Here is a 57671-nt window from a genome sequence, read left to right as displayed (position 1 = left end):
CCGCCCCATAGCTGTGACGGACAGCATGATTGCCGCCCTCGCAGATAATCCCGACGTGAAACATGTGCAACGCTATTCCACCAAGCCGGGGATGATAAAGACGTCCGACGCCTTTCAGGGGATGGTGTTGAAGGGTATCGGGCCTGAGTACGGCAGTTCTTTCTTCCGTCGCCACCTGGTAGAGGGAGAGTTTCCGCAGTTCAGCGACTCGGCTTCTACCAACCGTGTCGTCATTTCGAAGGCGATGGCCGACAAGATGAAACTGAAGCTCGGCGATAAGATAGACACCTATTATATACAGGATGAGGTGCGTGCCCGCCGTCTGACCGTCACGGGCATTTACCAGACCAACTTTTCCGAGTACGATAACCTGTTCCTGCTCACCGACTTGTGCTTGGTGAACCGCCTGAACAAATGGCGTCCCGACCAGGTGAGCGGAGTGGAGCTGGAGCTATACGACTACGATAAACTGGAAGAAGCCACCTACCGGATAGCCGATGAGGTGAGCCGGCGCCCCGACCCGTACGGAGCGGACTACTGTGTGCTCAATGTGGAGCAACTGAACCCGCAGATTTTTGCATGGCTCGGCATTCTGGATGTCAATATATGGGTTATCCTTATCCTGATGACCGGTGTTGCCGGTTTCACGATGGTGTCGGGATTGCTGATTATCATCATCGAGCGTACTTCCATGATTGGCGTTCTGAAATCTTTGGGCGCGAATAATCTCACTATCCGCAAGCTGTTTCTTTGGCTGGCGGTATTCCTTATCGGAAAGGGAATGTTGTGGGGCAATGTGATAGGACTGGCTTTTTACTTTATCCAGAAATGGTTCGGCCTGTTCCGCCTGGACCCCGAAACCTACTATATGGACACCGTTCCCGTGTCTTTCAATATCTGGATTTTCTTGTTGCTGAATGTCGGTACGCTGCTGGCTTCGGTCATTATGTTGCTGGGGCCGTCATACCTTATTACACGGATTCATCCGGCAAATTCCATGCGCTACGAGTAAGAGCGGGTAGGGCAATCAAATTCCTGTCACGGCAGAGCCGAATCTGTCTTACGGGATGGATGATTTCGTCTTACGGAACGGATATTTTCATCTTACGGGACGGGTGGTTTTCATCTCATGGGACGAATAATTTCATCCCACGGGATAGATGTTTTCATTCCGCAAGGCGAATAACTCCGCCCCGTGGAATGGATTTATTTTCTCAGGAATCCGCTTTTCTTTCTAAACAGGCAGTAGAGTTTCCAACGGAGAGACTGTAAAGGTTGAAGCACGTCGAATACGGGCAGTGACCAGTAGTATCTGCGTTGGTCGTTCAAATCTTTTGCGGTCTTGTTGATGATGATGGCTTGCAGGATAAACCGAAATATACAGATAAGGAACGCAATGCCCGCCGCCAGCCAGTGAAAATGCAGTATACCTGCTGCGAGCGCGGCTATCCATGCGGCATGGAACGCCAGGCGGGTGGTGGTTTCCAATCCGGCCAGCCAGCGTTGCGCACCGTGGTAGAGGCGGGCGGTAGATGCGTAGCCTATCTTTTCTTCCCGCCAGTCTTTGGCGCGGAATACGGGTTGCATGCGTACGATGGCGTCCGCATCGGTTTCTACACGGGTATTCTCGGCTGTGGCTACATGGTTGATAAACAGGTCATCATCGCCACGTTGAAGGTTGAGATGCGCGGAGAAGCCTTTCTCCCGGTAGAACAGTTCTTTGCGGTAGGCGAGGTTGCGCCCGATGCCCATATAAGGGCTTCCGGCAAGCGCAAAACCGAGGTAACGCATGGAACTGAACAGGTTGTCGAACGCCACACGTTTGTGCAGCCAGCCTTTGCCGCGCTCATAACCGCTATATCCCAGAACGACTTGCGTACGCGAAGTGAAGTTACGTGCCAGCAGTCGCAGCCATTGGTCGCTTTGCGGACGGCAGTCGGCTTCGGTAAAGACGAGCCAGTCGTATTTGCTGGCTTTCACGCCGAGAGTGGCGGCGAGCTTCTTGCGGCTGATATAGCGTGAAGAGTCGGGGACGAAGCTGTGGTAGAGGTGCGGGTATTTCTCTTCCAGCAGGGTGAGGTAATCTTCGCTTTCGTCCGTATCGCCGTCATTGATAACGATAACCTCAAACTGCGGATAATCCTGCTCCAGCACAGCGGCCAGATTGCGGCGCAGGTTCTCGGATTCTTCACGGGCGCAGATGATGACCGATACAGGGGGGAGCTCTTGGGAGAAGTGCACATTGTCTCGTTTCACGGCACGGCTGCGCATGTGAATACGGTTGTACAGACAAAAGTAATAAAGGGCTTGAATGATAAAAAGAGTTCCCGTCGCTGCGAGTAATATCTTCTCGGTTGTATCGAATGTAAATGCTTCCATGTGTCCTATGACGTTTTATAACGTGCAAAGTTACGAAATTCGGCACAGATTACATGGCCTGACGCGGATTATTTATTTCCGGCACGACTTCAAACTTCGTTTCGGGGAAGTGCCTGGCAAGGTAGTCCCGTATGTATTGCATCGTATCGTTTTGTATGGTCGTGTCCTCTACCGTGGGATAAAGGTTGTACAATACGGTGTCGAGCGTGATTCCCCGGTGTTTAACGGCTTCAAGGCTTAGCAGGGTGTGATTGATGCTGCCCAGTTTGCCGGATGTTACGAAAATAAGGGGATAGTTTTTCTCGGCGATGTAGTCTATGGTGAGATATTCTTCCGTCAGGGGAACCATCAGGCCGCCGGCGCCTTCTACCAGTACGATGTCGTAGCGACGGGCGAGTTCGCGGGTGGCGCGCTCTATTTTGCCGAAGTCGATGGGGCGGTTGTCGATACGAGCCGCAAGGTGGGGAGAGCAGGGGTAGGAGAAGATTTCGGGCATGGTGAGCCCTTCTTTATCTTCGGGCAGGTAGCCTGTGCCCATGATACGGCGGTGAAGGTCGATGTCTTCGGAATGGCCGGTGTTGCCGGTTTGGATGAATTTCTGGGTGATGACACGCTGTCCGTTTTGGGATAGCTGCTTGGCGTACCAGGCGGTGCAGTAGCTTTTTCCGGCATCGGTATCGATACCGCTGATGAAATAGATGTCGGTATTCATGTCTTTTTATACTTTATATTTTATCTTTTTTGCCCTTACAGGGCGCAATGTTGGTTATATTCGTATTCCCGGGGTGTTACCCCGGGCTTAGCGATAGAAGGCTTTCAGCCTTAGGTTGCTTTATTATTTTATGCTCTATTACTTTATGCTCTATTATTTTATGCTTTATCCTTTATGCTTTATCCTTTAAGTAAGTGCCGATATTTTAACCATTTACTTATGATTTGGGATTTAATCCTATTTGACAAATTCCAAGCCTGAAGGGCTTTTATCTCTAAGCCCGGGGTAACACCCCGGGGATAAATGTTCTCGTTATTCTTCGCCCTGTAAGGGCACAATCTTTTTATCTTATCTTTTTTTGCCCTTACAGGGCGTAATGTTGGTTATATTCGTATTCCCGGGGTGTTACCCCGGGCTTTGCGATAGAAGGCTTTCAGCCTTAGGTTACTCTATTACTAATATCCTTTATTCTTTATCTTTCATGTTTTTATCTTTAATCTTTTATCTTCCCTCTTCCTCGCAATCACATAAATCGGGTGATAAGTCAGCGAAACGCTGCGGTCGTCGTTGCCGCACATCCGTATATATTCATCACAGAAACTCTGCAAACGTCCGCGTGTCCAAACTCTCTTTTCCGTGCCGGTAACTCCGGTTTGTTTGAGGTGTCGCAACACTTCGAGCGGAGTGCCGAACGGCAGGGAGACAATCTCTTCTTCGGCATAAAGAATCTCGAAACGGGGAGAGAGCAGGACTTTCAGGTTGTCGAGCGACAGATACTCCAGTCCGTGTCCGGTCAGGGCATGTATCTCCCGCATATTCTTCTTCCCGAAAGTACTGAATGCAAGAATGCCGCCGTCCGACAGAAAGCGGTGGCAACGGGCGAAGAACCGTTCCGTATCGGCAAACCATTGCAAGGTGGAGCAGGACGTTATCAAGTCCGTCCCTTGCGGGAAATCAAGCGTTTCCGCGTCACACGGCAGAAAGCTGACGGCGGTAGTTGCAGGAGAGCTTCCGCAAAGTGGCGCTTTGGTGTTTTCAGATGGCACTTTGGCGTTTTCGGATGGTACTTTGGTGCTCTCGGATGGCGTTTCGGCGCCGTAAAATTCCACATCGGCATCGTAAAGAACCCCAGAGGCGTTGCCCGCCTGAGGAGCGCGTGGCAGACGCCCGCCACCCGTCAGCAAGTCGTGTATGCACTCTTCCATTTCGGGACACAGGTCGTTAAGCAGCAACGTTTCCGGTTGCAACGTGTGCAGCAACAGGCGGGAGTAACAGCCCGTACCGCATCCGAACTCCGCAATATGGCGGAAGGAAAGGGCGGCGTTCCGCGGTTGCTGCCTGTCACCGTTACCGTCCGGTGCGGTAGCGGATGTACAGGCGTGCGCCGTGAGCAGGCGCAGCATTTTTTCCGCAACCTGCTGCTGTACGCGGGCTTCGCTGCCGTATGTGTCTCGCGCATGGGCAAAGCGCCGTGCCACGAGAGCTTTGTCAATGGATTGGGCGTTGCAAGTCATTTCCTCTGTCGTTTTATTCGATATTGATGGATTTGAGGTGGTGCATAAAGTCGTCGATGGGCATTTCCCACATGTCCTGCAACAGAAAACGGAACATGGACGCGTCATAGTGTGCGCTGTCCGTCAGGATTACATTGTTGCACATCAGGTTGTCGTGGTTCATTTCCAGGTTTTCAGGCGGAAAAATCCGGTCGTTGCTGCCGATAAAGGCGTAATCGTAGTCGTATTCGTACCTTTCGAAGTTCTCCTGAAACCTTTCTTCAGTCTCCTCATCATAACCTTTATGCTCCATGTTTCCAAACATCTCGAAGTACCGCTCCCGGATGAGCCTCAGTTCTTCCTTGATTTCATCGAAGTCCCGTCGGGGAGTTATTTCCATGAAGGCCTTGTAGGCGTTGCTGTCCTTGCACATGCGGCGCAGGAACTTCTGGAGCGAGGCGGGGGTGAGTCCGTCGAAAGTGGCCTGATAGGTTTGCACGGGAATACCTTCCAGATTGTCTATGGGGCTTGTACTTCCGTTGAAGGCTATACTGAAAATCTTTTCCCGGGGAACTTGGCTGAGTATGAGAGAGCCTGCCCACACCCCCATAGACCAGGCTACCACGTTTATCTGCCGGTAATGGTCGAAGACGGACGTGTCGAAGTCCGGTGTGCGGTAGTCGTAGCAAATCATGTAGTCCGTATCCTTGGGATGATACTGCTTGAAAGGAGTTTCATCTGCCGCCCATCCGGCAAAGAAAAGGAGTAACTTGGGGTGATTCTCGTTGATGATATACACTTGTTTCATTGTTTTTTCTTTATTAAATGATAAATATCGGTTGATGTTTTAATGCCGTTTGTCATAGGCATTGCTAAGTTTGAGTATGAACGGTCAGGTAATTCGTTAACTCTTCTATCTCCTCGCTTCTGATTTCCGCTGTCAGCGAAAAACGGATGCGTGATGTTCCTTCCGGCACTGTCGGCGGACGGACGGGCAGGGCGTAAAAGCCGTGCCGTTGCAAAGCCTCTGCCTGCAGGACGGTATCCGCGCTCTGTCCGACAATCATCGGAACGATATGGCTGGCGCCGGGACATGTATATCCTCGGGCTTGCAGGGCTTCGCGAAGCGTTCGGCCGATATGCGCCAGATGTTCGCGCCGTTCCTGCATATCTGCCAGTCGGCGTACAACAAACAGTGTCCATGCTATGTTTACGGGTGGCAGCCCGGTGGTGAAAATAAGTGTGCGCATGCGGTTTACGAGATACTCCCGTACCGTCTTTCTGCATACGATGTAAGCGCCTACGGACGCAGCCGCCTTGCCGAATGTACCGACGAGAAAGTCGATGTCGCGGATACAACCGGATTCCTCGGCGCAACCAAGCCCCCGCTTGCCGCGTACGCCGAAGGCGTGGGCTTCGTCCACATAAAGCAGTACGTTGTCATATCGGCGTTTTAACCCTGCCAGGGCTTGCAAATCCGCCCGGTCGCCATCCATGCTGAAGATGCTTTCGGTGACGATGATGATTCGGCGATAGGCGGAATGATGCTCTTTCAACAGCCGTTCCAATTGCGCCAAATCGTTGTGGCGGTAACGGACGCACTTGGCCGCCGAAAGACGGATGCCGTCAATCAGACTGGCGTGAACGAGCTTGTCGGCAAGTATCAGCGTCCGCGCATCGCTTACGGCAGGCAGGATACCCGTATTGGCATGATACCCGCTGTTGAAAATCAATGCGGCTTCCGTACCGAAAAGGTGTGCCAGCTCCGCTTCCAGTTCTTCGTAAACGGTGAAGTTGCCCGTCAGCAGCCGGGAAGAAGAAGAGGCGGGCAGGAACGTGTCGGGAGTAAGCGTGCGCAGGAACTCCTCGCGCAAGCTCCGGTCGGATGCCAGCCCCAGATAGTCGTTGGACGAAAGGTTCAGCATACGCGCTCCGTTCACGATGACATGCCTTCCGTCGTGCACCATTTTGGGCAAACGGCGCAGGTTGTTGTGTTCTTCAAGGTGTTGCAGCTCTTGCTGCATTTCATATATTGTATCCATTGTTCAACGCTTTCTTATTTCATTTCTTCCACAATCTTAATCAATCCTTTCGTCAATACGCCGAGCTGTTCCGGTTCGATGATGAAAGGCGGCATCAGATATACCAGCCTGCCGAACGGGCGTACCCAGATGCCTTCTTCAACGAAGCGTCGCTGCATCCATGCCATATCCACCGGCTGCTTGGTTTCTATGACGCCGATGGCTCCGAGTACGCGTACATCGGCCACTTGCGGCAGTTGCCGTGCAGGTTCCAGCTCCTGCCTTAGCTGTGCTTCGATGCGGGTAACTTTCTCCTGCCAATCATATTCGGGAGACGTGAGCAATCGTACCGATGCGCAGGCCACGGCGCATGCCAGAGGATTTCCCATGAACGTGGGGCCATGCATAAACGCGCCCGGGGCATGGTTGGAGATGGTGTCCGCCACCTCGTTGGCGGCCAGTACGGCGGAAAGCGTCATGTAGCCGCCGGTCAGAGCTTTGCCTATGCACATGATGTCCGGCTCTGTTCCGGCATGCTCCCAGGCAAACAGCTTTCCGGTACGTCCGAAGCCCGTCGCTATTTCATCGAAGATGAGGAGCAGACCGTGCTCACGGCATAGCTTCGCCGCTTCGCGCAGATACTGCGGATGATAAAACCACATTCCGCCTGCGCCCTGCACCACGGGTTCCAGTATCAAGGCCGCCAGCTCATCGGCGTGTTGCTCCATGATTTCTTTCAGCGGGAGAATATCATCCGGATTCCATTCGCCGCCGAAGCGTGAGCGGGGTTGCGGAACAAAGTACCGTACCGGGAGCGCCGAACCGAAGAGCGAGTGCATCCCCGTCACCGGGTCGCACACCGACATGGCGTTCCACGTATCTCCGTGATAGCCGCTGCGGATGGTGACAAAGTTATTCTTCTTGCCCCGGTTCTTGGCGTACCAATACTGCACAGCCATTTTCAAGGCCACTTCCACGGCCACCGAGCCGGAGTCCGCATAGAATATCTTCTGCATGGAAGGCGGAACCAGCGGCAGGAGCAGTTTTCCGAGTTCGATGGCGGGGTCGTGCGTCAGTCCGCCGAACATGACGTGCGACATCTTGCCGAGCTGTTCCGTGGCCGCCCTGTTCAGCGCCGGATGGTTGTAACCGTGTACGGCGCACCACCAAGAGGACATTCCCTCTATCAGCGTCTGTCCGCTTTCCAGCGTAATCGTTGCTCCGTCCGCCCGCTTCACCTTATATACAGGCAGCGGATCGGTGGTCGAAGTGTATGGATGCCACAGATGCTCGCGGTCGAATTGCGAACCGCAGAACTCATATCCGGCTTCTTCTATCAGCTTCTTGTCGTCGGAAATCTTAGAGCCGAGCGTGGTCAGCAAGTCGCCCACGATGGCCGAGTTGATACCTATATATAAGGACTTCTTCACCGCATCCTTGCTCAGTTGCGAACGTCCGCCCGCAAAGCGCAGGTAGGCTGTGGGATTGATGAAGCGGAACAGGGCGATTGTTACCAATACCTCTTCTTCCGTCAGAGCCTGCCGGTTTTCCAGCGGAGTGCCCGGAATGGGGCTGAGCAGGTTGATGGGGATGGACTGCACTCCCAGCTCTTTCAAGGTAAAGGCGAACTCGATACGCTGTTCCATCGTCTCGCCCATACCGATGATGCCGCCGCTGCAAATTTCCATACCCGCGTTGCGGGCGGCTTGCAGAGTGCGCAGCTTGTCTTCTTGCGTGTGCGTGCTGCACAGGGTGGGGAAGAAAGAGGGGGCTGTTTCCAGATTGCAGTGATAGCGTGTGATGCCGGCATCGTGCAGGGCTCGCAGTTCCTTTTCGTTCAGCAAGCCCAGAGAGGCGCATAGCTGTATGGACGAGTGGCGGCGCATATGGCGTGCCGTATCGCAAAGCTGTTCCATTTGTCGGGAAGAAGGTTTTCGGCCGCTGGTGACGAGGGAGAAACGGTTGACGTCCTGCCGTTCATTGTATTGCGCTTGTCTGAGGCATTCTTCTGCGGGGAGCAGGTCGTAGATGTCGGCCTTGGTGTGGTAGTGGGCGGATTGTGCGCACCATTTGCAGTTTTCGGGGCAGCGTCCCGACTTGGCGTTGATGATGGAGCACATATCAAACTCGTGCTGTGCGCACTGTACGGTAATCTCATGTGCAGCGGCATAAAGCGCTTCACGGTCGGCGGTGTTCGCCAGCCAGGCGGCTTGGTCGGGCGATATGTCTATGCCTGCCAGTACCCGGGCTTTCAGTTCGTCAATAGTCATGGTATGAATAAAATAGGGGAGAGTCTGAACCGCATCCTGCTTGCGCAGCGAGCTGTCGGCCACATTCTTGCGCAGACAGCCGATCGTGACGCATCTGCCTATGCTGGCGAATGCGGCATAGGCCTTCCGGCTCCAGCGGCGGAAGCGTATCGTATGTCCGGGGGATTGTTTTCGTTTCACGGTTTCAGTATCTCGTTGCGGATTATCTTATGTGGCTGCAAATGTAGGAAAAATATTCGTTAAATGCCCGGATTGTACCGGTAACTTACGGTTTTGTTTGCTTTCAGTGATGCCTGCACGTCAATCAGCCGTTGGTTCCTGCTGCCACGGAAGTAGAGGTCTTCGTCGCGCAGCTCCTGCCGGAATTTACCGTCCACCAGCACGTCGATGTACTCCAACAGCTTTGCCTGACGGGGATTGCGCAACAGCGACTCGAAGGTGTATCCGGTGTAGCACCAGATGTTTTTCCGGCTTCGCTGCTTGATGGCGTGCGCCAGTTCGGTGAAGCCTTCCGGCTGGAACATCGGGTCGCCCCCGCTGAACGTCACGTCTGCGAATGTATCGGCAAGCACCTTTTGCAGAATTTCATCGGTGCTCATCCAGCGTCCGCGGTTAATGTCCCACGACTCCGGATTGTGGCAGCCCGGACACCCGTTGGGGCATCCGGCCGCGTAAATGGCGGTACGGAAACCGGGACCGTCCACCGTGGTATCTTCTAATATCTCAAGAATGGAAAGCACTTTTTTAATGAAGAATTAAGAATTAGGGAAATTGAGAATTAAGAATTAAGAATGATGAATTCAGCATGAAAGCTCTTAACCAACTCTTAACTCTTAATTCTTAATTCTTAATTCCCATGTACTACCCTGTCGTTCAGTTCGGCGAGTTTGGCTTGGTTCCAACGGTCGGTGGTTCCTACCAGGTAGCCGGTGATGCGTTGCAGTTTGTCGATGTGGGTACTGCCGCATTTCGGACAAACTTCCAGGTCGGGGGTGGAGTTTTCGTATCCGCATTCCAGGCAGCGGTTGCGGTTGTGGTTCACCGAGCCGTAACCGATGTTGTACCGGTCCATCATATCTACTACACGCATGATGACTTCGGGGTTGTGGGTGGCGTCGCCGTCAATCTCCACGTAGAAGATGTGTCCGCCGCGGGTCAGGTCGTGGTAGGGGGCTTCTACTTCCGCTTTATGGCGGGCGCTGCACTTGTAGTACACGGGCACGTGGTTGGAGTTGGTGTAGTAGTCGCGGTCTGTGATGCCCGGCAGACAGCCGAACTTCTTGCGGTCTACACGGGTGAACTTGCCTGAAAGACCTTCGGCGGGCGTGGCCAGCACGCTGTAATTATGCTGATATTGGTCGGAGAACTGATTGGCGCGGTCGCGCATGTACGTCACGATTTTCAGACCTAATTCCTGGGCTTCTTCCGATTCTCCGTGGTGCTTGCCCAAAAGCGCGACCAGACATTCCGCCAGACCGATGAAACCGATGCCCAGCGTACCTTGGTTGATTACGGAAGAGATGTCTTCGTTCGGCTTGAGCTTGTCGCAACCTATCCACAAGGCGGACATCAGCAAGGGGAACTGTTTGGCAAACGCCGTCTTTTGGAACTCCATGCGTTCGTGCAACTGGCGGGCGGTGATGTCGAGCATGGCGTCCAGCTTGGCAAAGAAGAGGGCGATGCGCTGCTCCTTGTCCGCTATGTCCATGCACTCTATGGCAAGGCGGACGATGTTGATTGTGGAGAAAGAGATGTTTCCTCGGCCGATGGATGTTTTCGGGCCGAAGCGGTTTTCAAACACACGTGTACGGCATCCCATGGTGGCGACTTCGTACTCGTAGCGTTTCGGGTCGTCGGCTCTCCAGTCGTCGCTGCGGTTGAAGGTGGCGTCCAGATTCAGGAAGTTCGGGAAGAAACGGCGTGCGGTGACTTTGCAGGCAAGCTGGTAGAGGTCGTAGTTGCGGTCTTCGGGCAGGTAGCTTACGCCACGTTTCTTTTTCCATATCTGAATGGGGAAGATGGCTGTCTCACCGTTTCCTACGCCTTGATACGTGCTTTTCAGCAGTTCGCGGATGATGCAGCGTCCCTCGGCGGAAGTGTCCGTGCCGTAGTTGATGGAGCTGAACACCACTTGGTTTCCGCCACGGGAGTGTATCGTGTTCATGTTGTGGATGAACGCTTCCATGGACTGGTGCACGCGGGCTACGGTCTTGTTCACGGCATGCTGGACAATGCGGCGGTCGTCGGTCAGGCCGTCCAGCGGTTGTTGCAGATAGTCTGTCAGCTCTTTTTGGTAGAGGTGCGAGTAGTCCTTGCCGTTCAGCTCTTCCAGATTCTTTATTTCCTCGATGTAGCTGTTGCGCACGTAGGGGGCGAGGTAGAAGTCGAATGCGGGAATGGCTTGTCCGCCGTGCATTTCGTTTTGGGCTGTTTCCAATGAGATGCAACCCAGGATACTGGCGGTCTCGATGCGTTTTGCAGGGCGCGATTCTCCGTGTCCGGCGGAGAAGCCGTATGTCAGGATGCGGTCCAGCGGGTGCTGCACGCATGTCAGGCTCTTGGTAGGGTAATAATCCTTGTCGTGGATGTGCAGGTAGTTGTGGCTGACGGCATCCAGCACTTCTTCGCTCAGCAGATAGTCGTCTACAAACGGTTTGGTGGTCTCGCTGGCGAACTTCATCATCATGCCTGCCGGAGTGTCGGCATTCATGTTGGCGTTCTCGCGGGTGATGTCGTTGGATTTGATGTTGATGATTTCCAGAAACATATCGCGCGTCTTTGCCTTGCGGGCGATACTGCGCTGGTTGCGGTAGGCAATGTATTTCTGTGCGACATCTTTACGGCTGCTCTTCATCAGCTCCATTTCCACCAGGTCCTGAATGGCTTCCACCGTCATTTGGGCATCGCCCTTAAAGGAGATGTGGTCGGTGATTTGGCGTATCAGTTGCATGTCTTCTCCCTTGTCTGTATGGAGCATGGCCTTGCGGATGGCGGTTACTATTTTTTCTTCGTTGAAGCCGACGACGCGTCCGTCACGCTTGAGTACCGTTTGTATCATATTGGTTGTATTTTTTAGATTTTACAATAGGAGTTAATTGCGAAACAAAGGTATGATAGTTTTTCATACGTTTTCTGTTTTGGAAAACTTTTGTTGGATTAAAAATGGTTAATCTGTTGATAATCAAATATGGTTTGTGATAAAATGGAAAACTTTTCAGTTTGTGTGGTTTTTATAGTTGCACATTATTGATAATTATATATTAGATGATGTGTCAATCTGTTTTGAAGCGGCCGATGAAAAATAGGGATTTCACTTGCCGACTTTCAAATACTTTGGTTATATTTGCAGCGAATCGGTTTACCGATGGTTGTCATCATCGGTAATTAAAAGGGAATCGGGTGCAAATCCCGGACAGTCCCGCTGCTGTAAGGTTTCATACCAAACATTTCGACAGATACACCTCTGCCACTGATTATTTCCCCGTATGCGGGAAAAGGTTGGGAAGGCGGTTTGAAATGGAAACCGAGTCAGAAGACCTGCCATTCTTTGATTTTCTTTGCCACTCGTGGGATAGGGCAAAGCGCTGAGGTATTAATTTTCAAATAAAAAGAACGAATATGGGAAAGTTGTTTCCACCCTTTAAGGTCGATATTGCGGGGGCATTGTGTGTGCCTTCTGCGCTGCGGGACGCAAGGAGCCGCTATCAAGGCGGGCAAATCAGTCAGCAAACATTGCGTGCCGTGGAAAATGCGGAGATACGTAGTTTGATTGAACGGCTGAGGTCGGAAGGCGTAAGGATTGTGACGGATGGCGGATTTCGGAGTTATGATTTCCTGGAAGCCTGGGAAGGCATCCGCCGGAAGGGCGATGCGGGGGCTCCGTCCGGCAAGGAGCTGGAAGTGACGGGCAGGATAGGTTTGCTTCATCATCCTATCCTTGATGATTTTGCTTTTTTGGCGGCGAATGCTTCGGACGATGTATTGCCCAAACAGCATATTCCTTCGCCCGGAAAAGTACTGATGAGGATTCTTCGCGAGACGGATGCCGGGTGCATGAAGTCGGTTTATCCGGACTTGAATATACTGCTGGATGATTTGGCGGCGGCTTATAAGAAGTTGCTGGAAGGGCTTTATGAGGCCGGTTGCCGTTATATACAGTTCGAGGGCGTGAAGTCCATGCTGACCGATGAAGCCGCCCGCCTCAATAACCGGGTGCTGCGCGAGCGTCCCGAAGGGTTGTTCGTGGCTTTTCATGCCGCGACGGATATGTTGATACGGCTGCGCGGGGCGGACGCGTATTTTCTGGATTATGATTGCGGGATTTGCGATCGCAGCCGTCTGTTGTGGTTTGTGCATGAACGGGAAGCTGTGTTTGGTTTCGTGCTCTCTTATTATCCCGATGAGGAAGAACTGGATGAGTTGCAGGCCAAGATGGAAGAAGTGCTGAATTATATTCCCGTGAAGCATCTGACGCTCTGCCTGCCCGATGCGGATAATCTTCTTAATCCCTCGGAAGAGGATGAGGAGAAACAATGGAAAACCGTGGGACTGGCTAAGGATATGGCAGACCGTATATTCCCTGTCTGAGCGCACGCACTGTTGTGTCCGGGCGCATGTCTTGCTGTGTTTGAGCGCAGGCTTTGTTATGGCTGAGCCCGCACTTTGTTACATCCGAGCCCGCGTCTCGTGGTGGCCGAGCCCGCATGTTACCATAACTGAGCCCGCATCTTACGGCTGTTGCCCTGCGGGATTGCAAAACAATAAAGAGGGTGTGTCGAAACCCTCATAAATAGGAAATCACCCTCGCCACAGATAATCGTAGCGGGGGTGATTTCGATACAAGGGGAGTTTTGACACCCCCCTTTGTTTTATACTCTTTCGGCTTCCTCGCTTATTTAAGCACTTCAGCCAATTTTTCTTGCAGTTCCTCTCCGTGCAAACCGCGTGCAAGGATAATTCCGTCACCGTCAATCAGTACCGTGTGGGGAATGCTGCTTACGGCATACAGCTTGGCGCCTTCATTATTCCAATATTTCAAGTCGGACATTTGCGGCCAGGTGATATTCAGTTTGTCGATAGCTTCTTTCCAAGAATCGCCGTTCTGGTCTAAAGAAACGCCTACAATCTCGAAATTCTTGTTCTTGTACTTGGCGTATGCCTCTACCAGGTTAGGCATTTCGCGACGGCAGGGTCCGCACCAGCTTGCCCAGAAGTCGACGAGCACGGTCTTGCCCTTTCCTACGTAGTCGGACAGTTTCACGGTCTTTCCTTCGGGAGTCTGCATTTCAAAGTCCGTAAACTTCTGGCCTACGGCAGTGGCTTTCATCTTTTCTACATTCTCCTTGATGCGGATGATGGTGGCGTCGTTGCTGTATGTGGCGGGAATCTGCGGCATCAGCGGGTCGAGTTCTTTCACATCCAAGTAGTAGTAATTGCTTTTCAGCAGATGCACGCCCACGGCATTGGTAATGTTTTGGCTGATGCCGGCTTTGGCCACTTCCATCATTTTGCTTTCCAGCGCACTCATTTCCTTGCCTTTGGCTTCGCGCTGCTGGTCGGTCAGGGCGGTGTCGGTCATGGAAGTGTAGATGTTTTCCATCTGGCTGTCCAGTTCGTTGAGCTGGGTTCTGATGGCCTGGTAGATGTCGTTGTTGGCGGTACCGGTGGCGGAGCTGCTCTTTCCGTTGAGTTTGATATTGATTTTTCCGTTTTCGAGGAAGAAGTCCATAATCATACCCTCTGCTCCGGCGGGGCTATAAGTAAGGTAGCGGTTGGCGGCAGTGTCCTGCGTTCCTTTGAAGGTGAAGGTTCCGTTGGTGATGACTGCGGAATCGAGTTTTACGAGTTGGCGGCCTTCCACGGTTTGCAGGAAGACGGTATCGCCGTCGGTTGCACCCTCTATCGTTCCGGTTACGGTGTAACCTTGGTTCCCGCTGTTACAGGCTGCGAATACGGCAGCGGCAGCGAGCAGGTAAGTTAGTTTTTTCATTGCTTTGTTCATTAAATAAATAATTTGTAGCCACAAAGATAATAATAAAAAATCCCCACCGGTATAACCGGTGAGGATTTTATGTTTTTTGTCCCTTTTTTACAGGGAAAGCTCTGCTTTTTATTCAGCAGCGGCTTCTGCTGCGGGAGCTTCTTCAGCCGGAGCTTCGGTAGCTTCTGCTTCTGCAGGTGCTTCAGCGGCAGCCTTGGCAGCTTCTTCAGCGGCTTTCTTTTCGGCCAATGCTTTAGCTTTCACTTCGTTTACTTTCTTTTCGGCTTCCAGACGTGCTTTGGCTTCAGCTTTCTTAGCTTCTTCGTCTTTAGCTTTCAGAGCGGCCAAACCGTTTTGTTTGTCGTTCTTCCAAGCTTCGAACTTAGCTTCTGCTTCTGCTTCGCCGAATGCGCCTTTCGCTACACCGCCAAGAAGGTGCTTCTTCATGTAAACGCCTTCACGGGAAAGGATGTTGCGGACAGTGTCGGTAGGTTGTGCACCTTTCAACACCCAGTCAAGTGCGCGGTCGAATTTCAAATCTACTGTGGCAGGATTGGTGTTAGGGTTGTAAGTACCAATCTTCTCAATAAATTTACCATCACGTGGTGCTCTTACGTCTGCAATTACGATAGAGTAGAAAGCGTAGCTCTTACGTCCATGTCTTTGCAATCTGATTTTTGTTGCCATTTAAATAAATGTTTTTAGTTAATGATTTGAATTATGCTGCTAACTCGTAGTAGCGGGCGCAAAGGTACGCTTTTTCTTTTGATTGACAAATAGTTCGCGTAATATTTTCATTCCGGGGAAGAATTATGAGTATCTTCTCGGATACCTTATCAATATGGCGAGTATCGCGCAGGCTCCCATGCAGAACGGATAGTAAAGGTTGCCTATGATGCCGAGCGGCGAGATGCCGGCAAGTCCTGCGGCTATCAGCATTTGTGCGCCGTAGGGAATGATGCCTTGAATGAGGCAGGAGAATGTATCGAGTATGCTTGCCGTTTTCCGGCGGTCCAGGTGGAAGCGCTTGGCTATGTCCTTGGCGATGGGGCCGGTGGTGATGATGGCAATGGTGTTGTTGGCGGTACAAAGATTGGCTACGCTCACCAGTGCGGCTATGCTCAGTTCCGCTCCCCGCTTGCCGGTGACGTGGCGGGTGAGGCGGGCGATGATGAAGTCGATGCCGCCGTTGTAGCGGATGGTTTCGAGCATTCCGCCTGCCAGCAGGGTGATGATGATAAGTTCGCCCATGCCGGTGATGCCCGTTCCCATGGCGCCGAACCAGTCGAAGAACCCCATTCCGGTGAAGAGGCCGATGATACCGGTCGAGAAGATGCCGAGCAGCAGCACCGACATCACGTTCATTCCGGCTATCGCCGTACCCAGCACGATGAGGTAGGGGATTACCTTTATCCATTCAATCTCTTGTATTTGCGGGGCGGCGGACAATGACAGCCCTTGAAAGATGTAAATGCCCAGCACAATCAATGCGGCCGGTACTACAATCATGAAATTTACTTTGAATTTGTCCCGCATAACGCAGTCCTGCGTCTTTGTGGATGCAATCGTGGTGTCTGATATGAACGAGAGGTTGTCTCCGAAGAACGAGCCGCCCACCACGATGGCTACCATATAGGGCAGGTCTATGCCTGTTTTCTCCGCCAGCCCCACCGCCACCGGAGTAAGCGCGACGATAGTCCCCACGCTGGTGCCGATAGACAGGGATATGAAACAGGCGGCTATGAAGATACCCGCCAACAGCAGGTTGTCCGGCAGGATATGCAGGGTCAGATTCACCGTGGCGTCGATGGCTCCCATCTGCTTGGCGCTTTGCGCGAACGCTCCGGCGAGGACGAATATCCATATCATCAGCAATATGTTCTTGTTGCCTGCGCCTACGGAAAACTGGTAGACGCGTTGTTCCAGTTTCAGCCCCCGCGTAATGGCGATGGCGTAGCAGGACGACAGCAGGAAGGCCACCGTAATCGGTACTTTATAGAAATCGTTTACAAGCAGTGATGTGATGAGGTATAGACAAAGAAATACAGCCAACGGACTTAGCGACCACCAGCCGCCCTTGTGCTTTGGAGAAGTAGTTGTATCTGCGGACATACTTTTCTGTTATGGAATTATAAGAGCGATATATTGAGTAAACCGGCTGCAAAGATAGGAAAAAAAGAATAGAATTCCGGTTGATACCTCATTCTGTCATTCGAAACGAAGTGAAGAATCTCTTTCCTCATATATAAAGGAAAGGGGTTCTTCACTTCGTACCGAATAGTTGAATGAGGGTTGAAATTCATTCTGACACTTTCTTTCCCTATTTAGGGATGGAATACGCCCGGTGATTTTTTCAGGCATGGATTGCACGGATTTTTTTAATATCCGTTTAATATCCGTGAAATCCGTGTAATCCGTACCAGAAAAACCACCGGGCAAACCTGTATTATAAAGTCACGCCTGTCTTGAAGATGGCGATTTCCTTGTAACCCTTCTTTTCGTTGTTCACGAACTCGCCGCTTGCCACACGGATAATGTAGTCGATGAAACGTTCGCAAGTCTTTTCCATCGGTTCGTTTTCAAGGATAACTCCGGCGTTGAAGTCAATCCAGCCCGGTTTGTTCTTGGCGAGGGTGGAGTTGGTGGAAATCTTCATGGTCGGTACGTACGTTCCGAACGGTGTTCCGCGGCCTGTCGTAAACAGTACCATGTGGCATCCGCATGAAGCCAGGGCAGTGGCTGCAACCAAGTCGTTTCCCGGTGCCGAAAGCAGGTTCAGGCCTTTTACTTGCAGGCGTTCGCCATAAGGAAGCACGCCGTCTACGTAGCTCTTGCCGCACTTCTGGGTACATCCCAGAGCCTTGTCTTCCAGTGTGGAGATGCCGCCGGCCTTGTTGCCCGGAGACGGATTCTCACCTACCGGTTCGCCGTGCGAGAGGAAGTATTCTTTGAAGTCGTTTATCAGTTTCACCGTTTCTTCAAACAGCTCTTTGTTACGGCAGCGGTTCATCAGGATTGTTTCCGCACCGAACATTTCGGGTACTTCCGTCAGTACGCTCGTACCGCCTTGCGCAATGAGGAAGTCGGAGAACATACCCAGCAGCGGGTTGGCCGTAATGCCTGAGAAGCCGTCGGAACCGCCGCATTTCAAGCCTACGCGCAGCTCGCTCAGAGGCACATCCATGCGCTCGTCCTTGCTGGCTTTTTCGTAGAGTTCGCGCAGCAGCTTCATGCCTTCTTCGTATTCGTCGCCCACTTTCTGCGTCACCATGAACTTCACGCGGTCGGAATCGTATTCACCCAAAAACTCGCGGAATACATCCGGCTGGTTGTTTTCGCATCCCAGGCCTACCACAAGTACAGCTCCGGCATTGGGATGCAGCACCATGTCGCGTAGTATTTTCTTGGTGTTCTCGTGGTCGTCGCCCAGCTGCGAGCAGCCGTAATTGTGCGGGAATGCCATGATTGCGTCCACGCCTTTGCCCTCTGTCTCACGGCGCAGGCCTTCCGCCAGTTGGTTGATGATGCCGTTTACACAGCCCACCGTGGGGATAATCCATATCTCGTTGCGCACTCCCACATCACCGTTTTTGCGGCGGTAACCTTTGAAGGTCAGGTTCTTGTGCGGAATATCCAGATTCACTTCGGTGGGATTGTACGTATATTCCAGCAGTCCGGCAAGATTGGTCTTGATGTTGTTTTCGTTCATCCAGTCGCCCTGCTTCTTAGCGGTGCGGGCGTGGCCGATGGGATAACCGTATTTAATCACATTTTCGCCTTCCGCAAAATCTTGCAGCGCGAACTTGTGCCCGGCAGGAACATCTTCGTTCAGGACGATTTCCTTGCCGTCTACTATGAGCTTTTCACCTGCCGGCAGTGCCACAATGGCTACTGCGACGTTATCGGCAGGATTAATTTTCAGGTACTTTGTTTCCATATGAATATGTTTTAATTAGTTTCGTTCAATATTACTTGATTGCTTTAATCACTTTATTATCTTACTATCTTATTATCTTATTGCCTTACTATCTTATTGCCTTATTATCTTACTACTTTATCGCTGCTACCTTATTGCTGCTACTTTATCGTTTCTACTTTATCGCTTCTACCTTATCACTTCTACTTTATCGTTTCCACCTTATCACTTTTACCTTATTACTTCTATTTTATCATTTCTACCTTATCGCTTTATCATCTTACCACCTTATCACTTTCACCTTGTTATCTTACCACCTTATTAAACAAGTAAGTGTTGAAAGCTATTTATAGTAAGTATAACCTAAGCCTGAAGGGCTTTTTATCTTATAGCCCGGGGCAACGCCCCGGGAATAAATGTTCCCGGAACCCTGCGCCCTGTAAGGGCAAAAGATTAATCTTCAAATATTTTGCCCTTACAGGGCGCAATGTTATTCATATTCGTATTCCCGGGGTGTTACCCCGGGCTATAAGATAAAAAGGCTTTCAGCCTTAGATTACCCTATATCATCGTTACTGATATAAACTGAATTTCAACATTTATTAATGTATAATCAGCTTGTACTGTCTGTCATTCTAACATTTGCTTATTATAATGTTATTCTATATGCCCTTACTTATTATAATGTTATTTTATATGCCCTTGCTTATTATAATGTTATTCTATATGCTCTTGCTTATTATAATGTTATTCTATTTTATCTTACTTGTTATAGTGGTATTTTATATCTCTTACTTATTATAATAGTATTCTATATTCTCTTTCGTCAGCAGGTCAATCGGCATGAAATTCTCCCTTGCGATTTCTTTCTTCAGAATCAGATGGTCGCACAGGGCTTTGATGCCGTCGAACCCCTGCAAGGTGGGTTGCTGGGCGATGAGGAAGAAGATGCTCCCCTCTTTCAGGCAGTCCACGTTACGTTTCAGCAGGTCATATCCCATGAGGTTGAAATCCGTTCTCCGGTGCTTTTGCAGATATTCGCCGATGATATATGCTTTGGAGTTGAAGGTGATGCCGTTCTTTACGGTGGGGTGGGCGCGGAAGAAGTCGTCCAGCATTTGCGCGTCCTCGCTGTCGCGTTTGGCGTGCAGGTTCAGTTCCCAGATGCGGCAGGCGGGGTGATGCTCGCTCATGTATTCCCGGAAACCGATTTCCCGCCGTTCCTGCTGGTTGGAGCCCACGATGCCTTCGTTTATCTTGCGGAAGATTACGATTTCCTGCGCATCCTCGCCGGCGAGCAGCATCAGCATGCGTGCAGCGAAATATCCGCTTTGGTGCGAGTTCTGTCCGAAGAAGGAGAGGGCGGGAGCTTCCTTGATGTTCGAGTCTATATATATATAAGGTATATTCAGCTTTTCGAGCTCGTCGGTGAAGGGGGCGGTGTACTGCGGGGCGGTGGGGGCGAACAATACGCCGTCGGGCTTCATGTCCGCGATGCTGCGGGCGGCGCGGGCGAAGGAGCGGTAGTCGTACGGATCGTAGTACGTCAGCTTCACGGTGATGTTGAAGTCCGAATAGGTTGTCAGCGCTTCGTGGATGCCGCCTTCCACTTCCGTCCAATACTCCCCGGTGTCGTGCTGGGGCAACAGGCAGGCAAACGCATACTTCTTGTTGGACGCCAGTGCGCTGGCATACATATTGGGTTGATAGTTCAGCTTCTCCAAGATTTCTTCCACACGTTTACGGCTGGCTTCCGACACTCCGCTACGTCCGTGGATAACGCGGTCTACGGTTCCCACCGATACATCAGCCATCCTGGCGATGTCCTTAATCCTTATCCTTTCCGGTGTATTCATGGGCTTGTTCATGGCTTTTTGTGCTCGCACACAATAATAATCTAAATATTTTCGACACAAATATATAACAATTTTTGTAATTACGAAAATTGTTGTATCTTTGTGCCCGCACACGAAAGCTATGAAGAACAAACCCCGTTTTCGTTTACTCTGCATAGAATCAAGTGTTTAACCTCTTCATGAGGGCTGATATGACAATTTGAAAGAAACAATTTAATCATATATTTAATAAAAACATAGAATTATGGGAAAGAAAGTCGTTACATTAGGTGAGATTATGTTGAGACTGTCCACTCCGGGCAACACTCGTTTCGTACAGTCCGATTCTTTTGATGTAGTATATGGCGGTGGTGAAGCCAACGTTGCTGTCAGCTGCGCCAACTACGGTCATGATGCTTACTTTGTAACCAAATTGCCGAAACACGAAATCGGTCAGTCAGCGGTGAACGCTTTGCGTAAATATGGTGTAAAGACAGACTTTATCGCACGTGGCGGTGACCGCGTAGGTATCTATTATCTGGAAACCGGTGCGTCCATGCGTCCCAGCAAGGTGATTTACGACCGCGCCCACTCTTCAATCTCCGAAGCGGATGCGGCGGATTTCGATTTCGACGCTATCATGGAAGGTGCAGACTGGTTCCACTGGTCAGGTATCACTCCGGCTATCTCCGACAAGGCTGCCGAATTGACCCGTCTGGCTTGCGAAGCCGCCAAGCGTCATGGTGTTACGGTATCCGTAGACCTTAACTTCCGTAAGAAACTTTGGACAAAGGAAAAAGCTCAGTCCATCATGAAACCGTTGATGCAATACGTAGACGTTTGTATCGGTAACGAAGAAGACGCGGAACTCTGCCTCGGTTTCAAACCCGATGCTGACGTAGAAGGCGGTAAGACAGATGCGGAAGGCTACAAAGGCATCTTCAAGGCAATGGCCAAAGAATTCGGTTTCAAATATGTAATCTCTACTTTGCGCGAATCATTCTCGGCAACACACAACGGCTGGAAAGCAATGATTTACAACGGCGAAGAGTTCTACGAATCAAAACGCTACGACATCAACCCGATTATCGACCGTGTAGGTGGCGGTGACTCTTTCTCAGGCGGTATCATCCACGGTTTGCTGACTAAGCCCAACCAAGGCGCCGCTCTCGAATTCGCGGTGGCCGCTTCGGCTTTGAAGCACACTATCAACGGTGACTTCAACCTCGTTTCTGTTGAGGAAGTGGAAGCGCTGGCCGGTGGTGACGCAAGCGGTCGCGTACAACGCTGATAATTCTTTTCAGGCGCGGATTACACGGATTTTACGGATGCCGGTGTAATAATCACATGGAAAATACGGTGCTGAGCCCGTGCAATCCATGCCTGAAAAAATCAAATAGAGTTATTCCTATACATTAAATTATTGATTAATACAATGGCAAAATTTGATAAAATAGCCGTATTGAACAAGATTGGTTCAACCGGTATGGTTCCTGTATTCTACCACAAAGATGCAGAAGTAGCGAAAAAAGTAGTGAAGGCATGTTACGACGGCGGTGTCCGCGCATTCGAGTTTACCAACCGCGGCGACTTCGCTCACGAAGTATTTGCCGAAGTAGTGAAGTTCGCTGCTAAGGAATGTCCCGAAATGGCTATGGGTGTAGGTTCTATCGTAGACCCTGCTACCGCTGCGCTGTATCTGCAATTGGGCGCAAACTTCATTGTAGGCCCGTTGTTCAATCCCGAAATCGCTAAGATTTGCAACCGCCGTCTGGTGGCATACACTCCGGGATGCGGAAGCGTTTCAGAGGTAGGCTTCGCTCAGGAAACAGGTTGCGATCTCTGCAAGATATTCCCCGGTGACGTGCTGGGTACAAAACTCGTAAAAGGCCTGTTGGCTCCGATGCCGTGGTCTAAGCTGATGGTTACCGGCGGTGTGGAACCGACACAGGAAAACCTGACTTCTTGGATTAAAGCCGGCGTATTCTGCGTAGGTATGGGTTCCAAGCTCTTCCCGAACGACAAGGTTGCCGCTGAAGACTGGACTTACGTTACGGAGAAATGCAAGGAAGCTCTGGCTTACATTGCGGAAGCAAGAAAGTAATCATTATATTTCATTTTGTTTAAAGGTGTTTAAAGGGGACAACCATCGAGGTGCTACGGCACTTCGGTGGTTTGTTTTTTTGTACCCGGTGTAACGCTTTCGGCGGAAAGAGTGTCACAATGATAGCCTTTTAAGTGTTTACAAGTGTAAAAGAGACGTTTAATCTCTAAAACAATGTTATAAGACACTCACTTTTTCTCTCTACTGTTTGCGCACACGGAAAAAACGCTTACCTTTGCAGTGCAGTTGAGAAATTGCTCTTAAAAAATAAAAGAAGAGTTTTCAGTAAAGGTAATTAGTTAAGAGGTAAAAAGATTGAATTAATTCATAAGCGAAAAATTTATAGATTAAAAGTAGGTAATTAGGTAAAGGTAAAAGTTAAACATTAAGTGTTATTTGATAGGTTTGAAGTTTGTTTTTAGAGGTAAAAAGAAAGATTGATTTTCGGGTAACAATTTGATGCAAGTAAAAAAGAAAAGCCTTTTGGCTTTTCTTACACGAGGCGAGGGGTTCGGGAGAACTTGCTCGTTTTTTTATTTTCCGCCTTTTTTTGTATATTCTGTCCAAACTCTCCCCGTTTTTTGTATCTTTGCGACGAAGCCCCTGCGGGCAGACTTCCAACAAATAAAACAACAGGGTTAAATTGCATGGATTTTGGAACACTTATTACATATCTTTGATTGGTTTCTATACATTTTATTGTCAATAAATGTGGCGTATCTGTTGGTGTACAGTCTGGCATCGCTGCGCCGTGGCAAACCTCTCGCTTCCGTACCGGCACGCGCCTGCAAGCGTTTTGCGGTACTCATTGCCGCCTATCGCGAGGATGCGGTCATCCTGTCCACCGTGCACGCCTGCCTGGCGCAGGATTATCCGGACGATAAATACGACGTCACCGTTATATCAGACCACATGCGGCCTGAGACGAACGCGGCCTTGTCCTCACTTCCCATCAAGCTGCTTCAAGTGGATTTTGAGAAAAGCACCAACACCAAATCCCTGAAAGCCGCCCTCGAATACCTGGACAAAGCCGCTTACGACGTGGCGCTGATAATAGATGCGGACAACATTATCGCCCCGTCCTACCTGTCCGAGGTGAACGACGCTTTCGCCGTGCCCGGTGTCCGGGTGGTGCAGACACATCGCGTGGCCAAGAACCTGAACACCGACATGGCCTATCTGGACGCAGTCAGCGAGGAGATAAACAACTCCATTTTCCGTTCGGGGCATGCCAATCTGGGCATGTCGGCGGCTCTGATAGGTTCGGGCATGGCTTTTGACTATCCCCTGTTTTACGATGCGATGATGAACAACACCTCAGTGGGCGGTTTTGACCGTGTGCTGGAGATGAAGCTCCTTTATGAGGGCGTGCATTTCCATTACCTGCCCGATACTTTCGTCAAGGACGAGAAGATACAGCAAGCCAACAATTTCTACCAGCAACGCCGCCGCTGGCTGTCCGCGCAGTATTACAGCTTCTTTGAGTTTGCCGGACGCTTGCTGCCCGCCATCCGTGACGGGAAGTGGGACTTCTGCGACAAGCTCTACCAGCAAATCTCGTTCTCCCGGGTGCTGCTGTTGGGATTTGTGTTCATCATCTCCCTCGCGCATTCCCTATGCGCGTCCCCATCGGCCTGTAAGTGGTGGGGAATATTCATCCTGCTGCTGTCGGCGCTGGCTCTCGCCATTCCCCGCAAGTATTGGAAGTGGCGGTTGCTGAAGGCGGTTTGCTGGGTTCCTTACTCTTTCTTGCTGATGCTTTTGAACCTGTTCCGATTGAAGGAAGCGAATAAGCGGTTTATTCATACGGTGCATGGGGTGGATGGATAATGACAGATAGAAGAAAAACTCTTGAAATGGACTTTACATATACCTATACGATAATAATTCCTCACAAGAATATTCCGTTGTTATTGCAACGCTGTCTCGATTCCATACCGTTACGGCAGGATATCCAGGTTGTGATAGTAGACGATAACAGTTCGCCTGCCGTTGTAGATTTTGACAACTTTCCGGGGAGCGAGCGTAAGGACACGGAGATTATCCATACGTCCGAAAGCAAGGGAGCCGGATACGTGCGCAATTGCGGGTTGGCCGCGGCGAAGGGGCGCTGGCTGTTGTTTGCCGATGCCGACGATTTCTTTCTTCCGGGATTTTTGGATGTGCTGGATACATTCGCCCTTACGGATTACGACATGATTGTTTTTCGGGCGGAGAGCACGGACTCGGATACGCTCCGGCAGGTGGAATCCCGGCAGGAATATTACGGCCGGATACGCGAGGATGCCGATTGGGAAGCGCTGAGATATAAGAACGGAGTGCCGTGGGCGAAGATGATATCCGCAAGCCTGGTGCGGAACCACCGGATTCGTTTCGATGAAACTCCGGCAGGAAACGACGTGATGTTTTCGGCATACAGCGATTATTACGCCCGGAAAACGGCTCTCTGCTCCCAAGCCATATATTGCGCCACGGTTCGCAAGAACTCTTTGTACTACGGCGTTGTGCTTGAGAACCTGCTGGCGCGCGTTCGGGTATCGTGCCGGTACAACCGTTTCATGCGGAAAATAGGGGAGCGGGACAAACGCGTGAACCGCTACTATTACGTACAGTTGTGCCGGAAGCATTTTGGCTGGCGGGGATATTTGAAAGCCGTGTGGATTTATACGCGTATGGAATGTCCCGATATGGTTTATGAAACATTTTCCGGCTTGCTGTCGGCAAAGTTAAAAAAGTGCCTATGTCAGAATCCCGTCTGAAGAAAAGCTATCTGAACGCGCGTGTCAATGTATTCTTCTACCTTGTCACCCTTTTCATCTCCTTTTTCTCCAGAAAGATATTTCTTGAGAAGCTGGGGGCGGACTTTGTCGGGCTGACGGGGACGATGCAGAATCTGCTGGGCTTTCTCAATCTGGCCGAGCTGGGCATCGGAGCTTCCATCGGCTATGTGCTTTACAAACCGATTTTCGACGGCAACCGGGACAAGATAAAGGAAATCATCTCGGTGCTGGGCTATCTCTATCGCAATGTGGGGTTGCTGATTTTGGGCGCCGGGCTGCTGCTCGCCTGTTTTCTGCCTTACATATTCGCCGGTGCCGGTATTCATTTCGGAGTAATCTATTTTGCTTATTTCGCCTTTTTGGCTTCCGCCCTCATCGGTTATTTCGTCAATTACCGGCAGACCCTGCTTGGCGCCGACCAGCGCAATTATGTGGTCACCGTCTACTTCCAAACGGCCAATATCGTCAAGATACTCCTGCAAACGGCGTTGGCGTGCCATGTGGGCAGCTTCTACCTGTGGATAGCCATCGAGCTGATATTCGGCATTCTGTACTCGTTCATCCTGAATTGGAAGATAAACCGGGTATATCCGTGGCTGAAGTGCGAGGTGGCGGAAGGCAGGCGGAAGTATCCGGAGAATAAGATTATCGTGCGTAAAGCCCGCCAGATGTTTGTACATAAACTGGCGGGAATGGGCAGGACGCAGCTTTTGCCTTTTCTGGTGTACGCGTTTACCTCACTGAAGCTGGTGGCGTATTACGGCAACTATATGCTGTTGCTCACCAAGCTGAACCAGTTTGTCGACAATTTTCTGGGCAGTACCGGAGCGGGCGTGGGCAACCTGATAGCCGAGGGAGATGTGAAGCGCATCCAGCAAGTCTTTTGGGAGCTGAGCTCGCTGCGTTTCCTGATAGCGTCGTTCCTGACATTCGCGCTCTATCATCTGACAGACCCGTTCATTACGGTGTGGCTGGGCGAGGAGTACGTATTGCCCCGTTCCGTGCTGGTTATTATCCTCACCAACTTCTTCATCAGCCAGTTCAGAGGCACGAACGACCAGTTTATCTTCGGTTACGGACTGTTTCACGACACATGGGCGGCGGTGGCGACGCTGGCAATCACGGTGGCGGTGGCATTGGCGGGCGGCTTCCTGTGGGGGCTTCCGGGCGTGTTGCTGGGCGATGTAGCCAGTTCGCTGACCGTCGTCAGCGTTTGGAAACCCTATCTCCTTTATAAGGAAGGGTTCGGAATGCCCGTCATGTCCTATTGGAAGAATATATTCCTTTACCTGCTGCTTGCCGTCCTTTCGTGGGGGCTGACGGACGTGGTTCTCTGTTTCCTTCCGCTGCCGGAACCGTCTCAGGGCTATGGCATGTGGATGGTGTATGCACTGGTGTCGTCGCTGGTGTTCCTGCTGATATTGTGCGGCGGCTTTTATTGCTGTTCGGCGGGGATGCGTTCGCTGGTAAGGCGCTTCCGGCGCAGATAAAGCGGATAAAAAAGAAGAGGATGCGCCTCGTTCCCATCACCGGGGCGGCGCATCCTCTCGTACGGTGTGTATCGTTACTCTTTTAGAACGTCATCGCGTTGGCTCCGAAAACGCCGAGAACGGCGGAAGCTACGGCGATGATTACTTTCAAGACTGTGTCCCAGATTCCTGTACTTTTACTCATATTCTTTTGTTTTTAAGTTATAAATGATAAATCCCGATTATCGGTTCGTAAAATTCCCTTATCCCAGCGGGTTCTCCTCTTCACCGTTGTCTCCGCCGCTGCCGCCGCCATTGTTTCCGCCGCCGGAAACGCCGTCTTCGGACACCAGCTCAAAAATCAAGGTGTTGGGGTTGCCTTTGGTCGTGGCGTTGGTGTCGTTTTCCAAACGGAGCGTGTTCGCTACTTTGAAGCGGATATTCACCCGTTCGATGTTTTTCACCGTACAATCTTTGGCAGCCTCGGTGGCACGACACTTGAAGGTGGTATAGAAGATACCGAACCCGTCCAGGCGGACGTTATTCCCGTCCGTCAGCGTCTGCCGTATCTGGCGGACGAGGGCTCTGCCTACATGTACCACGTCTTCGGCGGACATGCTGCCCAGTGCCTCGATGTCTTGCGCGATGCGTTCGAGGTCGAGAATCTTGGCGTCTTTTGGCTTGCGTCTCAGCGTGTAGACCATCGGCGAGGTATTGTCGCCTATTTTCTTGTGTCGCTGCGTACGCATTACTAATGCTTTTGCTTTTGTCATTTCGTTACTTTTTAATGAATTGTCAATTGTTTCCGGAACGACGGGGATGGCTTCTCCGCGGCGAGTTTTCTCCTTTTCGTTTCGTTGATACAAATATACGGCGACGCGCCGGTACGAAAGGAGCTTTGCAAGGGTTGGGGGAGATTGGGAGAGAATTACGGGGGATTACAGGGAATTGCAGGGAGTTGCAGAGAATCACAGAGAGTTGCAGAGAATCACAGAGAGTTGCAGGGAATTGCAGAGAGTTGCAGGGAATTACCGAGAGTCACCGAGAGTTACCGAGAACCGCAGAGAATCACAACGACAGTTACAGCCGCAACGTTTCGGGAGTTTTCCCGAAGAACCCTTTAAGGTTCTCCGAAAACACTCACCATCAGCCGCACTTGCGCGGGGGTATACCGGCGGGCGGCGGGGTTCATGCCCGTGGCCAGCAGGCGTTGTTCCAGTCCGGGGGCGGTACGGATCCATTCGTTAAACAGGTTTACGGCACTCTGTTGCGCCACGTTGCGGATATAACACATCGCCAGTTCTCCTTTGCCGTAGCTGCGGATGGAGAAGGGGGCTTCAGCAATGAAAGAAGCATCATTTTTCATCATAGTCTATACATGTTCAGGTTTTGATATTCAGATAGTTGATTGCTTCAAAGGTACGCATTTTCAGTGGAACAGGCAACCTTGTTCCTCATTATTTTTCAACCAATTTGCATTGTCGAACCGCGTGTCTACGGGGCCCGGACTGTCGCCGTCCGGAGTATGCACGATACCCTCTTCGCAAGGGAAGTAGCGCCCGCTGATGAAGTTGTAGACGAACTTGGCGCACGTGCCTGCACTGCCCAGATGCTTGAAGCGCACTTTGTCAATATAAATGGTTACGATTTGCTTCTTGTCGTTACGGTCTACGTCGATACAGTAGTCCGTCATGTTGCCGAAGTCGGCGGAGCCGTTGATGTCGTTCATCTCCACACGGCGCAGTTCTCCGGTGGCTTCGTTGCGGTTGACCTTGCGGGGGTGGGCTACGAGGATGACGAGGCAACGGTTGCGCTGGGCAAAGCGGCAGAGTTTGTTCAGTACGGAGCGGATGAAGTCGCGTTCCGTCATGCCGCTGTCCTGCTCCAGACGGTTCATGGGGTCTATCACGAGGGTGCGCACGCCGCGGCGGCGTACCAGTTGGCGGGCTTTGAGCAGGATGTCGTCTATGCGGTAGGCGCCGTCACCGGGCAGGATATGGGTCACGTTGGCCGCCAGCCATTGGCGGGCTTGGTCGTACAGTTCCTCGGTCATGCCGTAGCCGGGGGCGAAGTTACGCCCCAACAGCTTGTCGGCAATCTTCTTGAGGTGGTACTCCACGGGTAGGTTCTCAGGGCTGTAATAGGCTGTTTTCCAGCCGTGGCGCAGACGCAGGCGGAGCACGAGCTCGTCGGTGAACTCGGATTTTCCGTCGCCCGGACGGCCTGTTATCACCACGAGCCGCCCCAGCTCGAACGTGCAGTGGGCGTCCAGGTTCTCCCAGCCCGTTTCGGCGCCGCCTTGCAGTCCGTTTTCGTAGAGAGCGCGCAACTGCTCGCTGCAATCGTCGGCGGTGGCTACGCCCTCTATGGGAATTTCCTCGGCCTGTTGCAGGCAGATGGCGAGGCTGTCCGCGCCGTAGCGAATCAGATGCTCGTTGCTGTCCTTGCAGCCGGCTCCGTAGCGCACTATCTTGCAACATTCCGCGCCCAGACGGCGGACGAGCTCACGGCGCAGCACTTCTCCGGCGGCATCCTCGTCTACGGCGATGTAGACGGTTTCCTTGTCCTCGAAGTGGCTCTCCACGAAGCGGTCTATCCAGGTGAGGTTGCTTTGCGCGCCGGCGGGCACGGAGATGATGTCGCGCCGTCCGGTGGCGGTCATCAGGGCGCAGGCGTCGAACTCGCCTTCGGTGATGACGGCCTGGCGGGTGCCCAGTATGCCGTTGATGTTGTAGGGGATGAGCTCGGCGTCCTTCACCATTTTGAAGTGCTTCTGTCCGCTGCGGAACTTGGTGTTGACGAGGGTATCGCCCTCGAAGTAGTTGAAGCAGAGGCAGTTCTCTTCTTTCTCGCTTTGGGGCATCCATTCGCGCTGTTCGGTGATGCGGAGCTCGTCGAGCAGCTCTTGCCTGAGGCAGCGTTCTTCCGTCCAGTAGCGTTCCAGCGCCTCGCTGCGGCCGGTTTTGGAAGCGTTGAACACGGGACGCCGGAAGTGCGAGGGCAGCAGGACGGATTTGCGGTAGCGGTCTATCCGTTCCTGCCGCCGACGTTCTTCGGCATCGTCGGGGATGTGCAGGGTGTAGCCGCAGTGGTGGCAGTAGCACAGCCCCTTGTCGAGGTCTACGGATAGCGAACGGTCGCCTTTGTGGCCGCGGGTGTCGTTGCATTGCGGACAGGTGGTTTTGATTTTGCCGCTGCTGCGGCCACGGGTATTGATGTTATGTTTTCTGAAGTCGAACATGGGGGATGGTTTGGGGTGAATGGATTTCGGGTTGTGAGCCCGGATGTTTCGGGTTGCGGGCTCGGCGGTGACGAACTGTGGGGGCAGCGCTTTTGAACTACCTGCTTACGGCTGCCGGACTGCCTGTTTGCGATTGCCGGCCTGCCTGTTTACGACCGTCGGGCTGTGGGCTTGCGACCGCCGGACTGCCTGCTCGGAGTTGCCGGACTGCCCGTTTTCAGTCGGGCTTCCCTTTGTTCTTCCTGCCGGACATCCACAGGCACAGTTCCTCGTTCCAGACGGCGTTTGGGTCGGGACGGGGCGGGGCGTCGTCGGGGATGGGGCAGCCCAGGTAGGTTCGCTTCCCGTTGACGATTTGCTCGTATCGCAGCGGGTCGGCAGAGGACTCCCGGAGCTCGGATTTCTTCCGGGCTTCGTTGTCCGTCAACTCCTTGAACAGCGCTTTCGAGGTGCGTCCGCCGGCACTCACGAAATTCACGAAGTAGGAGCGTACATCGCTTTCGGTCAGCAGGTTGTCTCCTTTGCCGTACAGCTCCACGTGCTGCTTGAAGAACTCTATGGCTTCCGGCAGGTGGCGTGCCAGCATGGCTCCGTAGCCGCTTCTCATGCAGGCCATTTCCATCCACAGACGGTTGCGTCCCAGTTCGTCCACCAGTTCACGCCAGGGGCGGATGGGGTGCTGCGGCCGGCGCGGCTCGTCCCATTCGTCGCAGACGGTTACCGTGACGGGTGGCGGCGGCGGGGGTGTGCTGCCGGACGAACAAACCGAAGGAAGAGTAGCGGCATCGGCGGCGGTCTCTTCTTTTTCTTCTGTTGTTGCTGTTGTTTTTATATCTTTTATATTCTCTTTACCGATTGCGGGAGTATCTTTTGGCAACAGGCTGCCGTTTAGGCTGTTACCGACTTTCAAACTCTCTTTTTCCGCTTTCTTCCGAGACGATTTTTGCACTTTTCGGTTGTTTTCGGACACTGAAACGTCAGTTCCCGAAACATTTTCGACACTTTTTTCGTCCTTTTTCTTGGCGGGATTCAGTTCGGCGGGCGTGAAATAGTTGTCCTCGTCGAAGATGAAAAGGTCGTATTCGCGGATGATTTTCTGCAAGTACGACAGGGGGATTTTCCGGCCTACGCAGAACGGTTGCAGATATTCCAGTTGCGCGCGCGGTTCGGGCAGCAACGCCAGTTTTTCGATGATGAACCAATAGGCTCCGGAGCCTTTCAACCTTTCCTTGTCTATGAGTTTTTTCATTCGGGGATCATTCATCGCCATGATGGGATGTTGTAAGTAGAAATTGCGTTTCATGTATCAATTTTATTTATTCGTACGCTTGTATTATCGGCACGAAGGTAGGCATAAAAAATAGCGTATATAGCCTGATTTACTACGGTCTATATACGCTCATGCTGTTGTGTTGCAGTGTAATACGGTTTGAAAATGCTTGGAAACCGTGAGTAGGTTAAAAGATGTATAATTCCGGGATTTTTCTACTCTTTCTCCTTTTCCCTTACTTGTTTCACGACTTCGATGCGGTGTCCGGCGGGAATCAGTTCGGCGCTTGCCCTGTAACTGGCTTTCGTGTCCGACCTGAATGTCCGGAAGATTATCAGCTTGATGATTTCGGCGATAACCAGCTCTTTCATCGTGTACTTGGTTTCTCCCTCGAATACCCAAAACGCTTTGTTGTTCAGCGTTATGGTTACCTTAAAAATTTTTTCATACTCAAATACTAAAAAATTAACGCCTGCAAAGGTAGCACTTCTTTCGGAATGTCAGGCGGTTCGGATATTTTTATATATCCCTTCGCAGGTGCCGCATATCGTGGCTTTGGCCAGCGCGACCTGTCCGTGCAGCAGGTACACGGCCGCCTTTTTGGGGGCGGCGAGGATGCAGAGGTAGGCGCACGACAGGTATTTGCCGATGCCCCGCAGGTTGCGGCGGGCGAACAGCATGCGTGCGCGCGACAGGTAGAATTCGCGTGTCGGGCTGCCCCGCCTCGCCGTCATGCCTTCCTTGTGGTAGACCACGGCGGCGGGCTCGTACCACAGGCGGTAGCCGGCTTTCCGGAGCTGTGCCGACCAGTCCAGCTCCTCGTAAAACAGGAAATAGACCTCGCTCATGGTGCCTGCGTCCTGTAACGCCCGCCGGCTTACCATCATGGCGGCTCCATGCAGCGAGGCGGTTTCGCGGGGGATGCGGAAGCGGGGGCTGTCTTGCTGCATAAAGCCTATGGCCGCGTTGCGCAGGGTGACGGGGCTCAGGGGGGTGAAGCCCGCGTATTGCAGGGTGTCCGGGCGGGCGGCGAACTTCAGCATGGGCGACACGCCGCCGTTGCGTGGCGAATCGCTCTCTATGCGCCGCACCAGCGCATCCAGTACCGGCTCTTTGATGAGGGTGTCGTTGTTGATGAAAAAGAGGTAATCGCCTTCGGCCGCTTTCAGTCCGGCATTGTTGCCGCCGGCAAAGCCGTTGTTGATGTTCCGCACCACTTTGACGGGGGGAAAGGAGACGGGGCTGCCTGATAAGGAACCGCCCGGCACGGGGTTGTCCCTGTATCGTTCCTGTATCTCTTCCGCCTCGGGCAGGCGCGAGCCGTTGTCCACAACGATGATTTCGTATCGCGGATAGGTTTCGCGGCTGCGGAAGGAGTCTATCATTTCGCAGGTGTCGCGCAGCCCGTTGTAGTTGACGGTGATGATGGAGACAAGCGCTTTCATGGTCTTTTCCTATTTCTTTTTCAGCCAGAACACAGCCCAGTTCCTGAAACTGACGTACTTTCCGAGCCGCAGGCGTCTGAAGCGGCAGGCGGTTTCCACTTTTTCGAGCAGCGACATCCGGTGTCCCGCCCAGATTACATCGTTCAGGGTGTAGGACAGGTATTTGCCGATAACCGCTTTCCATTCGGGGCGTTCCTCTCCGAGCGCGCGCATCCGGGTGCATACGGCGGTGTATCCCTCGATGTTGCGCATTCCGAAGCGGCCGGTCATGGTGGAGCTGCCCCGCACCCTGCGCTTGAAGTAGGGTTGCGCTATATAGCGCGCCCGACGGGCGTTCAGCAGCACATCCATCGCGAAGGCATGGTCTTCGTGGATAATTCCTGAGGGGAATCCCTTGAAGCATCGTTCCAGAAAGGAGCGTCTTGTGAAGAACAGGCACGGCGAGATAAGCAGCTTGCGGTGATTTATCTCGAAGTCCAACAGCTCGATGCCGTTCCACAGCTTGTTTTCATCCACGATGCCTTTTCTGCGGTAATCGTAGAGGTTCGGCGTGTGGCGGTCTTCCAGGATGGTTTCGGCATCGAAGAAAGCGAAGTCCAGCTTGTGCCGCTCGCACTCTTCGTGGCAGTGCCGCAGGGCGTCCCTGCCCAACAGGTCGTCGCTGTCCATGAAGTATATATACCTGCCCGTGGCAAGCGCCAGGGCGGTGTTGCGCGCCACTCCCTGACCTTGGTTGGGCTGCGCGTGCCACCGTATCCGCACGTCGCGTTCCGCGTATTCTTCGATGATGCCGCGGCTTCCGTCGGTGGAGCCGTCGTCAATGAGGATTATCTCCAGCTCTTTCAGGGTCTGGTCGCAAATGCTGTCCAGCGCCTTGCGCAGGTAGGCGGCGGTGTTGTATATGGGGATGATGACGGAGACTTCGGGCATGGCGTTCTATTTTTTCATTCGTACGATATGTTCATATACTTTCTTCATCTGTTCCCGCCAGGAGAGGTGGCGGATGGAATCTCTTATTTCCGGCGGCGTCACGGTCATGCTTTGGTAAAACTCTATCAGGGCGGGGATGCTGACGGGGCTGTCGTCGGCGGGGACTTTGAACGTGTAGGGCATGCGGTCGAAGTCGTCGTCCGTCTCGGAGTAGACGAAACCGAATCCGCGCGCCGCGTATTCCCTGTTTTTCAGCGTCTTGATGTTGTATATGCCGCTGCGATGCCGTGCCAGGCTGCCTACGGCGAAGTCCGCCCGGTTGAAAAGCGCGTCCAGCTCCTCGCCGTGCTTTGCTCCGTACAGGGTGACGAACGGTTGCAGGCGGTAGCGGCGGATGGGCGCCGCGATTTCTTCCGCTTCGCGCCTGCCGCTCGGTTTGCCTACCAGGTGGAAGCGGACTTTATATTCGGGATGGCCGCTGTAATACTCTCCCAGACCTTTCAGCAGGCGGTCGAAGCCGTGCCAGAAGTGGATTTCGGCAACTCCTATCAGGTTCAGCTCTCCGGCTGTGCCGTGCCGGGGGGAGCGCAGGGGGATGCGGTCGAAATCTATTCCGTTGGATATGCGGATGGTGGGGCGGCCGAATATGCGCTCGTCGTCGGAGAAGGTGACGATGAAATCGACGTACTTGCAGAAGGCGCGGCGGAACAGTTTGTCCGTATACAGTTGCGCTTTCTCCCTGACGGAAGCGTATTCGTGGTCGTAGGGGTATGTGGGTATCTCCAGCAGTACGCCGACGCCTTGCTTTTTCAGCGTCCTCACGAAGTGTATGGTGAAGGGGTTGGCGTTGTGGTAGGAACGGATATAGACGCACCGGATGCCTTCCCGGCGGACGTATCGCAGGATGGGGGCGAACGACAGCCGCTTTTTGAGCTTGGCGGGTATTCCCTTGCCCAAATCGGCGAGCACTTCTTCGTCTGTCATCCACTTACGGCTGCCGTCGCCGGCGACCTCGTAGCGGCAGACGCGGACATCCGCCCCGCATTGCCTGAGGGCGTCCGCCTGGTAGCCGATTTTCTTGCTGATACCGTTGTACTCTTGGAATCCGTAGAAGACGAGGAAAAGGATTTTCATGGGGCGGCGGTTATTTGAATAGGGAACGATATACTTGAATCAGCTCGTCGGCCGTCTTTTCCCACGAGAATTGCCGGGCGCGCAGCAGTCCGTATTCCCGCTGCCGCCGGTAGAGCGTGTCCTCGTTTTCGAGACGCAGCACCGCGCGGGCTATCTCTTCCGGCCGGCAGGGGTCTATGGCCAGTATGCCGGGGCCGCCCACTTCGGGCATGGAAGAGGTGTTTCCCGTAATGACGGGAGTGCCGCAGGCCATGGCTTCCACCAGCGGGATGCCGAAACTCTCGCGCAGCGAGGGGTAGAGGAAGGCGAACGCGGCGTTATACAGCGTGGCGAGGTCGGCGTTGCGGATGTAGCCCGGATAGTAGAGGTGCTGTTTCAGGGCGTTGCCGATGCCTTCCTGCTGAAGCAGGCTGTCTATGCGGCTTTCTGTGAGGTCGGCGATGAGCAGCGGACGCTTTACGGACGACTGTTCCAGATAGAGGCGGTAGGCTTTCAGCACCCGCGCGGCGTTCTTCTTGGGGTCTGTGTTGCCCAGGAAGAACAGGAAGTCTTTTTGGGGGATATAGCGGTTTACTACCTGCATGTCTATGTCGTCCATCGGGCGGAAATGCTTGTTGCAGCCGTTGTAGATGGTCGTGATGCGGTCTGCGGGGATGTTCAGGGCTTCGCGGATGCGGTTGCGCTCAAAGTGCGAGACGGTGATGATTTTCCGGCATTTCTTCAGAATCCGGGGCACGGTGAGGCGGCGGTAGTGCCACCCCATTTCCTGATAGAGCGAGGGGCTGCGGTGCAGGCGGGGCTCCAGATAGATGATGTCGTGAAGTGTCAGCACCAGCGGAACCGGACAGTATAGCGGGGCTGTATTGGACGTGCAGTGCAGCAGGTCGGCGCCCAGGCGTTTCACCGCCAGCGGCAGAGCTGTCTGCTCCCAAAGCGGGTAGGTGGGGCACGCCACTTCCACGATGGAGAGGTTGGCGGATTCTTCCAGGCAACGGTCGGCGCCCGGAGCGACGATGATGTAATATTCGTTGCCGTCGTTCCGCTTCTGCAATTCGCGGATGGTCTCCAGCGCTACGAAATCCATGCCGTGCTTGTCGGGACGGAAAATCCGTTGGGCTTCTATGGCTATCTTCATGTTGTGCGCTCCTTATCTCTTTTTATGGAAGAACCGTTTGATATGACTGAATACGGCTGTGAACATAAGCACCGGGAGCGCCCAGATGGCCTTGCGGAGACGGCGGCTGGCCTCTCCTTCGGGCAGCGCCATGAGGAAAGCGAGGATAAGCGCGGCAAACAGCACGTACCACTTGGGAGCCAGCGTCCAGTCCAGCAGGGTGACGCCCGCGGTGCACAGCAGCACCAGCGCGATAAGCAGGAAACGGGAAGGCATCAGCCACTGGAACAGTTTGAGGGCGTAGTCCCATTCGCCTTTCAGCAGCACCAGCGGGAGATACCTCAGCGCGAAGAATGTGCTGGTGTACTGCGCGCGTATCCAGCTGATGCGCTGTGTCTGGTAGCCGTCGGCATTGTCCTCTTTCTTGCTGTAACACACCACTTCCGCCAGGTATTCGGTGTAGATGTTCTGCTCCAGCAGGGCGGTTTCCATCGCCTTGCTTATGTCGGAGCCTTTCAACTTGGGAGCGCGTTCGTGGAACATGGCGAAATCGAACGCCATGGCCGAACCGATGAGAGCCGAGGAAAAGCCCATGCGGGTGTGCGCCAGACGGAAAAGATTGTTGTTGATTTCCTCGCTGGTGGCATTGAGGACGGCGATGCTGGTGTTCAGGTTCTCCGCCATGCGGTGCGCCTGGATGGAGTCGCAGCCGGAGTAGTAGGCGTCGTTGAACAGGCTGAGGGCGTTCGGCACGATGTGGTTGTCGGAATTGAAGAGCACAATCATGTCGTATTCGTCGGGAGCATAGCGTTCCATCACCTGCTGGATGGCGTAGACCTTGGTGCAGTACTCCTTGTCGGGCACTACGATGTTTACGGGCATTTGCAGCAGGGTGATAAGGTCTTCTTCGGGCAGTTGGGTGGCCGCTACGGCCACGTCGTACTTGTCGCGCGGGTATTGCTGGGTGTCCAGAAAGCGGTTGATGGATTCAATCACCTCTTTTCCGTTGCGCAACACCGTGAAAAGCACCAGGAAACGGTGCTGTACGGCTGCCGCCGGGTAGGGGTTCCTGTACTTTCCGAGCGAGAAGAGCGCGCAAAGAAGCAGGTAGGCCACCGGAATGGCCAGCAGCAGGAACAGGACGGAATCTGTCATTTGTAACGCGTTGTTGTTCTCATCCATCCACCAGTCTATACTGAATATGTTAAAAATATCGGACATCATAGCGTCGAATCTTTTTTAGTTGCGGTTAATAATGCTTGTTGTTTTTCAATCGTCAGACGTTCGTCTATATATTTCCCGTTCATCAGTATGCCCAGGAACATAATCATCATGATACCGGTGGGGAACTGGGTGAAAAACGCGTTCCCGTATGCGCTGAGCATCATGCCGAATACGCCGCAGGCAAGCGCGGTGAGCAGGTGGCGCAGCTCGTCGTTCCTCACCTTGAACATGATGTAGTAGCATCCCCACAGCAGGCTGCCCGCGTAAATCAGCAGGTAGAGGATGATGCCTACGATGCCCGTTTCCGTCCATATCTTGACGTAGGTGGAGTCGTTGGGGATGGTGGTGGTCAGTCTGTTGCCGAATCTCCGGGCTTCCACGCCGCCCAGGCCGAGACCTTCGCCGAAGGGCTTGTCCCTGAGGTATTCCGCCAGCTTTTGCCTGTTTTGTTTTCTTACCAGATAGGACGCGTCTTTATTCGGACGGAACGCCGTGCGCATACGCCGTATCATGTAGTTGCTCTCGCCCGCGTATGTAAACGCGAAGAAGACGTAGATGCATATTCCCCCCACCGTGGCGGCGCTCATCAGCCTGATGTTTTTACTGATAAGCGCGAAGAGCAGCAGGCCGCCCAGAGGCACCACGATGGCTCCCCGGGTGCCCGTAGTGAACATGGAGTACAGTGAAAGCGCGGAGACGCAGAGGTAATATGTTTTCAGGCCGGGTTTCTTGCTGAACAGGCCGGTGATGCCGAACAGTACGCAGGTGAATCCCATGTTGGAACCGTAATTGCCCGCATCGGTGAAAATAGAGAAATAGCGGGTGATTTGGGGCAGCAGGTGCGTCTTGTACATGCCGCTTTCCATCAGGACATCGTACTCGATGGCGTCGAACCCGATGAATTTCTGCCAGAAGCCTTTCAGTATGGCGATGAGCGTCAGTAGGGAGAACAGGAACATCAGCCGGCCGATTTGCTTGTAGGACGTTGCCAGCAGCACCGTGATTAAGGAGACGAGGAACGTGTTGTAAATGAATCCTCTGGAATAAATCCACGCTTCCAGGGACGCGGTGGGGTTGACGACTTCCATCAGGCAGTATACCGCCAGCGCCGCGCCCCCTATGGTGAGGATGTTGGCGGCCTGCTTCCAGGGGAAACGGTAGCGCAGCGCGGTCTGGATGATGATGATAAGCAGTACGCTCCACCAGATGACGTCCGACAGTACGCTGAGTCCGTCCTGCCGGCTGTAACGGGCCAGCGGGGTGAAGAAGTAATTGAAGATGAACAGCAGGAAGATGAAGCGTTCCGGCTTGCGGAGATGCAAAATCAGGATGCATAAGAGGGCGGGCAGCACGGCCACCAGTGCCGCTATCGCCAGATTTTGCCGCAGGGTGGCCGCCACGATGCAGCCTAACCCGATGCAGAGTATGGCAAAGGTGAGGGTGGGAGATGATATGTAACTTCGCTTGATGCTCATTTTACGGCGGCTTTTTTGGCGGTCAGTCCCAGTTGCGACAATCGGCTGACGAAGCTGTGGAGTGGTGTCTTGGGCGGTAATTCGCCGGTGAATGATTCCACGACTTCACGGTCGGCATTGTTGAGGTAAAGCGATAATGGGGTGTCACCCAGCATTTCTTTGATGGATTTCAGGTTGATGTCGTCGTTCTTACCCCACAAACGGCAGGCATTGGCTATGAGCAGGTTGAAATCGGCCTGTTTCAGCACGGCCAGAGGCAGGCTGGAGCTGCTTACGGACGGGTATTCCACGAGGATGATATCGGGTATCTGCTCGGCGGAGTTCAACTCCCAGAAGTCGGATAGCCGCTGCGCCCGGATGTATTTCTTGTCGTTGGTTTCAAAATCGACGCCGTGCCTTACGATACGGGTGCGGAGCCCCTCGGACGCCCAATGGTCGGCAAAGTATTTGGCCAGGAAGCTCTTGCCTTCCCGTTCTTCCATGCTGAGCAGGTTGATGACGGTGGGACGGCCTGTTGCCAGGTATTTGTTGAGCCGGTGGCAGGAGTAGGCGGCGGCACGGCGGTTGCATACTTTCAGGAATCCCCGGAATTTCAGGTTGCTGATACCGTTGAACGCGGCGATGACGGGCAGGCCGCTAAGGCGGTGGCTGCGTTCGGCGTCACGGAGCGTACGGTCTATTAGCTCGATGATGAGGAAGTAGAAAGTGATGAATATCAAACTGCCTATCAGGGCTGCCACGATGTAGAGCATGCGCTTGCGCCCGTTGTCGGTGAGCGGGAACTCGGGCGGGGCGATGATTTGCAGGTTGGCGGTGGTCATTTTGATGTTTTGCAGGCGGAGCCGCGCTTCGGACAGGCCGCGGAGCTGTTCGCGGTAGGTGTCCTCGGCTATGCCGATGGCGCGCTCCTTGCGGTTGACCTGCGTGCCCACGGGGGCGAATTCCCGGTATTGGTTCAGGATGTCGTTCCGGCGCTCGCGAAGGACTTTCAGCTCGGCCTGCGCCTTGGCCTCGTTGATGCACGCCACCAGCCATTCCGTTACCATATTATCGATGCCGACCCCTTCTTTGGTGAAATTGTATTCGTTGAGGTTGTCGGAAATATGGCTGATTCTGTCTTCGGAGTTCCGTAAATCGGTTTTGTTTTGCTGCAACTGCCTGTTGTCTTTCAGCTCCGTGTCCGTCGAGAAGATTTCCTGCTCCAGAATGTTCTGGTTCAGTTCCGTTACTTTCTCAAGCTCTTTGAGCAGCTTGGTGTTGTCGCGGATTATCTTGGCGCGGATGTCCATTTTGTCTTCCAGCATCCGGCGGAGCGCCACAGCGCTCTGGTAGGTGCGCAGGGCGAGTTCCTCGCGGTCGTCCAGGTCGTATTTGGTGATGGCTAGCTCCTTGCTCTGGTTGTCGTAGTTGATTACCGAATGTTCTACGTTATAGCGCATCAGGTTGTCTTCTTCTTTGTTGAGGTTGATTTTGGCGAGCCTCACTTGCTCCTCAAAGTAAGCGATGGCGCTGTTGGTGGCGCTGAAACGGAGTATTTCGTATGCCTTGATAAGCTCGTCCTCTAAAATCCGGATGGTGTTTTGGGTGATGCCCGGGTCGGGACTTGTGTAGGTGAAGCTTATCAGGTCGCTCGTGCCCAGACGCTTTACGATGATTTGGTCGAGCGCCTCGAAGCCGTAAAACTCCGTGGGACGGCTGAACATGGAATATACGAAGTTCGCGGCGCTTTCCTGACGGTATTTTTGCAGGTTCCCGACGGTCTTCTCCAACGAGGAACGGTCTACCAGAGCCAGCACTTCTTTGGGAGTTCTTTGCAGGAGTTGGCGGTAGTGCTTTGCCTGGATGTACATATTGTCTTGCCACTCCTCGCCATACACAAGGTTGGTGGCCAGCAGGCGGAGCGAGACTTGCTCCAGGGTGCTTTTGGACTTGGCGATGTTGATGAGATTGTCGAACGTACTGCTGATGTTCTCGACCTTGCTGCCGTCGATGTTGGTGACGTTGGTGACGCCGGCGTAGATATTGCTGTTTACAGTATAGCTGAATGGCAGGAACTGGGTGAAGTACGCCACCAGCACGGTGACGATGAATCCGCCCCACAACAGCCAGTAACGGATGCGGTAAAAGAATTGGGCTATAAACTGTACTATATCCATAAGACTTTATTTCCCTTTGATTATTTTTACGTTGGTCAGCATCTCGAGTAAAATGATGGCGTTATGCAGCGAGACGCGCGCCTCGGCATAGGAAGTCACCGCCCCGGAACGGCGCGCGCGCTCCAATGACAGCGAGATGATGTCTATTTTGCCTTGTATGAAATTGTTCTCCGAGATTTTCATCTGGGCGTTGTAGAGGGCGGCATTCTCCGCTTTGGCTTTGATGGTTGCCAGTTGCGCCGTCACATTGTTATAGGCTTCCAGCACTTTGAGCCGCCGTTCTTCCATCACTTCTTCCTGCGTGTATTGGAGTTGTTCGATGTTGTAACGATAGTTTTTCAGCCGGAGCGGGCGGTTGAACAAATCGCCGAGGCCTACGCTGAAGCTGGCGCCTACGTTGAAGGTGTGGCGGGAGCTGGCTGTGGTGGACTGATACCAGTCGGTGAAGGAGTCGCTGTTGTCGTTCAGCACGTTGTAACGCCCGTAGGCGTAGTTCCCGTTCAGCCGGAAGTAGTTCCACCAGTTCCTTTTTTCTATGCGGTACTGGTTCTTTACCTGCTCTACCTGGGACTGCGCCCGTTTTACGGTGGCGTTTTCTATCACGGCATCCATGAATACGGAAAGGGGCGGCAGCTCGAAGCCTTCTATGTAGTGCCGCGTCTCCGGCAGGTTGTCTCCCGAGATGCTCTTTTCCAGAATGGCGTCGCTCTCTTTCAACGCTTCCAGGATTTTGATTCGCTCTTCACGCGTCATGTCTTTCTGGGCGCCGGCAGGCAGGGGTGACAGAAACAGAATAAGTGTAACTGCACAGAGATATAATAAGGTATATGTACGGGCTTTTATCATTCGTCTGTCTTGTTTTTGGTTTTAATGATTACACGTTTTCTTTCTGTACAAAAGCGGTGAACGTCCTGAGAAGTATCTTCATGTCCAGCAGGAAACTGAATTCCTGCGCGTATTTGATATCGAGCTGTTTCCGTTCTTCCGCCGACATCTTGCCGGCTCCGCCGCGTTTTTTCACTTGCCAAAGCCCGGTCAGTCCGGAAGGCGCCATGAAGCGGTCTATGTATGCGTCGCTGGTCAGCAGCTCGGCTTCGTAGAGCGGGAGAGGGCGGTTGCCTACGATGCTCATGTCGCCCTTTAGAACGTTGAATAGCTGTGGAAGCTCGTCGATGCTGTATTTGCGGATGAAACGGCCGATGCGTGTGACGCGCGGGTCGTTCTCTATCTTGACAAACGGGCTTTCTTTGGATTGGGCTTTTTGTTTCAAAAAATCTTTCTCCGGTATGATGAAATCGTCCGAAATCAGCAGGTCGGCTTCTTCGTCGGGGGAGCCTGTAAGCTCGTCGAAACGGATGTCGGGAGTGCAGTCCGCTATTTCTTCTTCCAGCTTGTACTGGTTGAGGGCGTTGAGCTCTTTCAGCCGTTTGTCCGCATCGGTGTACATGGAACGGAATTTCAGGAAGTTGAATATCCGGTAATTACTGCCTACACGTTGCGACTTGTAAATGACCTTGCCTTTGCTCTCTAGACGGATGGCGACGGCTGTGCCGATGAGCAGCGGAGAAAGGAGTACCAATGCGCATGCGGCGAATAATACGTCGAACGCGCGTTTCCATGCGGGCAGGTGAAACGTGTTGAGCATCTTCCGGTGGGTACGGCTGAATTCCTGCATTTTATGCTTTTGGCGTATCTGCAGGAACCGGGTCATGCTGCGGATGCTCTCTGCGTCGGCCTGCGGCGGCAGTGTGTTGCTGACGCCTGCCAGCAGATAGGCCTTGCGCTCTTCTGCCTGCAATCCTTCGGTGATAAGGGTGATGTAGACGCGTGGAAATCTCTTGTGAAGGCAGGCGATGTCGAGGCAGTCCTTTTCGGGGTCGGTTTGCTCGTAAAGGATGGATGTGTTATACCGTTCGCGGATGCCGTCTATGATGACGGCCGCTTTATCGGCGCAGGAAACAGTAACGAACATGCCATCCGTAACCTTGCTCAGATGGTCGATGGCGGTTTGGCCGTTTCCTATGTAGATATAATATAACATATCTTCCTTGCTGCTTTTTTAGATGTATTTCTTGATGCGTGCCCTGAGTTCCAGCGGGTTGAATGGCTTGAGTATGTAATCCGCCGCCCCGGCTTCGAGCAACTGGATGCGCTCGACGGTGCTTTCCTCACTGGAGAGCATTACTACGGGGATGTGCCTGAACAGCTCGTTTCCTTTCAGATAGTACAGGAATTCGTTGCCACGCATATGGGGCATGTGGATGTCGGAGATGATAAGGTCGGGAATATTGCCTTCGTTAAGCCACTCAAGGGCCTTTAAGGGGTTTTCAAAATATTCCAGGTCGTATTCTGTCCCTAAATAGATCTTGAGTACGCGGCCTATGGTGGCTTTGTCATCAACCAATAAGATTTTTTTCATTGCTCTGTTTATTATAGCGCTGTTGCTTTGTTTGTTTGCTATGCAATAACAAAAGTAACTATTATTTTTTATTAAACTCGTCCGACTGCTAATAACAATGAAGACTTGTTAACCTACTTTAACGACGAAGTGAGAAAAAACGTGAGAATGTGTATATCGGTGTACTTTAGTCTTTATTGAGCGGAGTCAGATTTTCAATAGGATATACGTCTTGGTTGTGCGATCGGTACCAGTCGTTGTCTTGTTGTCCGCCGGTGGTAATCCACGACCGGAACTTATCGTATACCATCGTGACTTTCTTGTTCTCCGCAGGCCATGCGAACTCTTGGGGAATCACGACCGCCCAGGCAAGGTTCTCTTGGCTGAGATAGTACCTGTTTTCGGCGGCGGATGAGCCGTCGTTACCGCTGTTGAAGTAATGAGTGCCGCCCAAGTCGGTCGGAGCGAAGCCCGCTATGTGCACTTCCGTGCGCTTTCCTTTGGCTGTGGCGGGAGCTGTGATGGCAAAGATATCGATGTGGTTGATATTCAGGTCTTCCGGTTTCACGTTGGCAGAGGCGGGAATTTCCATGATAATGTTGTATTCCTTGGTGTCCTTTTTGAATGGGCCGCCGACAATGGTGTTGATGCGTTTCTCCGTGTCGGTGTATCGGCCGCCCCACAATTCGGTGCGCGCGTCACCGAAGAGGATATAGGTGGGGATGCTTTGCCGCTCCTCGAATGATACGTCCTCACCGCCGATTCTGAATTTATCGGGCTTCATGTTTCGGGGGAATTTGGTGAAGCGGATGCCTGCTCCCAATGTCTTGGTGGCGCCTGTCGCGCGTAATTCGAGGGTCATTCTGAGGCGGGTCACGATGCCGTTTTTGTCTACTTGCAGCTCTTTTCTGGACATTACGATTACGAGGTCGTTCATGTCAAAGTCACCGTATACAGGCCAGTTGTCCTCGAAGGCGAAAGTGTATACGTCGCTGTCTTCGATTTCGATGGGGAAGTCGGGGTTTTTCTCTTCTTCGCCTTTGTTGCCTTCGTCGTAGATGCCGCCGCAAGTCTCGATGGTGTATTTGGATTCGTCATAACCGGTATTGACGCTTTCGTTCTTTTTAAACGGGCGATACCGGTCGGGGCCTTCTATCTTTCCTTCTATGACCAGATTGTTGCTTAACAATTGGACGGTAGAGGGTTGCTCGAATTTAATTGTTCCGGCCTTAATCATCGACTTGTCGTCGTTGGTGACGTTCACCGCCCGGAAAATGACGTCGCCGCGTTTTACTCTGAACTCTTTGGCTTTAATCATGGAGCCGTCTGTCAGCGTGAACCTGGCATTGCTCAGGGTTTCTATTTCGGGTACGGGCAGCCATTCGGTGTCGGTTTCGTCAGCACGGCCGGCAGTGATGGAGCCTTTGTTTAATGTCACGTTTCTGAACTTGAATTCCTTTTTGACGATGACGGTGCAACTGTTGTATAGAACATCGGATGACGAGTTCGTGAATTTGGATGTTTCGATGAAACCGTCGTTGTAGACGGACAGGCCGCCTTCTATTTCATGACCGCTGATGCGGGCTTCATTGTGGTTGACGATGGCGGTTGCGGTGGAGTTGTTGGTTTCTATTTCACCGTCCGCTTCGTCGAAGCTGATATTGCCGTAATTGAATAGCTGACTGCCGTTGAGGTCTATATCGGTGGCGCTGGTTAAATCCGCCTTGTTCAGTATCCGGGCATTTACGAAGTTGAATTCATGGGCGCTTAATGTGCCGTGATTGATGACGTTGCTGCCGTTGATAGTGATTTCATCGTCTGCTTCGATGTTCCCCGCGTTAAATAATTCCGGGCGGCTTCCGAGATTCATGCTCAGCTCTTTGCCGACCTTGATGCTTCCGAAATTCTTGGTGGGGCATCCTAATTTGAGAGAGGTACATTCGAGGCTGCCGCCGCTTTGCAGGGTGAGGGTATTGTTGTTGCCGACGGTAAGGGCGTTGGCGATGATTTTACCGCCGTTCATTACGTATATATCGAGGTTTGAATGATTATCGCTTAGTTTCCAAACACCTTGTACGAATACGGTTGCCCTGCCTCTGTTTGTTCTTAGCTGCACAAGGTAGGGAGAAGCTGAAGTGTATTCCTTTCCTATAATATACTCGGCGCCGTCGGCCAGTACGCCTTCATCCCAAGGATTGTCGGAGATATAGCCGTCCGATGTGCCCGGGACGGCGGGGATGACTTCCGCTTCTTTATATTCCTTATCGGCGATTTCCGTTATGCCGGCTGCTCGGGCTGCTTCGGCTGCCGGGTTGGAATTGGCTGTAACTCTGCTTGCCGCTCTTGTTTTTGTGCCGGTTGAAACGCTGTATAACTTACACTCCAATGCTCCGCCGTTTTCGGGAATGTCGTATTCGTAGACTTCCTTGCGCTGCTTTGGGTCGGTCTGACGGATGAACAGTCTCGCGGTTGCTTTGGAGACGTTGATTTCCGCGTTGTAGTTTCCGTCCTTATCGGCGGTACCCACTGCGATAGGCGCGGCGCTTACATCGGATATCGGGTTGGCGGTGAATACTTCGATAAGGTACTTGTATCGACCGTCAAACTCGTCGTTTACCTCGACGTTCAGATTTACGGTGTTAATCATAGACCAGTTAAAACCGTCAGGGGCGGCGAAATCTTCTCCTAACGGATTTTCTTTCGGTTCCGTCTGAATCCCCCTTTCAGGATCGTACACATCATCCGTGCAACCGGCAAACGCCAAAGTTCCGGCTATGGCTGCCATAACTGAAAAACGGTAGAATAATTTCATAAGCCAATCTATAAAAATTTCTGATGTTTTGTTTGCTTCTTGAGTAAAATAATCAACTTTCAGTTCGTTTACGCCGCAAAAATAGCCATATTATTCGGATTATTAGTTGTAAATATTGTCTTTTTTGATAAAATAGGGTGGATATTTTGTTAAATCCGGCCATTTGCCGGTCTTGAAAACTTGTAAATACTATCCAGAGCGGGTGAGGGAAAAAGTCAGAAGGGGGGAGAAGAAAAAAAGAGGAAATTACTCTTTTGTAATTTCCCCTGCTAAATCCGAATTCATCCGGTGACGAATTTCTGTCTGGTCCAGCCCGTGTCCGAGCAGGAACATGAGCTTTGTAACGGCGCACTCGGGCGTACTGTCGTAGCCGCTGATAACGCCGGCTTGAAGAAGATGCAGGCCGGTTTCGTAACGCCCCATCTCTACGCCGCCGCTTTGGCACTGGGTGATGTTGACGATGACGATGCCGCGCTCTGTGGCATCCTTTAGTTGCCGGATGAACCACTCCTTTTGGGGAGCGTTGCCGGAACCGAATGTCTTGAGAACCACCGCTTTCAACCCCGGAACGTGCAGTACGGAATTGATGATGCTTTCCTGAATGCCCGGAAACAGGGTGAGGACTACGACGTTGGTGTCGAAGAGATAATGCGGTTTCATCGGCCGTGCAGGGTCGGGGCGACGGATGCTGTGCTCGTTGTAGCGGATATGGATGCCTGCTTTTGCCAGGGCGGGATAGTTGAAGGAGCGGAAAGCGTTGAAATTTTCGGCATTGATTTTGGTTGTCCGGTTGCCCCGCATCAGTTCGTTCTCGAAGAAGATGCATACTTCGGGAACGATGGCGGTGCCGTCGGGATGCTTGGCGGCGGCTATTTCGATGGAAGTAATCAGATTTTCCTTTCCGTCCGTGCGCAAGGTTCCGATAGGCAGCTGCGAACCGGTAAGGATAACCGGCTTCGCGAGGTTTTCGAGCATGAAGCTGAGCGCCGATGCCGTATACGCCATCGTGTCGGTGCCGTGCAGGATGACAAAGCCGTCAAAGTTATCGTAGTTATCATTTATGATTTCGACAATCTTGGCCCACAGAGAAGGTTCCATATCAGAGGAGTCGATGGGCGGGTCGAACTGATAGGACGAGATACGGTAGTTGAAGCGTTTCAATTCGGGGACATGCTTGAGCAGGTGGTCGAAATTGAAATTTTCCAGTGCGCCGGTTTCCGGGTTTTCTATCATTCCGATAGTTCCGCCTGTGTAAATTAAGAGAACGGAAGGGTAATCTGCTTTCATAAATATCTCGTTTTTCTTCTTTTTCGGGCACAAAGATAGGAAAAAAAGTGATAAGGTGGTAATGATAAAGTAATAACCCTTTTATCATCCTTGCTCCAAGTCCTCTTTCAGGTGCGCGACGGATTTTCCGGCATCTCCTTTATATTCGTTGAGCAGAGTGACGAAGCGGCTTCCGATGATGGCTCCGGACGAATGGGAGCAGGCGGCATCGAATGTCTGTTTATTGCTGATGCCGAAACCTACCATACGCGGATTGCGCAGGTTCATGTCCTGAATCTTCTTGAAGTAGGCTTGTTTCCGGGTGTCGAAATCCTTTTGCGCGCCGGTGGTGGCTGCCGACGACACCATATAAATGAATCCGTCGGTGTGGGCATCTATCTCGCGGACGCGCTTTTCGCTGGTTTCGGGGGTGATGAGCATGATGATGCGGATGTCGTACTTTTGCGCGACGGCCTTATAGTTCGCCTCGTATTCCCTGAAGGGCAGGTCGGGGATGATGACGCCGTCGATGCCACATTCCGTACATTTCCGGCAGAAGGCTTCAAAGCCGAAGTGCAGGATAGGATTGAGATATCCCATCAATATCAGCGGTATGCGGACATCGCGGCGGATGTCACGCAGCTGGTCAAAGAGGATGCGGAGAGACATTCCGTTGCGCAGGGCGCGGGTGGCGGCATCCTGAATGACGATACCGTCTGCCATGGGGTCGCTGAAGGGGATGCCGATTTCTATCATATCCACTCCGTTCTTTTCGAGCGTGCGGATAACATCGGCTGTGCCGTCGAGCGTGGGGCAGCCGGCACAAAAGTAGATAGACAGCAGGTTTTGGGGGCTGTTCTGGAAAAGTTGGTTGATACGGTTCATAGTGAGTTCGTTATTATGGATTTATTGTTGTCTGTTACGTTATCGGCGGGTAGCGGTGCTACTTGCCGGCAGGTTCGCCGCCTCTTATTTCCTGAAGGAATTTTCCGATGCGTTCCACGTCTTTTTTGCCCGGAGCCGTTTCGAAGCGGCTGTTGATGTCGATGCCGGCCAGTTTGGGGTGATGGAACTCCCTGATTGCTTTGACGCTGTAAGGGTTGATGCCGCCGCTGAGCAGAAAGGGTGTCATTCCGGTGTATCGAAGCAGCAGGTTCCAGTCGAACTGATTGCCGGAACCGCCATACTGTGGCGTTTTGGTGTCAAACAGGTAATAGTCGCATAATCCCTTGTAGGCGGAGACGGCCGCCAAATCCTTGGGGTGCGCGATGGAGAAAGCCTTGATGAGATGCAGGCCGTTGTTGCATAAAGAACGGCAGTACTCGGGCGATTCGTTGCCGTGGAGCTGGATATAATCCAGCGCAAAACGGTCGGTGTACATCAGGATATCGTCCTTGTTTTCGTTTACGAAGACGCCGACACGCTTTGCGTGCACAGGCAGGTATGTCGGCATTTCGCACAGGCAACGGGGAGACTTGGGGTAGAAGATGAAACCTATCATATCTACGTCCAGTTGCTCTACATTGCGGATGTTTTCCGCTTCGGTCATACCACATACTTTGATAATAAGAGAAGCCATGGGAGTTACTGTTTACTATATTTACGATTCATTATTCATTGCTCACAAAGATTTCTGTGCTTCGGTTTCCTCGATGCCTTGTATGAAGCCTTTCAGCGCGTCTCCCGGCTGCGGGGTTTTCATAAAGGTTTCTCCGATAAGGAAGCCTCGGAAACCGGCGGTGCGCAGGCGGCAGATGGTTTCGGGGTGCGAAATACCGCTTTCCGAAACAAGTAGCGGCAGGTTTCGGGGGGTATCGGAAGAGTCTTGGGCGTCGGGAACGTTACGGGCATCGGCTATCGTCTGCCGGAGCTGTCCGGCTATGCGGAACGAGTTCTCCACATCGGTGACGAATGTGCCGAGGTTACGGTTGTTGATGCCTACCATGTCCACATCCTTACTTATATAAGCAAGTTCGCGGGGGCTGTGGATTTCGAGCAGCACTTCCAGTCCCAGGGCGTGCGCCCGGGCGGTGAGGTCGGCGCATTCTTCCTGCGTCAGACAGGCGGCGATGAGCAATACGGCGTCCGCGCCTGCGATACGTGCTTGCAGCAGTTGGTATTCGTCGATGATGAAGTCTTTTCTCAAGATAGGAATGTCGACCAGCGGACGTGCCGTACGGATGTCCCGCAACGAACCGCCGAAGAATTTCGCATCCGTAAGGATGGAGATGGCGGAAGCGCCTGCCGCCTCGTATGCGGCTGGTATTTCGTCGGCTTTGGCCGTCTCGTATATCCAGCCCTTCGAGGGCGAGCGCCGCTTGAACTCGGCAATGATTCCCGCGGGTGAGGAAGCCAGCGCACGTTTCATGCTGCGGCGTGGGGCAGGGGAATTTTCCATTAGGTCGCGCACTTGCTCGCGCAACTGTTCGGGTGAAACAGCCTGTTTCTGCAATTCCACTTCGATTCGTTTGTGGTCTGTTATTTCAGATAGAATATCCATAGGAGGGGAGGGGTGAGTTATAAGTTATGAGTTATAAGTTATGGGTTGGGGGTGATATGGCGCTGTTTAAGTAAATGCGTATAATCGGTTAATCCTATCTGTCATTCAGAGCGAAGAATCTTCTCTCTTCTTGACATTCACATAAAGACTTGTATTCACAAAGGGAAGAGATGCTTCGCTTCTCTCTGAATGACAGTATAGCATAACTTGATTTTCAACCTTTACTTATTTCTATAAACTTTTTCAATGTCTTCAACGCCAGTCCGCTTTCCAGTGATTCGCGGGCTATGGCGATGCATTCTTCAATCTCCTTTTCCGGTTCCATGACCTGAATGGCAAAGGCGGCATTGACAATGACACATTGCGTCTGGGCAGCTTCCGCACGGTTGTTCAGGACATTGTCGAAGATGCGTGCCGCGTCTTCCTTACATGCTCCGCCGGAAAGCTCTTCGGGACGTACCGCGCTGAAACCGAGAGCTTGCGGACGATAGATACGCTCATAATTGCGTGTCATTACCTTGAATTCATCGGTCAGCGAGATTTCATCGTAATTGTCCAGGCTGTTGACGACGGCAAAGTCGATACCGAGCTTGTAGAAAACATTTGTGTAGAGACGCATCTGCGAGAGGTCTGCCACACCCAGCAGCTGATAAGCGGGTTTGCACGGATTCACCAGCGGGCCCAGCAGGTTGAACAGCGTCCGTACTCCCAACGCTTTGCGCACAGAACCGACGGTTTTCATTGCCGGATTGAACAGTTGGGCGTGCAGGTAGGCAATGTTGCATTCTTCCATGCTGCGCTTCAGGATGTCGGGATTATTGGTGAAGCGCACGCCATGCTGCTCTATTACGTTGCTTGCCCCGCTGACGGAAGTAGCGCCGTAATTGCCGTGCTTGGCCACTTTGTAACCCGCTCCCGCCACAATGAAGCAGGCGCAGGTGGAGATGTTGAACGTGTTCTTTCCGTCACCGCCCGTACCTACGATGTCAATGGGGCGATAGGGCGCGAAGTCTATCGGGACTCGTGTCTCCATAAGTGCTTCGCGAAAGCCTGTCAGTTCGTCTACTGTGATGCCGCGCATCTGAAAAACAGTGAGTAACGCTGCTATCTGCGCCTCGGGATACATCCCCCGGCTGATGTTGAGCAGGATTTGTCTGGACTCCTCTGCGGTGAGCTCTTCGTGATTGAAGAGGCGGGTTAATATTGTTTTCATCTGTTTAAGTCAGTGATTAAAAAGTTTATAGTTGATGTATGGCTAAGCATGAGTGCTGATATCAGTAATCGAATATGTTTCCGAGTAACGCTTTTTTGTTCTCGTGAGGCGCTTGCTTCACTTCCGTGAAATGCCTGCCCGGCTCTTGTGAGGTGCGCGGTCGGCTTTCATGAGGTGGGCGGTCGGCTCTCACGAAGTGCCTGCTCGGTTCTTACGAAGTGCTTGCTCGGTTCTTGCGAAGTGCTTGCTTGGCTTTCATGCAGTGTGCGCTTGTTTTTCACGCAATGTGCACCTGTGCTTATGAGGCCGCTTGTACCTTATGAGGTCTGCGCTGCATCCTCGTGAACTGTGTCATTTACCTTCATAAGCTGCGCCGTTTATTCCGTCCTTTCCGTCACCGTCCAGCCAATTTTTCATAATCTGCTTTCCGTCCGGCGTCAACACGGATTCCGGATGAAACTGAATGCCGTGGACGTCGTACTTCCGGTGTTTCAACGCCATAATCTGCCCTTCGGGACTGACGGCTGTAACGGCAAGCGTTGCAGGCAGTCCTTCCGTATCCACTACCCAAGAATGGTAGCGCCCCACAGGTATTTTCTCAGGCAGTCCCCGGAAAATGTAATCCGGTTCTGTCAGCCGTATATCGGTTTGTACGCCGTGAAACACCTTGCTGAGATTGACTAATCTCCCGCCGAATACCTGTCCGATAGCCTGCTCTCCCAGGCACACTCCCAATATCGGTTTCTTTCCGGAATAGGTACGTATGACATCCGGCAACAATCCCGCTTCTTCGGGCACACCGGGGCCGGGAGAAAGAAGAATCTTATCATATTTCTCCAGTTCGTCCATTTTGAATCGGTCGTTGCGCAACACATCCACCGTTGCTCCGAGTTCTTTCACCAGATGCGCAAGGTTGTAGGTGAAAGAGTCGTAATTGTCTATGATTACTATTTTCATTTCCATATCTTTCAAAATCTTCATCCTTTATTCTTCATACTTCATCCTCATTCTTCATTTCTTTCATTCTCTCCGCCATTACAATCGCCTTCTTCAATGCTCCCAGTTTGTTGTTCACTTCTTGCAGTTCGTATTCGTCATTGCTTTTGGCTACGATGCCGCCGCCTGCCTGGAACCACAGTACCCCGTTGCGGCTGACGAATGTACGGATGGTGATGGCCTGATTCAGACTGCCGTTCAGACCGATGAACCCGATGCAACCGCCGTAGGCGCCACGATTATGCGGTTCCAGTTCGCTGATGAGCTGCATGGCGCGTACTTTCGGCGCACCGCTCAATGTTCCGGCGGGGAAGGTGTCGATGAACGCCTTGATAGGATCGGCTTCGCTGTTCAGCGTACCGCTGACGCGGCTCACGAGGTGAATGACGTGGCTGTAATATTGCATCTCCTTGTAGAAATCCACTTTCACGTCGTGGCAGTTGCGGCTGAGGTCGTTGCGGGCGAGGTCTACCAGCATCACGTGCTCCGCGTTTTCTTTCGGGTCGTCGTGCAGGTAACGGGCGTTTACGGCATCCTGCTCCGGGTCGCCGGTGCGCTTGGTAGTGCCGGCAATGGGGTCTATATAGGCATGGCGTCCTTCGATGCGGCAGTGCGTTTCGGGCGATGAGCCGAAGATACGGAAACCGCCGAAGTCAAAGTAAAACAGGTAGGGAGAGGGGTTGATGCTGCGCAGAGCGCGATAGAGCTTGAAATCGTCGCCTGTGAAACGTTGCTCGAAGCGGCGGGAGAGGACTATCTGGAAAACATCACCCCGCATGCAGTGGGCTATTCCTTGGCGGATGTTGGCTTTGTGCTCCTCGTCCGTCAGCGGAGAGGTCGTTTCGCCTACGGCACGGAAGTCGTAAACGGTATAATTGCGGTTGTGAATGGCTTTCCGTACTTTGTCCAGCTCGCTTTTCCCGCCGGGAGCCAGCATTTCCAGCAACAGCATCTCGTTCTTGAAGTCGTTGAAAACGATGAGATACTTGTATAATATGTATAGCATATCCGGCGCATCGTTGGTGGCTTCGCGGCTGTCCTTTACGGGGATGTTCTCGAAATAGCGTACGGCGTTGAAAGAGGTGTAGCCGTACAGCCCGCAATAGTCGCTGTACTCGCCTTCCACATGAAAGCGGTTGAGAAAGTCCCGCAGAGCATTCTCCGCACGGTACTCTCCGGTAACGGGATGTTCCTCGCGTGTGCCGTCGGGCAGGCGGAATACGGCGGTTCCGTGGTCTATGCTGACGCTTGCCACCGGACAAAGCCCGATGAAAGAACGGTTGTTCTCGCTGCCATGATAGTCGGAACTCTCCATGAGTGCGCTTTGAGGAAAGATGTCGCGCACTTTCAGATAAGTGCTTACGGGAGTATGCAGGTCGCCAAGCACTGTACGGCTGACCGTTTGATAATTATATTGTTTCATTGCTTCCTTTATTGAGTAAGTAGTAACAGTAAGTAGTAGCAGTAAGTTGTAACAGTAAGTTGTAACAGTCAGTTTATATCACAAACCCTCATAACTTATAACTCATAACTCATAACTTAAATACGTTTCCACATCCTTGTCCCCCCGTCCCGAAACGGTCAGTACCACCACATCGTCGGGCTTGAAGTTCAGTTTCTCCAAGGCGCCGAGGGCGTGGGCGCTTTCTAATGCGGGGATGATGCCTTCGAGCTTTGTCAGTTCGTAAGCGGCGCGGATAGCCTCGTCGTCATTTACGGAGAGTACGATGGCGCGTTTCCGTGCGGCAAGGTTGGCGTGCATGGGACCTATGCCCGGATAATCCAGTCCGGCGGAGATGGAGTAAGGTTCCTCAATCTGCCCGTCCTCGTTCTGGATGACGTAGGTGCGCGCTCCATGAATGATGCCCAGTTTGCCGAGGGCGATGGTGGCGGCCGTCATGCCCGTTTCCACTCCTTTACCGCCGGCTTCGGCGAGAACTATCTGCGCGCGTTCGTCGTCGACATAGTGGTAAATGGTTCCGGCGGCATTGCTTCCGCCGCCTACGCAGGCTATGAGATAGTCCGGACAATCGCGCCCTTCCTTTTCCATGAGCTGCTTCTTAATCTCTTCGCTGATAACCGATTGCAGGCGTGCCACCATATCGGGATAGGGATGCGGGCCTACGGTGGAGCCGATGATGTAATAGGTGTCGGCAGGGTGGCAGCACCAGTCGCGTATGGCCTCGTTGGTGGCGTCTTTCAAGGTCATGTTGCCGCTGGTTACGGGGACTACGGTTGCTCCCAGCATCTTCATTTTCTCTACGTTGATGTGCTGACGCTCCACATCGGTCTTGCCCATATATACGATGCACTCCATATTCATCAATGCGCAGACGGTGGCAGTGGCGACGCCGTGCTGTCCCGCTCCTGTCTCGGCGATGATGCGGTGCTTGCCCATGCGGCGCGCCAGCAAAATCTGGCCGATGGTGTTGTTGATTTTGTGCGCGCCGGTGTGGTTCAGGTCTTCCCGTTTCAGATAAATCCTGCAACCGTACTTCTCCGACAGGCGTTTGGCCTGATACAGCGGAGAAGGACGCCCTACGTAGTCGCGCAGCAACTGGTCGTACTCCCGCTTGAAATCCTCACTTTGCAGAACGTCGAGATAGGTGTTCTGCAACTCCTCTACACATCTGTGGAGTATCTCGGGAACGTATGCCCCGCCGAATTCTCCGTAATAGCCTTCTTTGTCAACTAAGAAACTCGCCATATTATTGTCTTTTTTATTATTTATCATTTTACCATTGATTTGATAGGGGGGAGATGTACATCGCTTAAACGAAAAAAGCCCCGTCGCTTGGTGCGACAGGGCTCTTTTTATATCTATCATATATTACATATATACATACGAGCACTGCTCCCTTACGACTGCCGGAGTTGTAACGGGTGCCACCACCAATATGTATTTACGAACATTGTTTTCATTGTCTTTTTTTATTTTAACCGGGGCAAATATAAGCACATTGTTTTAATCGCCAAAACAAATCTTACTTTTTTTTCGTATAAGAACATTTTTCTTAAAATTTTGTTCTTTATAGCGGATAACAGCTATTATTTACTATTAAAAAGAAAGGAACAAACTATGAAGCGAAAACATTTGATTGCCGTAGGCGCGATTATTGCCATTGTCTTATTGCTATATTGGCTTTTTATAGCCGAAGACTTGAACGCCTGGCTCAATGTGAACTGATTTTTCGGTATTATCATGCGGGGTTGTTCAGATAAATAATGTATCTTCGCAAAAAATCAAAAACTCATGAAAGGATTAAGTTATTCATTCTTGCGCGCCGTGTGCGCGCTGGTAATAGGCCTGGTGTTGGTGATGTTTCCCGACCAGGCCGGTGATTATTTTGTGATAACGATCGGTGTCATTTTCCTTGTGCCTTCGCTCATCAGTATTATAGGATATTACGCTCAGAGTGCCGAGGTGCGCCGCCGTTTTCCTATCGAGGGGATAGGCAGCTTGCTGTTCGGATTGTGGCTGGTTATTATGCCGGGCTTTTTTGCCGATTTGCTGACGTTCGTGCTGGGCTTTATCCTTGTAATGGGCGGTGTGCAGCAGATAGCTTCGCTTTCGGCTGCCCGCAGATGGACACCTGTGCCGGGCGGATTCTACGTTGTTCCGGTACTGATATTGCTTGCCGGATTGATTGCCCTGTTCAATCCTACGGGAGTACGCTCTACGGCGTTTATTATTATCGGAATCACCAGTTTGGTTTATGCGGTTTCGGAACTGATAAACTGGTTCAAGTTCACTCGTCTCCGTCCTAAAGCACCGGTTACCGGCAGTAAGGCCGATGATGACGACATCGAAGATGCAAAAATTATAGAATAATGTACGGATTAAACACCGTGTTCTCCGTCATTCATTCAGAGCGCAGCGAAGAATCCACTCCTTTGTGATAGGGAAAAGACTCTTCGCTGCGCTCTGAATGAATGACGGAGAATATTATTCTTTTTTATAAAGGGCGAGGTTCTCTCTGAAAAACCCGTTTATCTCCTTGAAACTCGCTATGCCGAAACTGTTCACTGAATATTCTGCAAGTATTCCTCTATTTCTTTGGTTGTAACGTCTTTCAGCAATACAGTTTTATCCTTATCCAGTAGATACAGGGTTGGGATGGCTTTTAAGTCGTAAAGATTGTTTTGCTCGATTGTCTGTTTCTTGTCATAACCGTTAATCCATTCCACAGGAAAATCCGATAGATGTCTTCGCCATTCCGCCAAATCCGCATCGGGATAAATGGACAGAATTTTCATCCGGCTTTGTGCAGTGGCTTGGTGAATGGAAGGACTGTGTTTCAACGCTTCTATCGTTTCACCGCAAGCGTGGCAACCGGGATTATTGATAAATAACAATGTGTAAGGAGCTTTGATATTGTACAAGTTGCCCTGCTGGCCATTGGCGAGCGTATAGGTAAAATCCAGCGCTTTTGTACCTACACGGTTTTTCTGCGCCAGTTCCCGCCGGGCTTTCGGACGAATTTTCTCTGTGTCATCCATGACGGAAGATTTTAGCATGGCATCCAGCACGGATATATACAATTCTTCATTACGCATCGGCGAGTTTGGATCGTATAGATATTTGTCCGCAAGGGAAGTCAGGTACATATAGCATTTTTTCTCTTTTTCAGCTTGTGCAAACAAGGTTTTCAAGGCTGTATCCCCTGTTGAAGCGGGTACCAGTCGCAGGATATCAATGAAGTTTACCCATGCTTGCTCCGTCACTTCGGGATGGTGTATGTAATTGGTGTCGGTGAAATTTACATTATCCCAGTAATGGCGCGCCAGATAATCGGCACGCAATTCCGGAGTATTCAGCATTGTGGGGATTGTGGGTAATGCGAAAGCGGTTATCGTATCTGTTACGACTACTTTCTCTTGTTTGTTACTTGCCTGTCCGCTGCTGCATGCGCCGTTTGCGCTCGATAGCAAAGAGAGTAATGCGCAAGCTGGTAATAGTTCTATAATCTTTTTGTATCTCATACGGTTTTTATTTAAAAGTAAAATTAGTGCTTTTATTCTTAAACGCCAAATATGTGTATTATGATTCTCATTGCTTTGGACAGTAAATAATGGAAGTAGGAAGCCGCTTTCGCGCGCACGTATATATATAATGTACCTATTTTGTCGGTAGGTATAACACTTTTAAAAGTATATGCTCTACAACATCTTTACTAATCAGTCAGTTACAAAAAAGTTTCAAAAATATTAGGAAAAAGTGAAAGATATATTTGGTCGGTATATTAAAATCCTCTACTTTTGCATCCGCTTTCGAGAACGAGAGCAGCGATAGATTGACATTCTGAAACAAAAGCGCATGAGTGCTGAAGATTAGATAGAAATGAAAAATAAATATCTGAAATTGTTTGGAGTTTATTGATTTTTATCTTTATCTTTGCAGTCCGACTCGCAAAGAAAAGAGCTTTTTGGATTCTTTTCTTTCTTAGTTCTTCCTTTCGCAAGAGAGTTGTTTTGAATGAGAAAAGAATTTTAAAAAAAACTTCCGAAAATATTTGGAGTATATGCTTAAAAGTTTTT

Annotated in this window: 48 protein-coding genes and 1 riboswitch (1 of these 49 running past the window's edge); of the genes, 8 read left to right on the top strand and 40 right to left on the bottom strand. The window is 52.0% G+C overall.

The genetic code is table 11. From position 1 onward, the window contains the following. Window positions 1-1012: the 3' portion of an ABC transporter permease gene (locus BHV73_RS08975; protein WP_087413199.1), read on the top strand. The gene continues 233 nt to the left of window position 1, outside the view; the window shows 1012 of its 1245 coding nt (coding positions 234-1245); the start codon falls outside the window, past its left edge; the stop codon is at window positions 1010-1012. Window positions 1013-1206: 194 nt separating this feature from the next. Here BHV73_RS08975 and BHV73_RS08970 read toward each other — a convergent pair whose 3' ends face one another. The 8 genes from BHV73_RS08970 to BHV73_RS08935 all read right to left on the bottom strand — a co-directional run bounded on the left by BHV73_RS08970 (window position 1207) and on the right by BHV73_RS08935 (window position 11933). Further along, window positions 1207-2379 (bottom strand): glycosyltransferase, encoded by a 1173-nt coding sequence (locus tag BHV73_RS08970; protein ID WP_009121748.1) that lies wholly within the window; start codon window positions 2377-2379, stop codon window positions 1207-1209. 49 nt (window positions 2380-2428) lie between these two features. Beyond that, entirely contained in the window at window positions 2429-3091 is a 663-nt protein-coding gene (gene bioD, locus BHV73_RS08965) for a dethiobiotin synthase (protein ID WP_009121749.1), read from the bottom strand. A gap of 479 nt (window positions 3092-3570) precedes the next feature. Then, window positions 3571-4605, bottom strand: a complete 1035-nt coding sequence (locus tag BHV73_RS08960) for a malonyl-ACP O-methyltransferase (RefSeq protein ID WP_286738005.1) — start codon at window positions 4603-4605, stop codon at window positions 3571-3573. Window positions 4606-4618: 13 nt separating this feature from the next. Then, window positions 4619-5392 (bottom strand): pimeloyl-ACP methyl esterase BioG family protein, encoded by a 774-nt coding sequence (locus BHV73_RS08955; RefSeq protein ID WP_087413201.1) that lies wholly within the window; start codon window positions 5390-5392, stop codon window positions 4619-4621. A 64-nt stretch (window positions 5393-5456) separates the two neighbouring features. After that, the gene (locus BHV73_RS08950; RefSeq protein ID WP_087413202.1) at window positions 5457-6626 is read right to left on the bottom strand and encodes an 8-amino-7-oxononanoate synthase; all 1170 of its coding nucleotides are present in this window, start codon (window positions 6624-6626) and stop codon (window positions 5457-5459) included. Window positions 6627-6640: 14 nt separating this feature from the next. Beyond that, complete coding sequence (gene bioA / locus BHV73_RS08945; RefSeq protein WP_229116261.1) at window positions 6641-8875, bottom strand: adenosylmethionine--8-amino-7-oxononanoate transaminase; 2235 nt, start codon at window positions 8873-8875, stop codon at window positions 6641-6643. Window positions 8876-9114: 239 nt separating this feature from the next. Beyond that, on the bottom strand, window positions 9115-9615 hold the full coding sequence (gene nrdG / locus BHV73_RS08940; protein WP_009121755.1) for an anaerobic ribonucleoside-triphosphate reductase activating protein: 501 nt from the start codon (window positions 9613-9615) through the stop codon (window positions 9115-9117). 107 nt (window positions 9616-9722) lie between these two features. Beyond that, a complete protein-coding gene (locus BHV73_RS08935; protein ID WP_087413204.1) occupies window positions 9723-11933 on the bottom strand; it encodes an anaerobic ribonucleoside triphosphate reductase in 2211 nt (736 codons plus the stop codon). A gap of 279 nt (window positions 11934-12212) precedes the next feature. Next, window positions 12213-12433, top strand: a riboswitch (cobalamin riboswitch). Between the two features lie 60 nt (window positions 12434-12493). Here BHV73_RS08935 and BHV73_RS08930 point away from each other — a divergent pair. Further along, entirely contained in the window at window positions 12494-13462 is a 969-nt protein-coding gene (locus tag BHV73_RS08930; RefSeq protein WP_009121758.1) for a uroporphyrinogen decarboxylase/cobalamine-independent methonine synthase family protein, read from the top strand. A 304-nt stretch (window positions 13463-13766) separates the two neighbouring features. Here BHV73_RS08930 and BHV73_RS08925 read toward each other — a convergent pair whose 3' ends face one another. From BHV73_RS08925 to BHV73_RS08905, 5 genes are all read right to left on the bottom strand, one after another. Further along, window positions 13767-14864, bottom strand: a complete 1098-nt coding sequence (locus tag BHV73_RS08925) for a TlpA disulfide reductase family protein (protein ID WP_022218721.1) — start codon at window positions 14862-14864, stop codon at window positions 13767-13769. 120 nt (window positions 14865-14984) lie between these two features. Then, on the bottom strand, window positions 14985-15542 hold the full coding sequence (locus BHV73_RS08920) for a 30S ribosomal protein S16 (protein ID WP_009121760.1): 558 nt from the start codon (window positions 15540-15542) through the stop codon (window positions 14985-14987). A gap of 123 nt (window positions 15543-15665) precedes the next feature. Further along, on the bottom strand, window positions 15666-16967 hold the full coding sequence (locus tag BHV73_RS08915) for a Na+/H+ antiporter NhaC family protein (protein ID WP_087413205.1): 1302 nt from the start codon (window positions 16965-16967) through the stop codon (window positions 15666-15668). Between the two features lie 334 nt (window positions 16968-17301). Beyond that, a complete protein-coding gene (locus tag BHV73_RS08910; protein WP_087413206.1) occupies window positions 17302-18792 on the bottom strand; it encodes a UxaA family hydrolase in 1491 nt (496 codons plus the stop codon). A 770-nt stretch (window positions 18793-19562) separates the two neighbouring features. Further along, on the bottom strand, window positions 19563-20639 hold the full coding sequence (locus BHV73_RS08905; RefSeq protein WP_229028052.1) for a LacI family DNA-binding transcriptional regulator: 1077 nt from the start codon (window positions 20637-20639) through the stop codon (window positions 19563-19565). Between the two features lie 232 nt (window positions 20640-20871). Between BHV73_RS08905 and BHV73_RS08900 the strand changes: the two genes are divergently transcribed. The 5 genes from BHV73_RS08900 to BHV73_RS08880 all read left to right on the top strand — a co-directional run bounded on the left by BHV73_RS08900 (window position 20872) and on the right by BHV73_RS08880 (window position 26980). Continuing rightward, the gene (locus BHV73_RS08900) at window positions 20872-21897 is read left to right on the top strand and encodes a sugar kinase (protein WP_009121765.1); all 1026 of its coding nucleotides are present in this window, start codon (window positions 20872-20874) and stop codon (window positions 21895-21897) included. A 144-nt stretch (window positions 21898-22041) separates the two neighbouring features. After that, a complete protein-coding gene (locus BHV73_RS08895; RefSeq protein WP_009121766.1) occupies window positions 22042-22710 on the top strand; it encodes a bifunctional 4-hydroxy-2-oxoglutarate aldolase/2-dehydro-3-deoxy-phosphogluconate aldolase in 669 nt (222 codons plus the stop codon). A 654-nt stretch (window positions 22711-23364) separates the two neighbouring features. Further along, entirely contained in the window at window positions 23365-24540 is a 1176-nt protein-coding gene (locus tag BHV73_RS08890; RefSeq protein WP_286738002.1) for a glycosyltransferase family 2 protein, read from the top strand. Window positions 24541-24566: 26 nt separating this feature from the next. Then, the gene (locus tag BHV73_RS08885; RefSeq protein WP_286737999.1) at window positions 24567-25469 is read left to right on the top strand and encodes a glycosyltransferase family 2 protein; all 903 of its coding nucleotides are present in this window, start codon (window positions 24567-24569) and stop codon (window positions 25467-25469) included. After that, window positions 25451-26980, top strand: a complete 1530-nt coding sequence (locus BHV73_RS08880) for a lipopolysaccharide biosynthesis protein (RefSeq protein WP_087413209.1) — start codon at window positions 25451-25453, stop codon at window positions 26978-26980. Before BHV73_RS08885 ends, BHV73_RS08880 begins: the two co-directional genes overlap by 19 nt. Window positions 26981-27062: 82 nt before the next feature. On the opposite strand, the gene BHV73_RS08875 is transcribed toward BHV73_RS08880, so the two are convergent. From BHV73_RS08875 to trpB, 25 genes are all read right to left on the bottom strand, one after another. Further along, window positions 27063-27164, bottom strand: coding sequence for a smalltalk protein (locus BHV73_RS08875; protein WP_022217561.1), 102 nt, complete (start codon window positions 27162-27164; stop codon window positions 27063-27065). Window positions 27165-27222: 58 nt separating this feature from the next. Further along, entirely contained in the window at window positions 27223-27732 is a 510-nt protein-coding gene (locus BHV73_RS08870) for an HU family DNA-binding protein (RefSeq protein WP_039950686.1), read from the bottom strand. Between the two features lie 347 nt (window positions 27733-28079). Then, window positions 28080-28328: a DUF4248 domain-containing protein gene (locus BHV73_RS08865; protein WP_022217563.1), complete on the bottom strand. Its 249-nt coding sequence runs from the start codon at window positions 28326-28328 to the stop codon at window positions 28080-28082. 60 nt (window positions 28329-28388) lie between these two features. After that, window positions 28389-30200: a DnaB-like helicase C-terminal domain-containing protein gene (locus BHV73_RS08860; RefSeq protein ID WP_009123358.1), complete on the bottom strand. Its 1812-nt coding sequence runs from the start codon at window positions 30198-30200 to the stop codon at window positions 28389-28391. Between the two features lie 217 nt (window positions 30201-30417). Continuing rightward, window positions 30418-31503, bottom strand: coding sequence for a DUF7833 domain-containing protein (locus BHV73_RS08855; RefSeq protein ID WP_286737993.1), 1086 nt, complete (start codon window positions 31501-31503; stop codon window positions 30418-30420). Window positions 31504-31685: 182 nt separating this feature from the next. Further along, window positions 31686-31841 carry a hypothetical protein gene (locus BHV73_RS08850; RefSeq protein WP_009123360.1) on the bottom strand — a complete coding sequence of 52 codons (156 nt, stop codon included), beginning with the start codon at window positions 31839-31841 and terminating at the stop codon, window positions 31686-31688. A 129-nt stretch (window positions 31842-31970) separates the two neighbouring features. Continuing rightward, the gene (locus tag BHV73_RS08845; protein ID WP_087413213.1) at window positions 31971-32915 is read right to left on the bottom strand and encodes a glycosyltransferase family 2 protein; all 945 of its coding nucleotides are present in this window, start codon (window positions 32913-32915) and stop codon (window positions 31971-31973) included. A 9-nt stretch (window positions 32916-32924) separates the two neighbouring features. Next, on the bottom strand, window positions 32925-33845 hold the full coding sequence (locus tag BHV73_RS08840; RefSeq protein ID WP_286737991.1) for a glycosyltransferase: 921 nt from the start codon (window positions 33843-33845) through the stop codon (window positions 32925-32927). A 6-nt stretch (window positions 33846-33851) separates the two neighbouring features. Beyond that, window positions 33852-34979 carry a glycosyltransferase family protein gene (locus tag BHV73_RS08835; RefSeq protein ID WP_009123363.1) on the bottom strand — a complete coding sequence of 376 codons (1128 nt, stop codon included), beginning with the start codon at window positions 34977-34979 and terminating at the stop codon, window positions 33852-33854. Between the two features lie 10 nt (window positions 34980-34989). Further along, window positions 34990-36114: a glycosyltransferase family 4 protein gene (locus BHV73_RS08830; protein WP_087413215.1), complete on the bottom strand. Its 1125-nt coding sequence runs from the start codon at window positions 36112-36114 to the stop codon at window positions 34990-34992. A 12-nt stretch (window positions 36115-36126) separates the two neighbouring features. Beyond that, the gene (locus BHV73_RS08825; protein ID WP_022218437.1) at window positions 36127-37317 is read right to left on the bottom strand and encodes a glycosyltransferase family 2 protein; all 1191 of its coding nucleotides are present in this window, start codon (window positions 37315-37317) and stop codon (window positions 36127-36129) included. Next, the gene (locus tag BHV73_RS08820) at window positions 37314-38792 is read right to left on the bottom strand and encodes an O-antigen ligase family protein (protein ID WP_148360295.1); all 1479 of its coding nucleotides are present in this window, start codon (window positions 38790-38792) and stop codon (window positions 37314-37316) included. The genes BHV73_RS08825 and BHV73_RS08820 overlap by 4 nt, the downstream gene beginning before the upstream one ends. Continuing rightward, window positions 38789-40948 (bottom strand): GumC family protein, encoded by a 2160-nt coding sequence (locus BHV73_RS08810; RefSeq protein WP_087413216.1) that lies wholly within the window; start codon window positions 40946-40948, stop codon window positions 38789-38791. The genes BHV73_RS08820 and BHV73_RS08810 overlap by 4 nt, the downstream gene beginning before the upstream one ends. Window positions 40949-40954: 6 nt before the next feature. Continuing rightward, a complete protein-coding gene (locus tag BHV73_RS08805) occupies window positions 40955-41794 on the bottom strand; it encodes a TolC family protein (protein WP_022218440.1) in 840 nt (279 codons plus the stop codon). Between the two features lie 28 nt (window positions 41795-41822). Then, the gene (locus BHV73_RS08800; RefSeq protein WP_286737987.1) at window positions 41823-42989 is read right to left on the bottom strand and encodes a sugar transferase; all 1167 of its coding nucleotides are present in this window, start codon (window positions 42987-42989) and stop codon (window positions 41823-41825) included. An 18-nt stretch (window positions 42990-43007) separates the two neighbouring features. Further along, window positions 43008-43367: a response regulator gene (locus tag BHV73_RS08795; protein ID WP_009123371.1), complete on the bottom strand. Its 360-nt coding sequence runs from the start codon at window positions 43365-43367 to the stop codon at window positions 43008-43010. Between the two features lie 166 nt (window positions 43368-43533). Further along, window positions 43534-46158: an LruC domain-containing protein gene (locus BHV73_RS08790; RefSeq protein WP_286737985.1), complete on the bottom strand. Its 2625-nt coding sequence runs from the start codon at window positions 46156-46158 to the stop codon at window positions 43534-43536. Window positions 46159-46404: 246 nt separating this feature from the next. Continuing rightward, window positions 46405-47445 carry an asparaginase gene (locus BHV73_RS08785; protein ID WP_009123373.1) on the bottom strand — a complete coding sequence of 347 codons (1041 nt, stop codon included), beginning with the start codon at window positions 47443-47445 and terminating at the stop codon, window positions 46405-46407. Window positions 47446-47529: 84 nt separating this feature from the next. Further along, on the bottom strand, window positions 47530-48309 hold the full coding sequence (gene trpA, locus BHV73_RS08780; RefSeq protein WP_286737983.1) for a tryptophan synthase subunit alpha: 780 nt from the start codon (window positions 48307-48309) through the stop codon (window positions 47530-47532). Between the two features lie 58 nt (window positions 48310-48367). Next, on the bottom strand, window positions 48368-49003 hold the full coding sequence (locus BHV73_RS08775) for a phosphoribosylanthranilate isomerase (RefSeq protein WP_286737981.1): 636 nt from the start codon (window positions 49001-49003) through the stop codon (window positions 48368-48370). A gap of 42 nt (window positions 49004-49045) precedes the next feature. Further along, window positions 49046-49924 carry an indole-3-glycerol phosphate synthase TrpC gene (gene trpC, locus BHV73_RS08770; RefSeq protein WP_286737979.1) on the bottom strand — a complete coding sequence of 293 codons (879 nt, stop codon included), beginning with the start codon at window positions 49922-49924 and terminating at the stop codon, window positions 49046-49048. A 214-nt stretch (window positions 49925-50138) separates the two neighbouring features. Continuing rightward, a complete protein-coding gene (trpD, locus tag BHV73_RS08765; protein WP_286737978.1) occupies window positions 50139-51137 on the bottom strand; it encodes an anthranilate phosphoribosyltransferase in 999 nt (332 codons plus the stop codon). 351 nt (window positions 51138-51488) lie between these two features. Continuing rightward, window positions 51489-52094: an anthranilate synthase component II gene (locus BHV73_RS08760; protein ID WP_129618204.1), complete on the bottom strand. Its 606-nt coding sequence runs from the start codon at window positions 52092-52094 to the stop codon at window positions 51489-51491. Between the two features lie 34 nt (window positions 52095-52128). After that, window positions 52129-53556 (bottom strand): anthranilate synthase component I family protein, encoded by a 1428-nt coding sequence (locus tag BHV73_RS08755; RefSeq protein WP_039951224.1) that lies wholly within the window; start codon window positions 53554-53556, stop codon window positions 52129-52131. A 102-nt stretch (window positions 53557-53658) separates the two neighbouring features. Further along, window positions 53659-54840, bottom strand: a complete 1182-nt coding sequence (gene trpB, locus BHV73_RS08750) for a tryptophan synthase subunit beta (RefSeq protein ID WP_039951228.1) — start codon at window positions 54838-54840, stop codon at window positions 53659-53661. Window positions 54841-55386: 546 nt separating this feature from the next. Between trpB and BHV73_RS08745 the strand changes: the two genes are divergently transcribed. Next, window positions 55387-55965, top strand: coding sequence for an HdeD family acid-resistance protein (locus BHV73_RS08745; RefSeq protein ID WP_087413220.1), 579 nt, complete (start codon window positions 55387-55389; stop codon window positions 55963-55965). Between the two features lie 191 nt (window positions 55966-56156). Here the strand turns inward: BHV73_RS08745 and BHV73_RS08740 are convergent, their stop codons facing one another. Beyond that, on the bottom strand, window positions 56157-57116 hold the full coding sequence (locus BHV73_RS08740) for a DUF5106 domain-containing protein (RefSeq protein WP_009123384.1): 960 nt from the start codon (window positions 57114-57116) through the stop codon (window positions 56157-56159). Between the two features lie 260 nt (window positions 57117-57376). Continuing rightward, window positions 57377-57671: hypothetical protein (locus BHV73_RS08735; RefSeq protein ID WP_353681450.1), on the bottom strand; the 295-nt coding region annotated here is incomplete at its 5' end.

The organism is Bacteroides sp. 44_46 (genome assembly GCF_001915465.1).
In the GTDB taxonomy this organism is placed as follows: domain Bacteria; phylum Bacteroidota; class Bacteroidia; order Bacteroidales; family Bacteroidaceae; genus Bacteroides; species Bacteroides clarus.
This window is presented reverse-complemented; position numbering and strand designations above follow the sequence as displayed.

Excerpts from the sequence above, each read along its gene's own strand:
- BHV73_RS08800 (WP_286737987.1), bottom strand. The coding sequence starts at position 42,989 with ATGTTATATTATATCTACATAGGAAACGGCCAAACCGCCATCGACCAT.
- trpC (WP_286737979.1), bottom strand. The coding sequence starts at position 49,924 with ATGGATATTCTATCTGAAATAACAGACCACAAACGAATCGAAGTGGAA.
- trpD (WP_286737978.1), bottom strand. The coding sequence starts at position 51,137 with ATGAAAACAATATTAACCCGCCTCTTCAATCACGAAGAGCTCACCGCA.
- BHV73_RS08850 (WP_009123360.1), bottom strand. The coding sequence starts at position 31,841 with ATGAAAGAGCTGGTTATCGCCGAAATCATCAAGCTGATAATCTTCCGG.
- bioA (WP_229116261.1), bottom strand. The coding sequence starts at position 8,875 with ATGACTATTGACGAACTGAAAGCCCGGGTACTGGCAGGCATAGACATA.
- BHV73_RS08835 (WP_009123363.1), bottom strand. The coding sequence starts at position 34,979 with ATGAAAATCCTTTTCCTCGTCTTCTACGGATTCCAAGAGTACAACGGT.
- BHV73_RS08905 (WP_229028052.1), bottom strand. The coding sequence starts at position 20,639 with ATGAACAAGCCCATGAATACACCGGAAAGGATAAGGATTAAGGACATC.
- BHV73_RS08930 (WP_009121758.1), top strand. The coding sequence starts at position 12,494 with ATGGGAAAGTTGTTTCCACCCTTTAAGGTCGATATTGCGGGGGCATTG.
- BHV73_RS08810 (WP_087413216.1), bottom strand. The coding sequence starts at position 40,948 with ATGGATATAGTACAGTTTATAGCCCAATTCTTTTACCGCATCCGTTAC.
- BHV73_RS08860 (WP_009123358.1), bottom strand. The coding sequence starts at position 30,200 with ATGTTCGACTTCAGAAAACATAACATCAATACCCGTGGCCGCAGCAGC.
- BHV73_RS08785 (WP_009123373.1), bottom strand. The coding sequence starts at position 47,445 with ATGAAAGCAGATTACCCTTCCGTTCTCTTAATTTACACAGGCGGAACT.
- BHV73_RS08885 (WP_286737999.1), top strand. The coding sequence starts at position 24,567 with ATGGACTTTACATATACCTATACGATAATAATTCCTCACAAGAATATT.
- BHV73_RS08775 (WP_286737981.1), bottom strand. The coding sequence starts at position 49,003 with ATGGCTTCTCTTATTATCAAAGTATGTGGTATGACCGAAGCGGAAAAC.
- BHV73_RS08925 (WP_022218721.1), bottom strand. The coding sequence starts at position 14,864 with ATGAAAAAACTAACTTACCTGCTCGCTGCCGCTGCCGTATTCGCAGCC.
- BHV73_RS08840 (WP_286737991.1), bottom strand. The coding sequence starts at position 33,845 with ATGCCCGAAGTCTCCGTCATCATCCCCATATACAACACCGCCGCCTAC.
- BHV73_RS08845 (WP_087413213.1), bottom strand. The coding sequence starts at position 32,915 with ATGAAAGCGCTTGTCTCCATCATCACCGTCAACTACAACGGGCTGCGC.
- BHV73_RS08745 (WP_087413220.1), top strand. The coding sequence starts at position 55,387 with ATGAAAGGATTAAGTTATTCATTCTTGCGCGCCGTGTGCGCGCTGGTA.
- BHV73_RS08915 (WP_087413205.1), bottom strand. The coding sequence starts at position 16,967 with ATGTCCGCAGATACAACTACTTCTCCAAAGCACAAGGGCGGCTGGTGG.
- BHV73_RS08955 (WP_087413201.1), bottom strand. The coding sequence starts at position 5,392 with ATGAAACAAGTGTATATCATCAACGAGAATCACCCCAAGTTACTCCTT.
- BHV73_RS08880 (WP_087413209.1), top strand. The coding sequence starts at position 25,451 with ATGTCAGAATCCCGTCTGAAGAAAAGCTATCTGAACGCGCGTGTCAAT.
- trpB (WP_039951228.1), bottom strand. The coding sequence starts at position 54,840 with ATGGCGAGTTTCTTAGTTGACAAAGAAGGCTATTACGGAGAATTCGGC.
- BHV73_RS08795 (WP_009123371.1), bottom strand. The coding sequence starts at position 43,367 with ATGAAAAAAATCTTATTGGTTGATGACAAAGCCACCATAGGCCGCGTA.
- BHV73_RS08960 (WP_286738005.1), bottom strand. The coding sequence starts at position 4,605 with ATGACTTGCAACGCCCAATCCATTGACAAAGCTCTCGTGGCACGGCGC.
- BHV73_RS08950 (WP_087413202.1), bottom strand. The coding sequence starts at position 6,626 with ATGGATACAATATATGAAATGCAGCAAGAGCTGCAACACCTTGAAGAA.
- BHV73_RS08830 (WP_087413215.1), bottom strand. The coding sequence starts at position 36,114 with ATGAAGATAGCCATAGAAGCCCAACGGATTTTCCGTCCCGACAAGCAC.
- BHV73_RS08870 (WP_039950686.1), bottom strand. The coding sequence starts at position 27,732 with ATGACAAAAGCAAAAGCATTAGTAATGCGTACGCAGCGACACAAGAAA.
- BHV73_RS08895 (WP_009121766.1), top strand. The coding sequence starts at position 22,042 with ATGGCAAAATTTGATAAAATAGCCGTATTGAACAAGATTGGTTCAACC.
- BHV73_RS08740 (WP_009123384.1), bottom strand. The coding sequence starts at position 57,116 with ATGAGATACAAAAAGATTATAGAACTATTACCAGCTTGCGCATTACTC.
- BHV73_RS08820 (WP_148360295.1), bottom strand. The coding sequence starts at position 38,792 with ATGAGCATCAAGCGAAGTTACATATCATCTCCCACCCTCACCTTTGCC.
- BHV73_RS08805 (WP_022218440.1), bottom strand. The coding sequence starts at position 41,794 with ATGATAAAAGCCCGTACATATACCTTATTATATCTCTGTGCAGTTACA.
- BHV73_RS08970 (WP_009121748.1), bottom strand. The coding sequence starts at position 2,379 with ATGGAAGCATTTACATTCGATACAACCGAGAAGATATTACTCGCAGCG.
- BHV73_RS08790 (WP_286737985.1), bottom strand. The coding sequence starts at position 46,158 with ATGAAATTATTCTACCGTTTTTCAGTTATGGCAGCCATAGCCGGAACT.
- BHV73_RS08865 (WP_022217563.1), bottom strand. The coding sequence starts at position 28,328 with ATGATGAAAAATGATGCTTCTTTCATTGCTGAAGCCCCCTTCTCCATC.
- BHV73_RS08935 (WP_087413204.1), bottom strand. The coding sequence starts at position 11,933 with ATGATACAAACGGTACTCAAGCGTGACGGACGCGTCGTCGGCTTCAAC.
- bioD (WP_009121749.1), bottom strand. The coding sequence starts at position 3,091 with ATGAATACCGACATCTATTTCATCAGCGGTATCGATACCGATGCCGGA.
- BHV73_RS08910 (WP_087413206.1), bottom strand. The coding sequence starts at position 18,792 with ATGGAAACAAAGTACCTGAAAATTAATCCTGCCGATAACGTCGCAGTA.
- BHV73_RS08755 (WP_039951224.1), bottom strand. The coding sequence starts at position 53,556 with ATGAAACAATATAATTATCAAACGGTCAGCCGTACAGTGCTTGGCGAC.
- BHV73_RS08875 (WP_022217561.1), bottom strand. The coding sequence starts at position 27,164 with ATGAGTAAAAGTACAGGAATCTGGGACACAGTCTTGAAAGTAATCATC.
- BHV73_RS08900 (WP_009121765.1), top strand. The coding sequence starts at position 20,872 with ATGGGAAAGAAAGTCGTTACATTAGGTGAGATTATGTTGAGACTGTCC.
- BHV73_RS08855 (WP_286737993.1), bottom strand. The coding sequence starts at position 31,503 with ATGAAACGCAATTTCTACTTACAACATCCCATCATGGCGATGAATGAT.
- BHV73_RS08760 (WP_129618204.1), bottom strand. The coding sequence starts at position 52,094 with ATGAAAATAGTAATCATAGACAATTACGACTCTTTCACCTACAACCTT.
- BHV73_RS08825 (WP_022218437.1), bottom strand. The coding sequence starts at position 37,317 with ATGATGTCCGATATTTTTAACATATTCAGTATAGACTGGTGGATGGAT.
- BHV73_RS08920 (WP_009121760.1), bottom strand. The coding sequence starts at position 15,542 with ATGGCAACAAAAATCAGATTGCAAAGACATGGACGTAAGAGCTACGCT.
- trpA (WP_286737983.1), bottom strand. The coding sequence starts at position 48,309 with ATGAACCGTATCAACCAACTTTTCCAGAACAGCCCCCAAAACCTGCTG.